Origin of the sequence: Mycobacterium sp. MOTT36Y (assembly GCF_000262165.1) — a bacterium.
Classification (GTDB): Bacteria; Actinomycetota; Actinomycetes; order Mycobacteriales; family Mycobacteriaceae; genus Mycobacterium; species Mycobacterium intracellulare.
Map to the genome: position 1 here is coordinate 5146549 of NC_017904.1, position 56686 is coordinate 5203234.

A 56686-nucleotide genomic window follows, 5' to 3' on the forward strand; every position below is an offset into this window, starting at 1 on the left:
GCCGACGGTCATCACGGTTCCGCCGGGCCTGCGTTAGCGAGTCGGCGGCAGGCCGATCACGCTCGGCGACGCTGCGCCGGCGGCGCCCTAGACTCGCTGCAATCCACGGGACTACTGACACAGGGGTGCGGACATGAGCCAGTCGCTCGGGCTATCGATCGGGGTGGCCAACCTGGTGGCGGCCCGCGCCGGGAGCGCTCCGGTCACCCGCAGCTCGGTGGTCACCCTGTTCGAGCACCGTCCCACCGAAGTCGGCCTGCCGGAAGAGAATCCGAACCTGACCGCACCCGGCCTGGTGCTGCGCGGGTTCGTCGAGCGGGTCGGCGACCGGGCACCGCTGGTGGCCGCCGACGGCACCAAGTACCTGGGCGCGGCGCTGACGGTCGAGGCGATCGAGGCGATGGCCCGCACGGTCGGCTACGGGACACCGATCAGCATCGCGGTCCCCGCCTACTGGTCCGACGAACAGTTCGCGGCGCTGCGCGACGAGTTCTTCGCCCAGTCGGATCTCGCGCGCGGTGGGGTCGCGCCGATGCTGGTTTCCGACGCCACGGCCGCGGTGGCGGCCCTGCGCGGCACGCCGGGGTTTCCCGCCGACGGCGTCGTCGCGCTGTGCGACTTCGGTGCCGGCGGCACCACCGTCACGGTGCTGGACGCCAATGCCGGCTTTGCGCCCGTCGCCCCGGCCATGCGGCACACCGATTTCTCCGGCGACGCGATCGATGCGCTCATCGTCGATCACCTGCTGGCCTCCGATGTCAGCACCGCCGTCCTGGGCGGCGGCGCGCGGATGGGATCGCAGACCCGCCTGCTGGCGGCCTGCCGGCGCGCCAAGGAACAACTGTCGACCGCCGCGGTGAGCACCGTCGCGGGGGCGTCCGGGGAGTCCACCCAACTGACCCGCACCGAGTTCGAGCAACTGATCTCCCCACCGCTGGACCGGTTTGTCACCTCGCTGCAAGATACGTTGCGGCGCAACGGAATTCCGAACACCAACCTGCGCGCCGTGGCGATCGTCGGCGGGGGCGCAAGCATCCCGCTGATCACCGCGCGGTTGTCGCAGCGCTTCGGGGTTCCGGTCCGCAGCGCGGCGCAGCCGGCGTCACTCGCCGCACTCGGCGCCGCGGCGCTCGGTGCGCAGTACGCAGCGGGGGGCGCCGAAACCACCGCGGCCGCCGCCGTGGAGACGCCGACCGAAATGGTCGGCACCGCGGGAATCGGGGCCACCCAGGCCGCGTGGGCCGCCCAGGCCACCGATGTGGATGACGCCCTGGCGTGGTCGCAAGACGCCGACTCCGACGAGCCGGTGCCCTATACCGGCCGCGACGCAACCGGCGAATATGCCAGCGAGGCACGGGAATTCGAGTACGCCGAGCAGGGCGGGCTGCCCTGGTACAAGCGCACGGCGCTGGTGTTGACCGTCGTTGGGGCGGGGGTGGCGGTGCTGGTGGCCGCGGCGCTGGCGATCGGCCTGTTGATGACGAAGTCCACCCCGGCCCCCCCGACGTCCTCGCCCAACCCACCGCCACCGCCACAAACGGTGACCATCACCGGGCCGAACGACAGCACCACCGTCACCGTCGTTCCGGCTCCGCCGCCACCGTCCAGCGAGGCGCCGGCCACCACGACGACCACGACACCGCCGCCGGAGCCGTCGACCACGACGACGACACCCCCGCCGAGCACCACGACGACCACCACCGCGCCGCCCACCACGACATCGCAGGCGACCACCACGTCCGCGGCGCCGACGACGACCACCCGGGTGCGACCCCTGCCGCCGATCTTCCAACCCCCATTCGGGCGCTGACGCGAACGATTGCGTCTGGCCGGAAAAGGGCTCCGAAAAGGGTCATTTAACGAAATTTGGTGGCGCTGGTCACTCCGACAAACGTCACACCAGGCGAGCGGGTATCAACTAGCAGGCCAGAGGCACCGACGAACCCGAAGTTAGGGCAGCCTTTCTCGCGCCGAAAGCCGCGAAGATGTAACTATGAGCGGGGCTTAAGCAGGCAAATAAAGCACAGGCCGAATTATCTATGCATTGGGGAGACCTTCTGTGACAACGCAGATGCTCATCAGGCTGGTCGTGGGCATGGGCATGACGCTGGTCGTGGCCGCGCTCGCCGCACGACGGGTCCTGTGGCTGTTCAAGCTGATCACGTCCGGCAAGCCGGCCCCGGGGCACACCGACGAACCCGGCAAACGAATCTGGGCCGAGCTCTCCGAGGTCTTCGGGCAGCGCAAGCTGTTGAAGTGGTCGATCCCCGGCCTGGCCCACTTCTTCACCATGTGGGGCTTCTTCATCCTCCTCACGGTCTACATCGAGGCCTACGGGCTGTTGTTCCAGGACAACTTCCACATCCCGTTCATCGGGCGGTGGGACGCGCTGGGCTTCCTGCAGGACTTCTTCGCCACGGCCGTCTTCCTCGGCATCGCCACCTTCGCCGTCATCCGGTTGATGCGCAGCCCGAAGGAGATCGGCCGCTCATCCCGGTTCTACGGCTCGCACACCGGCGGCGCCTGGCTGGTGCTGTTCATGATCTTCAACGTCGTGTGGACCTACGTGCTGGTGCGCGGATCCGCGGTCAACAACGGCACGCTGCCCTACGGCAACGGGGCCTTCCTGTCGCAACTGTTCGGCGCGATCCTGCGCCCGCTGGGGCAGCCCGCCAACGAGATCATCGAAACGGTGGCCCTGCTGCTGCACATCGCGGTCATGCTGGCGTTCCTGATCATCGTGCTGCACTCCAAGCACATGCACATCTTCACGGCGCCGATCAATGTCATCTTCAAGCGGCTGCCCGACGGTCTCGGCCCGCTGCTGCCGCTCGAGCACGACGGCAAGCCGATCGACTTCGAAAACCCGCCGGACGACGCGACATTCGGGCGCGGCAAGGTCGAGGACTTCAGCTGGAAGGCCATGCTGGACTTCGCCACCTGTACCGAGTGCGGGCGCTGCCAGTCGCAGTGCCCGGCGTGGAACACCGGCAAGCCGCTGTCCCCCAAGCTCGTCATCATGGACCTGCGCGACCACTGGATGGCCAAGGCGCCCTACATCCTGGGTGACAAGGAGAGCCCGCTGGAGAGCACGCCGGCGGGCGGGCTCGGCGAGGAGTTGTCCGGCGAAGAGCACGCCGAGGCGCACCACGTTCCCGAGTCGGGCTTCGGCCGCGTCATGGGTTCCGGCCCGGAGCAGGCCACCCGCCCGCTGGTCGGCACCGAGGAGGAGGGCGGCGTCATCGACCCCGACGTGCTGTGGTCCTGCGTGTCCTGCGGCGCCTGCGTCGAGCAGTGCCCGGTGGACATCGAGCACGTCGATCACATCATCGACATGCGCCGCTACCAGGTGATGATGGAGTCCGAGTTCCCCTCGGAACTGTCGGTGCTGTTCAAGAACCTGGAAACCAAGGGCAACCCGTGGGGCCAGAACGCGTCGGACCGCACCAACTGGATCGACGAGGTCGACTTCGACGTGCCGGTCTACGGCGAGGACGTCGACAGCTTCGACGGCTACGAGTACCTGTTCTGGGTCGGCTGCGCCGGCGCCTACGACGACAAAGCCAAGAAGACCACCAAGGCCGTCGCCGAGCTGCTGGCCATCGCCGGGGTGAAGTACCTGGTGCTGGGCACCGGCGAGTCCTGCAACGGCGACTCCGCGCGCCGCTCGGGCAACGAGTTCCTGTTCCAGCAGCTGGCCGCGCAAGCCGTCGAAACCCTGGACGGGCTGTTCGAGGGCACCGAGACCGTCGACCGCAAGATCGTGGTCACCTGCCCGCACTGCTTCAACACCCTGGGCCGCGAGTACCGCCAGCTCGGCGCGAACTACTCGGTGCTGCACCACACCCAGCTGCTCAACCGGCTGGTCCGGGACAACAGGCTGGTGCCGGTGACGCCGGTATCCCAGGACATCACCTACCACGACCCCTGCTACCTGGGCCGGCACAACAAGGTCTACGAGGCGCCGCGTGAGCTGATCGGGACCTCCGGGGCGAACCTGACCGAGATGCCGCGGCACGCCGAGCGCAGCTTCTGCTGCGGCGCCGGCGGCGCGCGGATGTGGATGGAAGAGCACATCGGCAAGCGGATCAACCACGAGCGCGTCGACGAGGCGCTGGCCACCGGGGCCGCCACCATCGCCACCGCGTGCCCGTTCTGCCGGGTGATGGTCACCGACGGCGTCAACGACCGGCAGGAGGAGGCCGGGCGCAGCGGTGTCGAGGTGCTCGACGTCGCCCAGATCCTGCTCGCGTCCCTCGAATACGACAAGGCGACGCTGCCCGAAAAGGGCACGGCCGCCAAGGAAGCCGAAAAGCGGGCGGCCGCGGCGCCCAAGGCGGCGACGGCCACGGCGACCGCTCCCGCCAAAGAGGCCGAGGAGGCGCCCGCCGAGGCGGCAACGCAGGCCGCGGCCGCACCCGCCGCCCCCGTCAAGGGGCTGGGCATCGCCGGCGGCGCCAAGAAACCCGGGGCCAAGAAGGCGGCGCCCGCCGCGGAAGGCAGCGAAGGCAAGGCCGAAGCGGCCGCCCCGGTCAAGGGGCTGGGCATCGCCGGCGGCGCCAAGAAGCCCGGGGCCAAGAAGGCGGCACCGGCCAAGGCCGAGGCACCTGCCGAAGCGGCCGCGCCAGAGGCCGAGACCGAGGCCAAGGCACCCGCCGCGCCCGTGAAGGGCTTGGGCCTGGCCGCGGGCGCCAAGCGACCCGGCGCGAAGAAGGCGGCCCCGAAGGCTGAGGCCCCCAAGGCCGAAGCACCCGAGGCCGAAGTGGCGCCCGAGGCCGAGACCGAGGCCAAGGCGCCCGCCGCGCCGGTGAAGGGCCTGGGCATCGCCGCGGGCGCCAAACGACCCGGCGCGAAGAAGGCGGCCCCGAAAGCCGAGGCACCGAAAGCAGAAGCCGAGCCCGCCGAACGGGCGCAGGCCGAACCGGCACCGAAAGCGGAGCCGGCAAAGCAGGCCGACGGCGACGACGCACCGTCGCAGCCGCCGGTCAAGGGCCTGGGCATCGCCCGCGGGGCGCGTCCCCCGGGCAAGCGCTGACCTGCGATTTTTGCGCTTGACAGCAAATTTCAGTGGACAGTGATGGCACCATTGGTGATGTGACCACCCACCAGCTGCCCCATCAGCTGCCACCGCACCCGTCGGCCCATCACCGGCAGCAGCGCACTTTCGCGCAGTCGTCGAAGCTTCAGGACGTCCTGTACGAGATCCGCGGCCCGGTACATCAGCAGGCCGCGCGGCTGGAGGCCGAGGGTCATCGCATCCTCAAGCTCAACATCGGCAACCCGGCGCCGTTCGGCTTCGAGGCGCCCGACGTGATCATGCGCGACATGATCCAGGCCCTCCCCTACGCGCAGGGCTACTCCGACTCGCAGGGCATCCTGCCGGCCCGCCGCGCGGTGGTCACCCGCTACGAGTTGGTCGACGGATTCCCCCGCTTCGACGTCGACGACGTCTACCTGGGCAACGGGGTCTCCGAGCTGATCACGATGACGCTGCAGGCCCTGCTCGACAACGGTGACGAGGTGCTGATCCCGTCACCCGACTACCCGCTGTGGACGGCGTCGACGTCGCTGGCGGGCGGCACCCCGGTGCACTACCTGTGCGACGAGACGCAGGGCTGGCAGCCCGACATCGCCGACATGGAGTCCAAGATCACCGACCGCACCAAGGCGCTGGTGGTGATCAACCCGAACAACCCGACCGGCGCGGTGTACACCAGCGAAGTGCTCACGCAGATCGTCGAATTGGCGCGCAAGCACGAGCTGCTGCTGCTCGCCGACGAGATCTACGACAAGATCCTCTACGGCGACGCCAAGCACATCAACCTGGCCTCGCTGGCGCCGGACATGTTGTGCCTGACGTTCAACGGGCTGTCCAAGGCCTACCGGGTGGCCGGGTATCGGGCCGGCTGGCTGGCGATCACCGGGCCCAAGGACCACGCCGGCAGCTTCATCGAGGGGATCAACCTGCTGGCCAACATGCGGCTGTGCCCCAATGTCCCGGCGCAGCACGCGATCCAGGTCGCCCTCGGCGGCTACCAGAGCATCGACGACCTCGTCCTGCCCGGCGGCCGGCTGCTCGAGCAGCGCGACGTCGCCTGGACCAAGCTCAACGAGATTCCGGGGGTCTCATGCGTCAAGCCGGACGGCGCGCTCTACGCCTTCCCCCGGCTGGACCCCGAGGTCTACGACATCGACGACGACGAGCAGCTCGTCCTCGATTTGCTGCTGCAGGAGAAGATTCTGGTCACCCAGGGCACCGGCTTCAATTGGCCCGCACCGGATCACCTGCGCATCGTGACCCTGCCGTGGGCCCGCGATCTGGCGGCGGCCATCGAGCGGCTGGGCAACTTCCTCGTCGCCTATCGCCAGTAAGCACCCAGGAAACCGCCTCTACGCTCGACCGGGTGACGCACTCGCACTCGCACAGCCTGCCGCCGGGCCCGTCCGGCATCGATCCGTTGCCCGCCAGGATCGTCGTCGGGCTGCTGGTCGCGATCGGTGTGGCGGTGGCCGTCGGCGCGATCCTGTTGTGGCCCAGTCGGCAGCGCGTCGACATTCCGATGCCGCTGCAGAACGCGTCCGGCGGCGCGGTGAGCACGCAGGCCGGGCACGTGCTGTCCAGCGGGTTGGGCGACTGCGGCAGCCCGTCGGTCAGTCAGGTCCTCACCGGCCCGCCCCAGCCCGCCGCGCCCGGCGCCGGGCGCTGCGTGTTGACCCAGGTCGCCGTCGATTCCGGGCCCAACGCGGGCGCCAGCACGCTGCTCGAGTCCTCCCCCGGGCCGGGCCAGCCGAAATTCGCGGTGGGCGACCGCATTCGGGTGGTGCGCCAGGTCGACGACCAGGGCGCCACCAGCTACGCGTTCTACGACTTCGAACGGGGTTGGGCGCTGGTCGGTTTGGCGATCGCGTTCGCGGTGGTGATCGTGGCCGTGGCGCGCTGGCGCGGGCTGCTCGCGCTGGTGGGCATCCTGGTCGCGTTCGTGGTGCTGGTCATGTTTCTGCTGCCGGCCCTGCGGGACGGCGCCCCCGCGGTGCCGGTGGCGCTGGTGGCGTCGGCGGCGATCCTCTACGCGGTCATCTATCTGGCCCACGGGGTCAGCCTGCGGACCAGTGCCGCGCTGCTGGGCACCCTGTCGGCCCTGCTGCTCGCAGCCGGATTATCTTGGGCGGCAATACAATTGGCGCATCTCACCGGTCTGTCGGACGAGCAGAACACCACCGTCAGCGCGTACCTGGGCAACGTGTCGATCGGTGGCCTGCTGCTGGCCGGTTTCATCATCGGGTCGCTGGGTGTGCTCAACGATGTGACGGTGACCCAGTCCTCGACGGTGTTCGAGCTCGCCCGCCTCGGGGGCTCGCGGCGAGCGATCTTCGTGGGCGCCATCCGGGTGGGGCGCGATCACATCGCCAGCACGGTCTACACGCTGGTGCTGGCCTACGCGGGCAGTTCGCTGCCGCTGCTGTTGCTGTTCAGCGTCGCCAACCGCTCGCTGACGGACGTGCTGACCGGGGAGAGCGTGGCCATCGAGATCGCCCGCTCGGCGGTGGGCGGGATGGCGTTGGCGCTGTCGGTGCCGCTGACCACGGGGATCGCGGCGGTGCTGGCGAAGCCTAGCGGCGGTCGCGAGCGGGGCCGTGGCGATCGCAAGCGCGGCGAAGCCGGGCGCAGCGGGTCGCCACCATAGGTTGAAGCCGCGCGCCGGGGGCACCTCCCGCTTGCGGGGGACGGGCCGCCGCTACCGGCCTAGTGAAACCGGCTCCGCTCCAACAGGTTCAGCAGATAGGAGCCATACCCGGACTTGAGCAGGCTGTGCGCGCGCTGCGCCAATTGTTCATCGGTGATCCAGCCCTGCTGCCACGCCACCTCCTCGGGCACGCTGACCTTGAGGCCCTGGCGTCGTTCCAGCGTGCGGACGAAGTCGCTGGCGTCCAGCAGCGAGTCGAACGTGCCCGTGTCCAGCCAGGCCGTGCCGCGGGCCATCACCTCGACCGAGAGCCGGCCCCGGTTGAGATAGATCTGGTTGACCTCGGTGATCTCGTACTCGCCGCGCGCCGATTTCTTGAGCCCCTTGGCGATTTCGATCACGTCGTTGTCGTAGAAGTACAAACCCGGCACCGCGTAGTTGGATTTCGGTGTCTTGGGTTTCTCTTCCAAGGACAGCGCCAGGCCGTCGTCGCTGAATTCGACCACACCGTAGGCCGACGGGTTGGCCACCCAGTACGCGAAAACCGCTCCCCCGCTTATGGTTTGGAATCGGCGCAAGCTGGTGCCCAGTCCCGGTCCGTAGAAGATGTTGTCTCCCAACACCAAAGCCACCGACTCGTTGCCGATGTGGTCGGCGCCCAGCACGAACGCCTGAGCCAGACCGTCGGGCCGGTCCTGTGTCACGTAGGTGATGTTGACGCCGAATTGCGAGCCGTCGCCCAGGAGCCGCTGAAATCCCGGCGCGTCATGCGGGGTGGTGATCACCAGGATGTCACGGATTCCGGCCATCATCAGGGTGGACAGCGGGTAGTAGACCATCGGTTTGTCGTAGACCGGCAGCAACTGCTTGCTGATGCCCGTGGTGATCGGATGCAGGCGGGTGCCCGACCCGCCGGCCAAGATGATTCCGCGCATGGATAGCTCCTGTGCCTGTGGTCCTAGTCGACGGCGTCGGATTCGGTGAGCTCGGTGGCCGCCAGCGCCGACGCGAGGCTGTCGTGCCGGAACACGGAGGTGACGTGGTCGCGCACCACCCGGAACGTCAGCGCGGCGTCGCTGGCGGCCCCCGGATCGCCGGTGCTGCCGGGTTTGAGTTCGACGGCGACGACACCGTCGTGCACATACATGCGGCCGAGCTCGGTCGCCGGCCGGTGCGAGGCGGCCCAGCTGCGCAGCGCCTCGTGACCCTGTGCGGCCCCGTGCGCGTCGCCCATCTCGATGTCGTCGCTGGACAGGGAGGCCAAGGTCTCGATGTCCGCGGCGTTGAGGGCATCGTGCCATGCCAGAACGGTGGCGATCTCCGATGTGGTCATGGTGTGCAAATTACCGTGCGGCGCCGCGGCTAGAGCGGCGTACGGTCCAACCAGCGCTCCCACACGGCTTCGTCCCCGAACAGTTGGACGCCCGTGTCGGCCAGCGGGCGCCGGCGCAAAATCGCCAGCAGCAGCTCGGTGGCGCCGCCGCGCAGCGCCACGCTGCCCTTGCCGTGCTCGTGCGACCACGTGACCCGGCCCTGATCGACGGCGGCCGTCCACTCCCCGGCCTCGCCGAGGCCGGGGTCGGTGGCATGCAGGTGCAGGGTGGTCCCGTCCTCGAGGGGAAGCGGCGCCCCCTGGCCGCCCGCCTGGATCGCGACCCGCTCCAGCCATTCGGTGATTCCGTCGGCCGCGATGTCGGGCTCGAGGGCGAAATCGGTGCCCAGCGCGATCGCGGCGTCGGCCCGGTGCACGGCCACCTCGTGCAGCCGGCGCCGGATCCACCAGTTCGCCGGGCGCGGCCCGAGGAACGTCCAGACCGGCGTCTCCACCCCGGTCAGCTCGACGGCGTCCACCAGCCGCTGGGCGCCGCCGTGGAGCCAGGAGATCGCGTCGGCGGGGTCGGGCGGCGGCTTGCCGCCCTCCACGGTGCGGGGGTCGAGGTAGCTCTCGAGCCGGTCGCGCACGATCTGGGCCGCCCAGCGGTCGCCGCGCCCGACGTGGCGGAACAGCTGCCGCAGGGTCCACTCCGGGCAGGTGGGCACCGGCGTGGACTCGTCGGCACCGTCGAACAGCTCCGCGAAAGCCCGGTTCTCGTCGAGGAATGCGCCGGCATAGTCCACGCCGGTCAGGCTACTCGCGTGGGCCGCGCCCGCTCGCCTTGCCGTGGGGATCCCGCGCCCTGCAGACTGTCGTCGATGACGAGGCGATGGACCAGGTGCCGTGCTTGCTGACAGCGCGGGCCTCCCGGACGCGCACGCGGCGATCCGCGCGTTTTGGGAGCGCGAGGGTTCGGAATATGACCAGCGGGCCGCGCACGGTATCTCCTCGGAGCCGGAACGTCGACTGTGGACGGCGGCGCTGAGCGCAATCCCGGAGCGTTCGCGGGTGCTCGATATCGCCACGGGCACGGGCTTTGTCGCGTTGTTGCTGAGCGAGCTCGGCCACCGGGTGACCGGCGTGGATGCCTCCGAGGCGATGTTGGCCCGGGCCCGCGCCAAGGCCGCCGCCACCGCCGCGACTGTCGAGTTCGTGGAGGGTGTCACCGAAAAGCTGCCGTTCCCCGACGCCAGCTTCGACGCGCTGACGGCGCGGCACTTCATCTGGACCTTGCTCGAACCGGAGAAGGCCTTCGCGGAGTGGCGGCGGGTGTTGGCCCCGGACGCGACGCTGATCGCCGACGTCTCGCTGAACCCGCATGTGGCGAGCCACCATTACGCCGACGACGTCGCCGCCGCGTTGCCGTTTCGCGCACTCTCCGACGCTGCGCCGGTGGCCGACGCGCTCCGGTCGGCCGGGTTCGAGCACGTTCGGATCGACCTTTCTCGAGATGGCGGGGAATACCCCCGAGCCATGCTGCACGCCCGGCCCGGCCAATAGCGCAGAGCCGCAACATATTTCATGGCTGTGGCGCTGGATGGCGGGCGCCGGGTTCCTCCGAAATCGGGTTGTGCCGCGTAATCAGTTGCTTTCAAGCTGATTTCAACCGTCGTCAATCGCGCCCGATGGCGCTGAACTTGGCAGGGGCTCCGGACGGTCGTACTCGCCGCGATGCCCCACTCGCGCCGGTCATTTCGATCGCCGGCGCGGGTGCGCGGAGCTTGACCGGCCGACCATTCGGAGACCTCGATGACGATCGCAGAACAGGAAAGCAGCCGGGCGGCGACCCCGCTCGAAGAGGCGGCGCCAGTCCCGGGCATGCGCCGGGTGGCGCTGGCCAGTCTCGCGGGCAGCGTGCTGGAGTGGTACGACTTCTTCCTCTACGGCTTCGCGGCCACCTTGGTCTTCGGTCCGCTGTTCTTCCCGCGCGCTTCGGCCACGGCCGGAGTGCTTGCCGCACTTGGCACTTTCGCGGTGGGGTTCGTCGCCCGCCCGCTGGGCGGGGTCGTCTTCGGGCACTTGGGTGATCGCCTCGGACGCAAGAAGATGCTGGTGGCAACGCTTTTGATCATGGGCATACCGTCGTTTCTGATCGGGTTGCTGCCCAGCTATAGCGCGATAGGATGGTCGGCGCCCGCGCTGCTGGTGTTGTTGCGGTTTCTTCAGGGGGTGGGGCTCGGCGGCGAATGGGCCGGCGCGGTCCTGGTGGTCACCGAGACCAGCACGCCACACCGCAGCGGTTTCTGGGGATCGCTGGTGCAGACCGGGGCGACCCTGGGCCAGGGGTTGGCCACCGGCTCGCTGTTCATCCTGGCCTCGTTGCTGAGCGAGCACAGTTTCGTGACTTGGGGTTGGCGGGTGCCGTTCCTGTTCGGGATCGCGCTGAGCGTGGTCGGCCTGTTCATCCGGCTGCGGGTGATGGAATCGCCGGAGTTCACCGCGCTGCACCGCAGCGGCGAACTGTCGCGTTTCCCGTTGCGCGAGGCGGTGCGTCAGCACGGCCGCACCATGCTGGTCTGCTTCGGGGTCTATTTGGGCGGCGTGACCGTCCCGTTCTTCGTCGAGACCGTCTTCCTCACCGGCTACGGCACCAAAAGCCTTGCCCTGCCGGCCTCTTCGGTGCTGCTGGGCATCTCCGCCGTGCACGTCACCGTGTTCTGGGTGCTGACGCTGCTGGGCGGCTGGCTCGCCGATCGGGTCGGCGCGCCGCGGGTGGTCCGCGCGGGCCTACTCGGATTGCTCGTGTTGCCGACGGCGGGGCTGCTGGCGGTTCTCTCCGCCTCGTCGACGGTGGCGGCGCTGCTGATCACCGAGACCTTGATCGGCGCGCCGATGTGGGTCGTGTGGGGCGCATTGCCCAAATACCTCGCCGAGTCCTTCCCGGCCCGGGTCCGCTACACCGGAATGTCGTTGTCCGGCCAGAGTTCCACCATCATCGGCGGGCTCATCCCGTTGCTGCTCACCTCGGTGGTCGCCCAGGTGGGCGGGGCGTTGTGGCCGGTAGCGCTGACCACCACCGCGGTGGCGGCGTTCGGGCTGCTCGGCCTGCTGTGGTCGCACCGGAGCCCGTGAGGTCGGGTCCACGCCCTGTCAGGCGGCCCCGAAGAACTGGCCCTCCAACGGCTCCGATGGGCGCCCGTCCGGGCCGACCGGGATGTCGCCGACCAGCGTGATCCGATGCAGCACGCGCTCGTGATCGAGATGCTCGAAGTCGCGCGGCGCGAGATGCAACGTGGCCCGATTGTCCCAGAACGCAACGCTTCCCGGCTCCCACTTGAATCGAACCGAATACTCCGGGCGAGAGATCTGCTCGAACAACAGGTCCAGGACGTGACGACTCTCCCGCGGGGACAGGTCGACGATCTCCTTGGTGAAGAACTGGTTGACATACACCACGCGCTCGTTGGTCTCGGGGTGCACCCGAACCACCGGATGGATTGCCGCCAACGGCTTACCGCGAACCAGCTCGCCGATCTTTCGGCGCTGCGTTCGAAGGCCAGCGTGGCGCCGAACCGGTGCTCGGCGCGAAGCCCGTCGATGAACCCACGCACCAGTGGTGAAAGACCTTGGTAGACAGCGGCGACATTGGTGAACAGCGTGTCGCCGCCATAGGGCGGGACCACTTCGGCGCGCAGTATCGAATGCGACGGCGGATTGATCAGCGGCGTCACGTCGGCATGCCAGTTCGGCCCGTTCCGATTCTCCTTGTGCCGGTACTCGGATCCGTACCGGCGGTCGTAGGCGGCCGGCGACACCGTGTGGATCTGCGGGAAACCCGCAGGGGCGGAATCGCCTTCGTACGGGTGGGCGGCGGTGACCTTGCCGAATTGCGCGCCGAAGGCGATCTGCGCCGCATGGTCGAGCTGTTGATCGCGGAAGAACACGACCTTCCACTTGTGCAGCGCCGTGCGGATGACATCCTTGTCCGAGTCGCTCAACGGGGCGGAGATGTCCACGCCGTCGATCAGGGCGCCGGTCCACCCGGACAGGGGGATGACCTCGATGCCGGTTTCGGTGGAAGCGGTCACGGTCAGATCGGTCGTCGTCAAGGCGCGTGATTCCCATCAGTAGTGAAAACACCTACGGTGTCGGACTTTTGAGGGTAACGACGATCCGATCCCGCGAGAGCGGTTGAAATCGGACTGAAGGAAAGCCCGCTCTTATGTCCCTACGGTCGCGGCGCGCCGAGCCGATACACCCGCCAGCCCGCCCGCTGCCACCGGGCGGTGTCCAGGCAGTTGCGGCCGTCGACGATGACGCGGGCGCGCACCCCGTCGGCCAGGTCGTCGGGATCGAGCTCGACGAATTGCCGCCACTCGGTGAGCACCAGCACGGCATCCGCGCGCTCGCAGGCCTCTTCGACCGAGACCGCATAGTTCAGGGTCGGGAACAGGCGCTGCGCGTTGTCCAGCGCCTTGGGGTCATAGACGTTGACCGCGGCGCCGTTGAGCTGCAGTTGCCCCGCCACGTTGAGGGCGGGCGAGTCGCGCACGTCGTCGGATTCGGGCTTGAACGCCGCGCCGAGCACCGCGACGTTGGCGCCCAGCAGCGACCCGCCGCACGCCGCGCTGGCCAGTTCCACCATCCGGGTGCGGCGACGCATGTTGATGCTGTCCACCTCACGCAGAAACGTCAGCGCCTGGTCGGCCCCGAGTTCCCCGGCGCGCGCCATGAATGCCCGGATGTCCTTTGGCAGGCAGCCACCGCCGAAACCCAAACCGGCGTTGAGGAATTGGCGTCCGATGCGGGGATCGTATCCGAGCGCATCCGCCAGCAGGCTGACGTCTGCGCCGGCCGCCTCGCACACCTCGGAAATGGCGTTGATGAACGAGATCTTCGTCGCCAGAAAGGCATTGGCGGAGACCTTGACCAACTCCGCGGTTTGCAGATCCGTCACCAGGAACGGCACCCCCGCGTCCAGCAGCGGACCGTACAGCTCACGAACCGCGGCCTCAGCGCGCACCGAATCCTGGTGGACCCCAAGCACAATGCGGTCCGGGCGCAGGGTGTCCTGCACCGCGTAGCCCTCGCGCAGAAACTCCGGATTCCAGGCGATTTCGACGTCCACCCCGCGCGGCGCCAGCGCGGCGGCGCGTTGGTTCAACTCGGCCGCGGTGCCCACCGGGACCGTCGATTTGCCCACCAACACCGCCGAACTGGTCAACCGGGGCACCAACTCGTCGATCACGGCATAGACGTGGCGCAGATCGGCGCCGTATTCGCCCTTCTTCTGCGGTGTGCCCACGCCCAGGAAGTGCAGGTCGGCGAAGTCGGCGGCCGCGTCGTAGTCGGTGGTGAACCGCAGCCGACCCGCAGCCAGGTTCTCGTTCAACAACTTTCGCAAGCCTGGCTCGTAAAAGGGGATGTCACCCCCGGCGAGCTTGGCCACCTTGCCCGGGTCGATGTCGATCCCGAGGACGTCGTGTCCGAGCGCCGCCATCCCGACCGCGTGGGTGGCACCGAGGTATCCCGTGCCGAACACGGTGCATCGCATACCACTGGTGTAAGCGACCCCGATGAGCTAACCGCGTCGCCGGGCTAAGCGGGAGGCAAACGGAAGATGACGGGTGGCCGCCGCTCCGCCGGCCTATTAAATCCCCGGGATGCCCGGGATGTTGATGCGTGGGCCACCCCCGCCGAATCCGCCGTGACCGTGGCCACCGCCGAAACCGCCGCGCGGCCCGCCGCCGAAGCCGCCGCGCGGGCCACCGGGGAAGCCGTCGTCGTGGTCCCCGTGGCCTCCGCCGTGACCGGGGCCCCACCCGCCACCGGGCGGACCGCCGATGCCTGGGATCGGCAGCGGGATCGGCACCGGAACGGGCGCGACCGGCGGCGGAGCGGGCGGCGGGGCCGCCGGAACCGGAATCGGCGCGGGCGCCACCGGGGCCGGAGCCGGAGCGGCCGGAGCCGGCGCGGGAGCCTCTGGAACGGGCGCCGGCGCCTCCGGGGCGGGCGCGGGAGCCGCCGGCGCCTGGGCAGGCGCCGGAGCCGGGGCCGCGGGCGCCGGGGCGGGCCGAGTGGGCGCGACCACGACGTTCTCATTCGGGCTGGGCCGCACATTCGCCGTCGGGCGGATGGCGATGGCCAGTGAGACGACCAGCGCCACCACGCCGATGACGAAGACCGCCGCCACGGCGCTGCCCACCAACCTGAAGTTGCGCCCGCGATAGTCCGCGCCGACGAGCTCGGTCGCGGCGGTCTGCGAGCCGGTGAAGAAGTCGTCGGGGTCGTCGGGCACGGCGCTGTACGCCAGGGCATCCACCCCGGCGTCGCCGGGTGCGTCGAAGTAGCCGGGCGCCACGGCCAGCGGATTGATCGCGCCGGTGCCGGGATCCTGCGCGTACGCCAGGGCCGCGGTGGACGACGCGAACAGCGGGGCATGCGCCGACGCCAGCGCGGCGCCGCGGGCCAGCGCCGTTTCCGGTTCCTCGGCCGCCGTCAACGGCAGGGTGGTCGCCGCCTCCAGCGCGGGCTTGATCAGCGGGATGTCGATGCCGGAGCCGACGACGAACACGGCGTCCGGGCGGCTTTCCATGTTCTCCGCGCCGGAGACCAGCCGCGTCAGCTCGGCGACGGCCGCCTCGTCGTCTTCGGGAAGGACTTGGCGCCGGACGTCGGCGATGGATCCGTCGGCGCTGTCGACGATCGCCAGCGTTGCGGTGTCGGGCTCGATGTAGAGCAGCGCGGTCTGCGCGTAGTTGGTTCGGTGGCCGACCGCTTGGGCCAGCGCGGCCGCGGCCAGGAAGGCCGAGACCAGCATCACATTTTCGACCTTGTGGGCGGCGAGCTTGTCGCGCAGCGCGGCCGCCTCGACGGGGTCGGTGAAGGTGACCCCGGTCGACGCCAGTTGGTAGCCACCCTCCGCCGCGCCCTGACGCGTCCCCAAGATGGCGGAGACTACCTGGTCCGAGGCGGTGACAGTTGCTGCGTCAGTGGACGTCGTCACGTCGAAATTGTCTTCATCGACGGTCGCACCGTCGCCGTTTTCCCCCTCGACCAGCACCATCCGGACTGCGGTCGGCGCCATCGACACACCAAGTACGGTGTCCAAAGCTCCTCCAATAGTCGGTTGCTAGTCATTCGCGGTGAGGGCGTCGCCGTCGCACGAAATGATGGCGCGTGACATCGCTGAGTCCCCACCGTTATTCCCCTAGTGCCCCGATTTTACGCGTGTTCGGCGGCCGGGGGGTGGGCCGGGACCCGTCCGCGGCGGGGCTAGGGGACCGGAAAATCGGGCCCCAAATGGCGATGCAGCCAGTCGTCCCAGTGTGGGTGGTCGCCGGATTGCGGCGGGGACGGCGCAGGTGCCTGGGGCGCTTCGGGCGTCGGGGCTTCGGGCGGCGCCGGCGCAGGGGGCGGCGGCGGGGGCGGGCCGGTGTTCGGGGGCGACGGGGCCTGCGGAGCGACGACGTTCGTGCTGACCTCCGGTGGTTGGCCCGTGTCCGGATCGCGGCCGAAGACGAGCGCGAGCGCCAACGCGACGAAGCCGGTGACGAAAATGGTCATCACGAGCGCGACGGTGGCCGCCGGCTTTCGGCTGTGCCGCTCGCGTGACCGGGCGGCCCGCGCGTCGGGGTTGTGGGCGGACCCGGTCGCCTCGGTCGAGGAAATCCGCGCGGACGGCATCGTGATCGTCCGCGGCGCGCCCAACCGTGCGTTCGCCGCGGCCAGCGAGGCACCCCGGGCCAGGGCCATCTCGGGTTCCTCAGGCGTGGTCACCGAGAGCGACGTGGCGGCCTCGAGCGTTGGCTTGATCAACGGGATGTCCACGTCCGAGCCGACGAGGAACAGCCCGTCAGGCCGCGCCCGCATTGATTCGGCGCCCGAGACCATCGCCGTCAGCTTCGCCAGCGCGACGTCGTCGCGGCCGGGCAGCGGGTGCCGGTGCACGTCGGTGACGGTCCCGTTGGAGGTGTCGACGACCGCGAGGGTCGCGCTGGTGGGTTCGACGAGCAGCAACGCCGTGCGGGCCCAGTTGGTCGCGCTGCCCATCGCCTGCGCCAGCGCCGCGGCGGCCATCACCGCCGAGACCAGCATCACGTTCTCGATCCTGCGCGCCGCCAACACATCTCGCAGGGCCGCCGCCTCGGCCGGGTCGGTCCAGCTCACTCCGCTCGATTTGAGCTGGTAACCGCCCAGGGCCGCGCTGTCGCGGGTGCCGAGAATGGCCGCGACGACGTGATCCGCGGCGGCAGCTGGGGTCGGGTCGCCGACGACGTCGAAGCCGTCCTGATCGACGGTCACCCCGCCCGCGGCAGCGCCTTCGACGAGCACCATGCGGACTGTCTCCGGTGCCATCGACACACCGAGTACGACCTCCACCGCTCCTCCAAATCGCCAGACGCTTGGTTGCTGTGCTGCGCCAGCACAGCCGCGCCGGCGCCGCATGGGGGTTCGCGACGCCACCCTAGCCTGCTGAGTTATCGGTGGCCGTGACCGCCGAAGCTGTGCCCCATGCGCCGCTTGGTGGGAGGAGGCTCGGCAAACCGAGGCTATTTGTGGCCGCCGCCACCGCCACCGTGACCGCCGCCGAAGCCACCGCCGCCACCGTGACCGCCGCCGAAACCGCCCAGGCCGCCGCCGCTGTGGCCGCCGCCGAAGCCGCCCAGGCCACCGCCGCTATGCCCGCCGCCGAAGCCACCGCCGCCTTTAGGCGCCGGCGCAGCGTGGCCACCGCCAAATCCGCCGCCGGGCGCAGGAGCGTGCCCGCCGCCAAGTCCGCCGCCGGGCGCAGGAGCGTGACCGCCGCCAAGTCCGCCGCCGGGCGCAGGAGCGTGGCCGCCGCCGAGTCCGCCCGGGCCGCCCCCACCAGGCTTCGGTACGCCGCCACCCGAACCGGGCGTCGGGACATGGCCGCCACCCGAACCCGGGGTCGGGACATGGCCACCACCGGAACCACCCGAACCCGGCGTCGGGACATGGCCACCACCGGAACCACCCGAACCCGGCGTCGGGACATGGCCACCACCGGAACCACCTGATCCGGGCGTCGGCACGTGACCACCGCCGGAACCACCCGACCCGGGCGTCGGGACATGGCCGCCACCGGAACCGCCCGACCCGGGCGTCGGCACGTGGCCTCCGCCGGAGCCGCCCGACCCGGGCGTCGGGACGTGGCCGCCACCGGAACCACCCGAACCGGGTGTCGGCACGTGGCCGCCACCGGAACCACCCGAACCCGGCGTCGGGACATGCCCACCACCGGAACCCCCCGAACCCGGCGTCGGCACGTGACCGCCACCGGAGTTACCCGGAGCGCCCGGCTTGGGCGGGGTGCCTTCACCGGGAGGCGTTTGATGCGGCGGCGACTGCGGAACGGTGCCGCCCACCTTCGGGGGCGTCGGCGGCTGAGGAATTTGCACCGGCGGTTGCGGCCGCGCCGGTTGAGGGATTGACACGCGCGGCGGTGCCTCGAACAGCGGCGGCCTTACCACCGGGTTGGGAACAGGGATGCGCACCGGCACCGGGACTGGCAGGGGCGGAACCACGACGGGAACGGGGACCACCGGCGGCGCCGCCGGTACGGGAGGGGCTTCCGGCGGCGGAGGCGCGGGCAGCGGGGCCGCGACCGGGGGATTCAACGGCTTGGGGGCCGCCACCGGGGCCGGCAGGCTGATCTTCGCCTCCGGCGCGGACGCCTGCACCGGCGCCGGCGCCTGCTCGGTGGGAACGATCAGGTGCTGGTTCGGGGTGGGCTGCAACGCGACGGTGCCCGTCGTGCGGATCCCGATCGCGAGCGCGATCTCGAGCGCCAACACCGCGCTGATGCCAGCCACCGCCAGCCCGCTGCCGATCAGCAGCGCCGGCCGCCGCTGCGGCTGACTCTCTTCGGGAAGGAAGAGCCGTTCGATGACCACGGTCGGCGAGTCGGCGTCCTCATCGGCCACCGCGCTGTAGGCGAGCTCGTCGTCGCCGGCGTCGGGACCGAACGGGACATAGAGGTACTCGGGCAGGGAGTGCTGGTCGACGGCGCCGGTGCCGGGGTCCTGCGCATAGGCCAGCGCGGCGGTCGAGGAGGCAAACAGCGGGGCATTCGCCGACGCCAGCGCCGCGCCGCGGGCCAGCGCCGTCTCCGGCTCCTCGGCCACGCTCACGTCGAGCGCCGTCGTCGTCTGCAGCGCCGGCTTCAACGGGGCGACATCGACGCCCGAGCCCACCACGAACAGCCCGTCCGGGCGGTATTCCAGCTTCTCCAGCCCGGCGACCATTCCGCTGAGCTGCTCGGCGGCGGCGCCGTAGGACTCGGCATGGATCTGCTGCTTGTACACATCGGGGATGGAGCCGTCGGAGGTCTCCACGACGGCCAGCGTGGCGGTATCGGGCTCCACCAGGAGTACGGCGGTGCGTTCGTAACCCATTGCGCCGCCGACGTTTTGCGCGAGCGCCGCCGCGGCAAGAAACGCCGAGACCAGCATCACGTTGTCGAGCCGGTGAGCGGTCAGCGCGTCGCGCAGGGCGGCAGCTTCGAACTGATCGGTCCACGTCACCCCGATGGACGACAGCTCGAGGCCGGCATCGGCGGCACCCTCACGGGTGCCCAAGATCGCCGAGATCACCCGGTCGGACGCGCTCACGGTCGCCGCGTCGTCGGCGCCGGTGACGTCGATCGCGTCCTCTTCTACCGTGGCGCCGTCGGCGTATTCGCCTTGCAGGACAACCATTTGGATCGACGACGGTGCCATCGACACCCCGAGCACGATATCCAAAACAAACCCCTCCAAAGGCATTGCGGTGAACCACGGCCAGGCGGAGGTAAAAACCATGGCTAACTAAGTATCGCGCAGAACGGGGGCGAGCGGGCCCCGCAGAACCTATGTAGACGATATGAAGTTCTGATAGGAGCGCGACGGCGTGGGTCCTCGCTGGCCCTGGTACTTCGAGCCCACTCTCGAACTGCCGTAAGGGTGTTCGGCCGGGCTGGTCAACCGCAAGATGCACAGCTGACCGATCTTCATGCCCGGCCACAGCGTGATCGGCAGGTTCGCGACGTTGGACAGTTCGAGGGTGATGTGACCGCTGAAGCCGGGATCGATGAAGCCGGCGGTCGAATGCGTCAGCAGGCCGAGGCGGCCCAGCGACGACTTGCCCTCCAGCCGTCCCGCGAGGTCCTCGGGCAACGTGATGAGCTCCAGCGTCGAGCCGAGCACGAACTCGCCGGGATGCAGCACGAACGGCTCCCCCTCGACGGGCTCGACAAGGGTGGTCAGCTCGTCCTGCTGCTTGGCCGGGTCGATGTGGGTGTAGCGGGTGTTGTTGAACACCCGGAACATGCAGTCGAGGCGAACGTCGATGCTGGACGGCTGCACCAGGGCGTCGTCGAAGGGGTCGATGCCCAACCGGCTGGCGCTGATTTCGGCCCTGAGGTCGCGATCGGAGAGCAGCACGCGACGAGCCTATCTGCTGCGCAGCGGGTTCAGCGGAGATAGACCTCGTCGCCGGTCGGATATCCGCCGCCGGTGGTCGTGACGTGCACGTGGTCGTAGTGGCCGAGCCGGCTGGCCTGCGCTCCGCCGGGTGTGTAGTAGACGCCCCGCCAGATCGCGTCCTGGATCCCGAACCGGGTGGCGTTCTGCATCACGTAGGCGACGATCGAGTCGCCCAGCGCGATGCCCTCGGCGCTGCCAGGGTTGGGGATCATGACGTCGAGCGCCAACCCCCGGGGATGCCAGGGCAGCGAATCCGGCCGCACCCCACCGATCTCGTGGATCTGGGGGAACTCCGCGCTGATGCTGCGCTCGACCAAGATCGTGCGGACCTGAAGGCCCTGCTCCGGCGCGACGCCGGCGGGCAGGAAGCGCGATCGCGTGTGGTAGCGCGATGCCGCGGCGGGCTCGCCGTCAACCAGCCCTTTAGCGGGCCGCTTCGACGCGGCTGTCACGATTTGCACGCAACAGGGGGCGGGCTCGCTGATCACGGGTTTGGCCTGGTTGTGCGGTGCAAATGGATGGACATCGGCGGACACCGCGAAGAACACCGCCGCGGGGGCGAGCACCGCAGCCAGGGCCACTGACGGTCTACGTCGCTTCCTGGCTAATTCGTGTCGACCCACCCGGAGCACATTACGTTGCGATAACGAAATAATAAATCTGAGCGTTATGAGAATAGTTAGATAGGCGTCTTAGATTTCGTGGTCGCGCTCCTGGGCCGGGTTGTCGGGGGAGGTCAGGCCGCCCGGGCGCGCCTGCCGGCCCGGTGATGGATGCTAGCCTTCTGAGGCGACTGTGCCGATGTAGTTCAATGGCAGAACATCAGCTTCCCAAGCTGAATACGCGGGTTCGATTCCCGTCATCGGCTCCACGATGACAGCTCAGGCTGCGGCAGCCAGCGTCCGCGCGTAATTCACTTGCTGGGTGACACTGATCGTCGCCTGAGGTCCCGCAGCGGGAAGCAGTGTCGAGTGGAAGAACCCGTCGCCCTGAACGGTGACCTGGATATAGCCCGTGTATCTGCGGTCCTTCATCAGCAGGAAGAGCAGTCCCAGCAGGCAAAACCAGACGAAGATGATGCAGAGGACAATGCCGGCGGTGGAGATGCTTTCCGAATAGTGCGACATGTCGGTCACGGTCCACACCGTGCCCTTTATCGGGTGCACGCCGGCCGGCGTTGCTACCCAATGCTGCGAGAAAGAGATGTCGCCGAGTGTCCCCAGCCATTGCTCGGGCTCGCCACCCTGGTACTTGATCGGGTCTGCCACTCGGCGATTAAAACACGGACACTCCGCTGGTAAGAGCCGAATTTGAATTGACTCTGCCAGCGGGGCGGGGCGCGCGTCTCGCGGCTTCACAATTGCCCCGGTCGCCCGTCTCGTCGCCAGGCCGCCGAACTAAACGTCCGTATCCAAAACGTGACCGTTGCGTGCCCAAATATCCACGTGCCCTTGCGCTTTCGCAGGTCAGACGCCATTTATCATCCCTATTGCAACGATGTCAGTTAAAAGGGAATTGAGGCCATGCGGACCGGTGTTCGGTGTGTTCTTGGGGTCGTCGGGGTCGCTGCCGGAATGGTCGTAGCGCCGGCCGGTGTGAGCCTCGCGTCGGCCAACCTGTCGCATGGTCCGGCCATCGCGTCGGTTTCACCGGCGCGCGGCGAGGTCGTGGGCGTGGCGCATCCCGTGGTGGTGACGTTCCGTGGTCCGGTCACCGACCGGAGCGCCGCCGAGCGGGCGGTTGAGGTCAAGTCGACGCCCGCGATGACGGGCAAGTTCGAATGGCTCGACAACAAGGTCGTCCAGTGGGTGCCCGATCGATACTGGCCGGCGCACAGCACAATTGCGCTGACGGTGGGCCAGGCGACCTCGGAGATCAAAACCGGTCCCGCCGTCATCGGGGTGGCCAGCATCTCGCAGCACACGTTCACCGTGAGCATCGATGGGGCCGAGGCGGGACCGCCGACCCAACTCCCGGCGCCGCACCATCGCCCGCACTTCGGGGAGCAGGGCGTGATGCCGGCCTCGCTCGGCAGGCCGGAATACGCGACGCCGGTCGGCTCGTACACCGTGCTCTCGAAAGAGCCTGCGGTGACCATGGATTCGAGCAGCGTCGGCATCCCCGTCGACGACCCCAACGGCTACCTGCTCACGGTCAACTACGCCGTCCGCATCACCAACCGCGGACTATTCGTGCACTCGGCCCCCTGGGCCGTCCAATCACTGGGGCTTGAGAACGTCAGCCACGGCTGCATCAGCCTGAGCCCCGATGACGCCGAGTGGTACTACAACCACGTCAACGTCGGCGACCCGGTGATCGTCCAGGACTAGCGCCTCAGTCAGACCGAGCTGCGTCAAGCGGCGCCCTCGCAAACGAAGCTCCGCACCCACATGCAAGCCGGGTGCGGAGCTTCGATTGTTGGGGCACGCAACGGAACGGGCCCGCTGGTAGGAACCAGCGGGCCCGCACACATTCGGGCTCAGCTCGCGGGGCCCGGGCGAATCGGCTGACCGGACGTCGGCCCGCCGGTGGGCGCCGGGCCGGTCGGCGCGTCCTTCACCCCGGCCATGTCGATGATCGGAGCGGCCGCCTCCAAGGGAGCACCCGCCACCGGGCCGCCCAGGGCGATCAGCGGCGCACCGGCGGGCACCACCGGCACCGGCGGCACGACCGGCACGGGCGGCGCGAGCGGCAGTGGCGGCACGATCGGCACCGGAGCACCGAGCGGCACCGGTCCGGGCACGGCCATGGGCACGCCGGACATGTCAGTGAGCGGCGCCGCGCACATGTCCGCCGGCGCGCCCGCGGCCACGGGACCTCCGGCGGCCGGCGCCGCGTCGCCCGCTTGCCCCTGGATGCACGCGTGGCCGCCCGTTATCAGCGGGGCGGCCGCCGCGTCGGGGCTCAACGCTATAGCTGCTCCGCACAACCCAGCGCCGGCAACTACTTTCATGTTGAACCGATCGACGATCGCCATCAGCGCCAACTCTCCTTCATTCACGCTCAGCTATTTCCGCAATCAATCAGTGCAGCAGGCCCGCCTAGCCGTACCGAGGCCGTCCTTCACGACCGGGCCAATTGTCAGCAGCCGACACGCGACACGAGCCACGCCGCACCGCGCCGTTTCCAAATGGTGACGTCACAACGCTGTCACGAATCGGAACACCGCCGACGGACATCGCTGACCTGCGCCGACACGCATGCGTTCTGGGGCTTCTCCCGGGGTCGGCCGCCGACTTCGAATCCCGCGGACTTTATTTACCCGCAGGTCATTCACAGGGAATTTTTGATGCACAAAGTCTGTCCAGGAGGTTACATAGAAGTGAACACCGTGAGAGCAACCGTTGACAGACAGAGGGGAAGGGCATATGTCACCACGTCGTCTAGCTGGCGGTTTCATCGCCTCGGCGCTGTTCGGTGCCCCGCTTCTCGCCGGCCTCGTCTGGGCCAGCCCCGCGCAGGCCGACGCGGCCAGCTTTCTCAATGACATGCACAAGGACGGGATCCACGCCGTGACCGGCGGCGACGCCGCACTCCTGGAGGCGGGCCTGAACATCTGCCAGCAAATTTCCTGGGGCGCCCCGCCCGCGCAGCTCGAGGGCCTGGCGCTGCAGCGCTCCGACGAACGACAGGGAGCCGGCGGCCTCAGCCCCCAGCAGGCCGGCGACATCGTCGTCTTCGCCATGCGCGATCTGTGCCCAAGCTAGCCACGCCGAGCTGAGTCCTCGCACACCGCGCGCGCAGCCGCGCGGCCAGTCTTCGCCGACTATTCATCCTCCGGATCTCCCGCGCGGCGGTCCATGCACTTTTGTGTAAAGGTGCATCATCCGCATCGCGCAAAGACACAAGGAGAACGTGGGATGGCGGCACGCAGGCTGCACGGCCGGTTCATCGGAGCGGCGCTGACGTTGGGTCCACTTCTGATCTCGGGAATTGCCTGGGCCGGCCCGGCGCGGGCCGACCAGGCCGCCTTCCTCAACGACCTGCACAACGCCGGGATCCACGCCGTCGACGGCGGCGACGACGCGCTGTTGCAGATGGGCGCGGATCTGTGTCAGCAGCTTTCGTGGGGCGCTTCGCCGCAGCAGCTGGAGCTGCTGGCGCTGCAGCGCTCCGATGCCGACCAGGGCTCCGGCGGGATCAACGGCCGCCAGGCCGCCGACGTGGTGATCTTCGCCCTGCGCGACCTCTGCCCCAACGCCTAGCAATCAGCTAGCCGCAGCGGACTCCGCGCTAAGGTGACACTCGAGTGAAGCTGAACGCACGGAACCTGACCGGTCTCGACATCCCCGTCCCGACCTATGACCGCAGCCAAATCGGCATCGGCATAGCGCATTTCGGTGTCGGCGGCTTTCACCGCGCCCACCAGGCTATGTACATCGACCGGCTGCTCAACGCCGGGCTCGCGCGGGACTGGGGCATCTGCGGTGTCGGCGTGCTGCCGGGCGACCAACAGATGCGCGACGCGCTGCGCGACCAGGACCACCTGTACACGCTGACCCTCGAACACCCCGACGGCACGCGGGAACCGCGGGTCATCGGCTCCATCGTCGACTTCCGTTATGCGCCTGAGGATCCCGACGCGGTCATCGAACTGCTCGCCGCCCCGGCAACCCGGATCATCTCACTCACCATCACCGAGGGCGGCTACCAGCCGCCCCTGAGCGCGGTGTTCGGGTTGGTGACCGAGGCGTGCGACCGGCGCCGGGCGCGCGGCCTGCCCTCCCCCACCGTCGTGTCCTGCGACAACATCGTCGGCAACGGGGACACGGCGCGGCGCGCATTCACGTCCTACGCACAGCGCACCAATCCCGAACTCGCACAGTGGATGAACCAGAAGACACGCTTTCCCAACTCGATGGTCGACCGGATCACGCCCGTGACCACGCCGGACGTGGCCGAGCGGCTGGAGGCCGAATACGGCGTGCGCGACGCCCGGCCCGTGGTGGCCGAGCCGTTCGCCATGTGGGCGATCGAGGACGACTTCGCCGACGGGCGCCCGCCCCTGGACCAGGCCGGTGTGCAGCTGGTCGACGACGTCGCGCCGTACGAGGCAATGAAATTGCGGTTGCTCAATGCCGGCCATCAGGGCCTGTGCTACTTCGGATACCTGGCCGGATACCGCCTGGTGCACGAGGCCGCCCAGGATCCGGTGATCGCCGAATTCCTGGCCCGCTACCTGGATTCGGAGGCCATGCCGACGCTGACACGAATCCCGGGGCTGACCGAGTTCCGCAACCAACTACTCCCCCGGTTCGCCAACGCCTACGCGCGCGACACCGTCGCCCGGCTGTGCACCGACTCCTCGGACCGCATCCCGAAATGGCTGCTGCCGGTCGTGCACGACAATCTGCGCACCGGCGGTCCGGTGCGGCTGTCCGCGGCGATCGTCGCGAGCTGGGCCCGCTACGCCGAGGGCGTCGACGAACAGGGCCAACCGATCGAGGTGATCGACCGGCTGTCCGACACGTTGGTGCCGCTCGCCCGCTCGCAACGCGACGACCAGGACGCGTTTCTGGCCAACCGCCCGGTGTTCGGCGACCTCATCGACGCCCCGCGCTTCCGCGACGCCTACCGGTGGACCCTGGACTGCCTGCACCGCCGCGGCGCGCGCGCCACGCTGCGGGCCCTGGTCGGGGACGACGCGTCATGACGCTGGTCGCCGGGATCGACTCCTCGACGCAATCCTGCAAGGTGCTGGTGTGCGACGCCGAGACCGGAGCGGTGGTCCGCGAGGGCCAGGCCGGCCACCCGAGCGGGACCGAAATCGACCCGCGCGCTTGGGAATCCGCCGCGCGAGAGGCCATTGCGAACGCGGGCGGGCTGGATGGCGTCGATGCTGTGGCCGTCGGCGCGCAGCAGCACGGCATGGTGTGCCTGGACGAAACCGGCGCGGTGGTGCGGCCCGCGCTGCTGTGGAACGACGTGCGCTCGGCCGACGCCGCGCACGCCCTCGTGCGCGAGCTGGGCGGGGCGCGCGCGTGGGCCCAAGCCGTCGGCGTCGTGCCGCTGGCCGCGATTACCGTGGCGAAGTTGCGCTGGCTCGCCGACCACGAGCCGCGCCACGCGGACCGCACCGCGGCGGTCTGCCTGCCCCACGACTGGCTGACGTGGCGGTTGCGCGGTGACGCCGACATCGCGGGGCTGACGACCGATCGCAGCGACGCCAGCGGCACCGGCTACTACGACGCCGCCACTGGCGACTACCGCCTCGATCTGCTGGAACTGGCGCTGCGCGGCCGACGTCCGCGGCTGCCCACCGTGCTGGGCCCATCCGACGGGACAAGCAGTGGCACAACACTATTCGGTGCGGGTCTGGGCGACAACGCCGCCGCGACGCTGGGCCTCGGCGCCCAAGAGGGCGACGTGATCGTCTCGATCGGCACGTCGGGGGTGGTGGCCGCGGTCACCGCGGATCCGGTCCGCGACGACGCGGGGTATGTCGCCGGATTCGCCGACGGCACCGGGCGCTACCTTCCGCTGGTGTGCACGCTCAACGGCGCGCGGGTGCTCGACGCCGCGGCCGCGATGCTGCGGGTCGATCACGACGAGCTGTCGACGCTCGCGCTGTCGGCGCCCCCGGGCAGCGAAGGTGTGGTCATGGTTCCCTACCTCGAAGGTGAGCGAACACCCAACCGGCCCAACGCAACCGGGGCATTGCACGGCCTGCGGGTCTCCAACGCGAACGCGGCCAACCTGGCCAGGGCCGCGGTGGAGGGACTGCTGTGCTCGCTCGCCGACGGCGTCGCGCATCTGGCCGCGCGCGGTGTCGTCGCGCGCCGCATCCTGCTGGTCGGCGGCGGCGCGCAATCCAGGGCGCTGCGCGAGATAGCGCCGGCAGTGTTCGGCATGCCGGTGCTGGCGCCCGCCCCGGCGCAGTACGTCGCGGCGGGCGCGGCGCGGCAGGCGGCCTGGGCGCTGAGCGGCTCGCCCCGGCCGCCTGCGTGGGAGCCGCCGCCGACGCACGAATACACCGCCGAACCCTCGCCCGAGGTGCCCGCCCGCTACGCGCGGGTGCGCGATCTCACCGAGGGGGCCGCGCGTCGGGAAGCGGACGAAACACCGGAAGGATCCGGTATTTCGCGGTGAAGCGGGCCTGGTCGTATTTGTCCCCGACCTCGCCGTCGCGGGCAACGGTCGTGGGGCCGTCGACGGCGCTGAAGCTGAATTCGGGCACCTGTAACTCGTGGTAGAGCGGGCTGCGTTCCAGCCGGCCCAGCGCCAGCGCGGTCAGGATCCGGGTCCTGGCCCATGGCCGGCCCGCCTCGAGGATGCGAACATCGATCAGGCCGTCGTCCATGCGGGTCCGCCGCGCCGGCGCGAAACCGGTGGGCAGGTACAGCGAATTGCCCAGGAAGAACAGCGAAGTCAGCAGGGTCTTGTTGTCGTAACAGATGCGCACCGGCTCTTCCTTGCGCAGCGTGCGCAGCATCGCGTAAAGACCCGCCAGCGGCTTGCCGATGCGCTTCTCGAGCTTTTCGCGCCGCCGCACGAACGCCGGGTAGGCGCCGATGCTGGCGGTGTTGAGCACCATCTGAGAGTCGTTGAGGCACACCAGGTCCACGCACGCCACGCTGCCGCGCCGAATCGCGTCGACGGTCTTGGCCACGGTGTCGCAGCCGATGTCCTTGGCGAAGTGGTTGAACGTGCCGGCGGGGAAGACCGCCAGCGGGAGCCCGGCGTCGATGGCCACCCCGGCCGCGGCCGCCACCGTGCCGTCGCCACCGCCCACCGCGAGCACCTCGGCGCCGGCGGCCGCGCCACGCAAGACCTCGACGGGGTCGTCGTCGGGACCCAGCTCGCGGATGTCCACCTTCGGCAGCTCGGCGCGCACCTCGTCGAGCACGCGGGCCCCGGTGCCGCTGCCCGACTCCGGGTTGATGACCAGGACCACGCCGGCGCCGTCCGGCCGCGGCGGCGTCTCGACGCGCAGCGGTTCCGTTCGCGGAAGGGCGGTTTCGACGATCGGCGGCACGAGGCGGCCACCCAGCACGGCCAGGCCGGACCCGATCCCGAACCCGGCGACGACGTCGCCCGGGTAATGCGCGCCGGTCGCCACCCTCGACAGGCCCACCAGCCCGGCCAGCAGCGCCAGCCCGAAGCCCAGCGGCGGGTTCTCCAGGCCGACCCCGACGGCGAACGCGGCCGCGCTGGCCGAATGCCCCGACGGCAGGGAATTCGACGTCGGGCGGCGGCGGACCTGCCGGACGAGGGGCACCAAGTCGTAGCCGGGACGCGGGCGCCGCCGGATGCGCTTGGCGAACTGGTTGGTGACCAGGCTGGTGGCGGCCAGCGTCACCAGCCCGCGGGTCGCGCCGCGCTGCGCGCTGTGCCTGCCGGTGGCCAGCAGGGCCGCGCCGATGGCCAGCCACAGCTTCGAATGGTCGGCCGCGCGCGTCAACCGCGGCATGACCGTGTCCAGCAGCGGGGTGTCCGTCTCGGCGATCGCGTCGAACAGCTCGCGATCCAGCGTGCCGAGTCCTCGGGTGATCTGTTTGACGCCGCGCGCGCGTCGCCAGGGCCGCCTGTTCATTCGCTCCACCCTAACCATGGGTGACAATCGATCGGAAAGACATGGACGCACAGGGCTATTGCACGAGATGGCGGGAGAACGCCGAGCGCCGCGGCGTGCCCCCGCACGCGCTCGCCGAGATCAGCCGGCGCCACGACATCACGCGCGCCAGCTTCGTGGTCCTCGCGAGGATGCAAGAGATCAAGGACCCGGCCGGCCAATCCTTCTTCCTGCTGCCGCCCAGCGCCGGCGGGGGCGACGCTCGCGCGGCGGCGCTGATGACCTACATCCTGAACGCCGGCAGCGATTACGGCGCGGCGGGCAAGCGACCCACCGACTTCCCGGCCACCCCTCACTGCGCCGCCGAGGTGACCCGAATCCGCTTGCGGCAGCAGGCAAACGGCTGGAGCTACACCCGCGACGTCCCGTTCGTGCACCGCAACGGGGGGCGCCTGGTCACCACCCCCAACGGCATGCTGATGGGGTTGGGCGGCAACTGGATCCAGCGGCTGTTCAGCCAGCGGGGCGGCACCACGTGGGGCGATATCTTCATGGTGAACCTGGGCCGGCTCGACGACCCGGCAGAGCAGCTGTGCCGGGTCGTCGCCTCCGGGCACACCTGGTGCCTTGACGGGCACGGCGCGCCGCGCTGCACCCGGCTGGACCTGGACCGGGTGCTGCACCACGAAGAGCGGCACGCGCAGCAATGGGCGGCCCGCGGCTATCTGGGCATGCTCACCGGCTACGGTCGGGAGTTGTTCCGCGAGTTGGCCTTTGGGGCGACCAACAGGCTCGAAGCCGACGCCGGCCTGGCCGACGGCGGCTACAGGGCGTGAATCCCGTGGTAGAGCACCATCGCGCCGATCACCACCAAGACGGCCGCGAGCAGGGCGGCGTTGTTGCGGTCCATCCAGTCCTTGAGGCGCGCCAACGTGTCGTCGAGGCGGCTGCCGGCGGCCACGTAGGCCAGGATCGGGATCGCGACGCTTGAGGCCGCGATGGCGACGAAGAACGCGGCGGCCGCCCAGTCGCCGGCGACGCCGAGCCCGCTGGTGCCGATCCCCAATCCGGCCGGGACGCAGATGAGCGCCACGTCCGGGCGCACGAGGGCTAGCACCGCGCCGGTGATCCCGGCGCGGGCCGGGGTGATGTTGGCGAACGAGCGCATCCACGCCGGCGACTCGGATTGGTCGTTTCGGCGGAGCCACCGGTAAACGCCGAACGCGATCAGCGCCGCGCCCAGCACCACGCGCAGCCACGACGACCACCGCGGCGGCGCCTTGTCCAAGCCGCCGAGCAGCCCGGAGGCCGCGACGGCCAGCGCCGTCAGCGCGGCCAGGCTGAGCAGCCAACCGCCCAGGAACGCCAGGCTGCTCGGCCGCGGCCGCGGCGCCTGCAGCACCAGCACCGCCGGGATGACCGTGAGCGGCGACAGCGAGATGACCAGTCCGAGCGGAACGAGCCCGGTCAGCACCGTGCCCCAGCTTCCTGCCATGGGCGGCATCCTCCCATTGCCGTGCCGAAGTGACGCCGAAACGCGCCGGAGTCGGCCGAACGCGGGTCAGGCCAGCGCGCGAATCCCGTTGTAGAGCACGATCAACCCGATCAGGAACAGGATCACGGCCAGCATCGCGTCGTGGTTGGCCTCCATCCAGGCCTTGAGACGTTCCAGCGTTCCCTCGAAGCGGTCACCCGAGCCGGCATAGGCCAGGATCGGGATCGCCACCGTCGACGCGGCGACGACGACGAAGATCGCGGCCGCGACCAACTCGCCGCCGGCGCTCAGGCTGCTGTTGCCGACGGCCAAACCCGCCGCCGCGCACAGGATGAGCACCTCGGGCCGCAGCGGCACCAGGACCGCCCCCACCACCCCGGCGCGCGCCGGGGAGAGCGTGGAAAACGACCGCATCCACCGCGGCATGCTGCGGTGGCGGTGCCGGGTGAACCAGTGGAACGCCGCGAGCGCGAGGAGCGCCACCCCGAAGACCAGGCGCACCCAGGACGCCCATTTCGGCGGGGTCGCATGGAAGCCGCTGAGCGCCTCCGAGCCGGCGACGAACGCCGCCGTGAAGGCGACCAGCCCCACCAGCCAGCCGCCGAGGAAGGCGAGACTGGCCGGGCGCGCCCGGGGCGCGTGCAGCACGAGCACCGCGGGGATGACCGTGATCGGTGACAGCGCAATGACGGCCGCCAGCGCGACGAGCTTGCTCAGGACCGAGGCCCAACTTGCGTCCACGGGCAGCAATCATCGCATTGCGCGGTGCGGTCAGGCTTTGCGGCGCAGCGTCCAGGCCGGCACCCAGTGCGTCACGGTCTTGCGCCGGGATCCGTAGGCGACGGGATAGGTCACCAGGCCCCACCAGTCGCCCTGCTCGCACAGGGCCCAGCAGCTCAGCCGGCCCTCGACGACCTTGTGCAGCTGCAGCCCGTTGGGCTGATAGCGCCCCGAGCGGTGCGGCTCACGCGGGAACAGCACCGTCAGGTCGACCAGGACGGCGATGGGCGGGCGGACCGCGCGAAACGGGTCACGGACCGGTTGGCCGTTGTACCCGATCGATGCGAGCCGTCCCATTGATCGATCATACGTTCGAATCAGGGGCCCGGTCGGCCGATCCTCCCGGGCCGTTCTGGCACCATAGCGATGTGTTCAGCCCCGGCGTGCTCGGCAGCCGCCGGCCTGCCGTGGCGGCCGCGCTGGACCCGTTGCTCGTCGCGGCGCTGGCCGTCGCGGTGAGCATGGCCGGGGCCGCCCGGCCCTCCTTCTGGTACGACGAGGCCGCGACCATCTCGGCCTCCTACAGCCGTTCGCTGGCCCAGATGTGGCACATGCTGGGCAATGTCGATGCCGTCCACGGCCTGTACTACCTGCTCATGCACGGGTGGTTTCAGGTCTTTCCGGCCACCGAGTTCTGGTCGCGCGCGCCGAGTGGCCTGGCGGCGGGGGGCGCGGCCGCCGGCGTGGTGGTGCTGGGCAAGCAGTTCTCGTCGCGGACAGTCGCGATCGCCTCCGGCACGTTCTGCGCGATCCTGCCCCGCACCACGTGGGCGGGCATCGAGGCGCGGCCCTATGCCCTGTCGATGATGGCCGCGGTGTGGCTGACGGTCCTGCTCGTCCACGCCGCGCGCCGCGACACCCGGCGGTTGTGGCTGGGTTACGGTGTCGCGCTGGCCCTCTCGATCGTGCTCGACGCGTATATCGCGCTGCTGCTGGGGGCGTACGTCGTCTTCGTCGTCGTCTTCCACCGCGGCCGAACCGTGTTGGCGCGCTTCGCCACTGCCTCGGCCGTGGCGGTGGGTGCGGTGTTGCCGTTCCTGTTGACGGTGGCCGGCCAGGCGCACCAGATCAGCTGGGTCGCCCCGATCGGTCACCGCACCATCGAAGACGTGGTGATGCAACAGTATTTCGAGCGAAGCCCCCCGTTCGCCATCCTGGCGGCGCTGCTGATGTGTGCGGCGATTGTGTTGTGGCTCAGCGGGTCCGCGCGGCTGGCGCCATCGGAGCGGCAGCTGTTGGTGCTCGCGGCGGGGTGGCTGGCCATTCCCACCGCCGCGATCCTGACCTATTCGGTGCTGGTGCACTCGATCTACACGCCGCGCTACCTGTCGTTCACCGCGCCCGCGATGGCGCTGATCCTGGGGGTCTGCGGCGGCGCGGTGGCCGCCAGGCCCTGGGTCACCGCGGCGCTGGTCGGCCTGTTCGCCGTGGCGGCGGCGCCGAATTATGTTCGGGCGCAGCGCAACCCGTACGCCAAATACGGGATGGACTACAGCCAGGTGGCCGACCTGATCACCGCGCGGGCCGCGCCGGGCGATTGTCTGCTGGTGAACGACACGGTGACGTTCATGCCGGCCCCCATGCGCCCGTTGCTGGCGGCTCGCCCGGATGCCTATCGCAAGCTGGTCGACCTGACGCTGTGGCAGCGCGCGACCGACCGCAACGACGTCTTCGACACCAACCTCATCCCCGAGGTCGTCGCCAAGCCGTTGAGCCACTGCGGCGTGGTCTGGATCATCACCCAGGCCGACCCGTCACAGCCGGCGCACGAGCGGGGCGCCGCGCTGCCGCCGGGCCCCCGCTACGGGCCGACCCCGGCGTTCGCGGTGCCGCACGACCTGGGCTTCCGGCTGGTCGAGCGGTGGCAGTTCAACCTGGTTCAGGTGCTCAAAGCCACGAAATGACCGCTACCAGATGCGCAGGTAGTCCACCAGCATGGACGCCGGGAAGACACCCGCGGCGGGGTCACCGGCGCCCACCCCGCCTACGGCGAGCGTGAACATCGGGGTCATCCAGTAGCCGGGGTTGTTGAACGGCCACCGGAAGTCGTCGGGCGCGCCGCCGGCGACGTGGATGGGCTTGTTGGGCACCTTGTAGTACTGCGCCCCGTCCCGGAAGAACTCGAATCCCTCTTCGCCCCAGTGCATTCGCCACGTGTGCCAGTTGCCGTCGACCAGACCGGGAATCGACCTGCCCTCCCAGGTCTTCCCGTTGGACGCCGCGTGGACCGTGGTGCCGGGGGCCCAGTCGCCGTTGCCGTACCACTCGAAGATGTCGACCTCGCCGTCGGGCAGCGGGTCCTCGTTGACACCCCAGAAGGACGGCCACAGGCCGGGGAACAAGCAGTCCAGCTTGATCCGCGCCTCCCAGGTCTGGTTGATCATGCTGCGGAAGTTGCCGCGCAGCTTGCCGCTGTAGTAGGTGTTGCTCATCAGATCGTGGGTTGCGCACAGGACGAGGTTGGAATTGCCGTCCTGGAACACGTTTTGGCGATCGTCGCGGTAGATCCCCTCCACGGGCGGGAACACGTCGTCCTGCCAGGTCTGAATCGTCCACTTGCCGGGATCGGGAGGCGAGCCGGCCGGCCCGTCGAACTCGTCGGCGAAGATGTAGGGCCCGCCGCCGGCGGCCGGCGGCGCCTGCGGCGCCGGCGGGGTGGCCCAGGCACCCGGCAAGCGCATCGCAGCCCCCAGCATGCCGAGCCCCGAGATCAACATCATGCTGCGACGATCCATCTACAAACCACCCATCGTTGAAAGCCGGCACGTCAAGCCCGGCGCGCTCTCCCCAGGCAACTCTCGCAAACGGTGTTATAACACCACGCGGTGGGGGTGCGGCGCATCCCGCGGCCTCAGCGCGCGCCGGGTTCGCTGATTTTGACCAGCGTCTTGCCGACGTTGACGCCGGTGAACAGGCCGTTGAGGGCGTCGACACACGACTCGATGCCCTCAAAGATGGTCTGCCGGTGGTGAAGTCGGCCCTCGGCCTCCCAGCCGCGCAGCGCGGCGAACGCCTCGTCGAAGCGGCCCCACTGGTCCAGCGCGTTGAAGCCCTGCATCAGCGCGGTCTTGGACAACAGGTTCACGTAGTTCGCCGGCCCCGGGTGGTCGCCGGTCAGGTAGCTGGAGATGACGCCGCACAGCACCACCCGCGCGCGGGGGGCCAGCCGGCCCAGCACGGCGTTGAGGATGGGCCCGCCCACGTTGTCGAAGTAGACGTCCACCCGTTGCGGGCAATGCTTTTTGAGCGCCGCGACGATGTCGTCGTTCTTGTAGTCGATGCACGCGTCGAACCCGAAGTCCTCCACCACCGCCCGGCATTTCTGCGGGCCGCCCGCGATGCCCACCACCCGGGCGCCGGCGATCTTGGCGATTTGCCCGGCCACCGATCCGGTGGCCCCCGCGGCCGCCGACACCACCACCGTCTCCCCGGGCTGCGGTCGGCCGATGTCGGTCATCCCGAAATAGGCGGTGGCGCCGGTCGGCCCGTACACCGACATGATCGCCAGCTGGTCGTCCTCGCCCGGGATCGGCGTGCTGAACAGGTCGTCGCGGATGATCACGTATTCCTGAAACCCGGTCAGCGTCGTGACGACGTCGCCGACGGCGAACGCGTCACACCGCGACGCGACCACCTCGCCGATGCCGGCCGCGCGGATGACCTCACCCAGCTGCACCGGCGGAAGGTAGCTGGGCTGGTCGTCGAGCCAGGTGCGGGCGGCCGCGTCGATGCCGACGTAGGTGGTGCGCAGCAGCGCCTCCCCCTCGGCGGGTTCGGGCGCGGGCGCGGTGACCATTTCCGTGTCGTCGGGCCGGACGAGCCCCGACGGGCGACGACGCAACAACACCTGGCGGTTCGGCAAATCGGGCACGATCCCCAAAACTACCGAACGGGCCGAAAACGCAGAAGCGAATGGCATATTCAATGCATGGCAGCAAACGATGACCCGGAAGAGCGGATCCGGGAACTCGAGCGCCCGCTCGCCGAGTCGGCGTGGGCCTCAGAGCAGGGCAGCTCCGCGTCCGCCGGCCAGGCCCATCCGCCGCCGACCCCGGGCGCCCCGCCACCGCCGCCGGCGTGGACCTACGGCGGCCCGGTCACCGGACCGCCGCCGCCGAGCCCCTCGGGCAACCGCGTGTGGTGGATCCTTGGCACCGTCATCGTGATCGGTGTGATCGCACTCGCGGGAGGCATCGCCGCCTTTGCCGCACACCAGATTTCCGGCGTGAAGTCATTCATCACCTCGCCGCCGAGCGTCTCGACGAGTCCCGCCCCGTCGGCCTCGCGGCGAGCAGCGCCGTCGACCTCACCCGCCCCGCCGCGCGGCGCCCGGCTCAGCGTCGCGGGCATCAACGAGAGCCGGACCATCGCGTGCAACGACAACATCGTCAGCGTCAGCGGCGTGTCCAACACGGTGACGATCACCGGGCATTGCGCCAGCCTCTCGGTCTCCGGGGTGCAAAACGCGGTCACCATCGAGGCCGCCGACGCCATCACCGCGTCGGGCTTCAACAACAAGGTGACCTACCACTCGGGCACGCCGAAGATCAGCAACTCCGGCGACTCGAACGTCGTCACCCAGGGCTGAGCCGAAAACGACTGCTACGCAGTCTCTTCGGAGTCGTCGTCGAGGACGCTGACCGCGATGCCATAGGGCAGGAACCGCACCTTGCGTTTCGGGTCGAGGTTGTCCTTGTTCGCGCGCAGGGCGTCGAGCTCGGTCGCGTAGACCTGTTCGACGCGCGCGCCGCCGCCGTCGTCCACGGTGTAGATGGCCCACACGCCCTCGCCGGCCTCGCCGGCGGTCTCGGGCGCGGGGCGGGGTCGCCGCGACATGTCCTCGAAGATCGTCGACCAGCCCGACCTGCCACCGGGAGCGGCGACGAACCTGCTGACGCGCTCGAACACGTCGCGCAGCCCTTCGCTGCCTTCGCGGATCATGCGATCGAATTCGTCCGGGTCGAATCCGAACCCACCGTGCTCGCCCATCCGACCTCCTCGCCAGCGCGTGCCGTCATTGCCAGTGTGCGCTCAACTCCGCGCGTGTGCCACGTGCTAGGGGGCCGGGGGCGGCGCCGGCGGGGTGATCGGGATCGGCACGGTGACGAACGGGAAGTGCAGGTACATGGTCACCGGCGCGGGCCTGGGCGGCGGCGGCGCGGCCGGTGGCGGCGGCGGCGGTGCGACCGGCGGGGGCGCGGGGGCAGGCGCGGCCGGCGGGGGGGCCGCCTGCTCTACCGGTTGGGGCACGTACTGCGGCGTTTGGCGGGTCGGGGCGCGACGGACGGGCGCCGGGGGCGCCGACGTGGCCGTGGTCTGCGGCGCGGGTTGCTGCGCGATCGGGGCGGGCGCGGGCGCGGGGGCGGCCACCTCGGCGGTGGGCGCGGGCGCCGGCGGGGACGTGCTCGGAGCGGGCGGCTGCGCTTGGGGCGGGGTGCTGGGCGGCGCGGCCGGCAGCTGGATGCCGGGGGTGGCAACGCTGACGCCGGCGTTGTGCCCCTCACCCGTCGGCTGATCCGCCGTCAGCGTCACCAGCACGACCCCGGCGATCACGGCGGCGATGCCGGCCAGGGCGCTGCCGGCGAGCAGCATGGCGCGGCTCCGGCGCGGAGGCCGCTGGTCTTCGTCTTCCTCGGCGTCGTCGGCCAGGGCGCTGTACGCGCGGAAACCGGTGCCCGTGCCGGCGTCGCCCCACAGGTCGAGGTGGCTCGGACCGACGGCCAAAGGGCCGAATTCCCCGGTGCCCGGGTCCAGGGCGTAGGCCAGGGCCGCGGTCGACGACGCGAACAGCGGCGCGTTCGCCGAGGCCAGCGCGGCCCCGCGGGCCAGCGCCATGTCCGGCTCCTCGGGTCCGGTCACCCGCAGCGAGGTGGCCGCCTCGATCGCGGGTTTCAGCGCAACGATGTCGGCGCCGCAGCCGACGATGAACACGCCGTCCGCCGCGGACCCGCCCGCGTCCAGACCGGCGACCATCGTCGCCAGCTCGGCGGGCGCCGCGGTGCCGGTGATCCGGCGCCGGTGCAGGTCGACGATGGAACCGTCGCCGACCTCGACCACGGCCAGCGTCGCGCTGGCGGTCTCCACGAACAGCATCGCGATGCGCTCGTAGGCCAGCGCGTCGCCGACCGTCTGCGCCAGCGCGGCCGCAGCCAGCAAGGGCGCGACCATCATCACGTCGCCGAGATCGCTGGCGTTGATGGCCGCCCGCAGGGCGGCGACGTCGGCGGGGTTCGTCCAGGTGACCCCGGTGGAGCTCAACCGGTGGCCGCCCTCGACCACTCCTTCGCGGGTGCCGCCGATCGCGTCGATCACCCGATCGACCGCATTGCCGGCGGCACCCACCTCGAACTCTTCTTGTTCGACGGTCACACCGTCGGCGTCTTGGCCTTCGATCGCTACCAGGCGGACCGTCCCGGGAGCTATCGACACCCCAAGCACGATGTCCACGTAACGCCTCCAAGGTCTTTCGAACGCCCCCCGAGCGAGGGCATGACGGGGAAACCCCATCCGAACTTGGTGACACAAACGTTACCCGCGCGCGCATGGCCGCGCAGATGGACCGCCTAAGCAGGACCGACGCTAATAACCCGGGCCCCAGTAGGGATTCTGCGAACTTCCCGGATACTGCGGATACTCATTCCCCGGATACGGCTGGTACTGCGGATACTCGTTCGACGGGTACTGCGGCGAGTACTGCGGGTACTGGGGGGTCGCCGGGGCCTGCTTCTGCGGAACCTGGATCGGTATCGGCACCGGCAGCAGCGGGACGTGGATCCACTCCGTCGTCATGGGCACCGTGGTCGTGGTGCTGGTGGTGACGGGCTCCTCACTCGTGGGCGGAGGCGGCGACGTCGTCGTGGCCGTCGGTGACGGCGGGGCCGTAGTGGTGACCGTCGGCTGCGGCGGCGCGGTCGTCGTCGGTGGTGCCGTGTGCCGCGGGGTGTAGACCGGCGCCGGCGGCGCCGTGGTCACCAAGACCGGAGGCGGTGGCGGTGCCGGCGACGGCGGGGGTTCGGGCGGCGGCGGCGCAGGACTTGGGACGGGTTGCGCGCTCGGCGGCGGGGGTGGGGGCACGGCGGTGGGCGGCGGCGGGGCGGCCGGAGCCGGCGCCGCAGGCTTGACGGACGGCGCGGGCGGCGGCGCGACCGACGGCGCCGGCGGGGCCTGACGGTTCTCGATCCCGGTCAGCGTGTAGGCCACGCCGCCGACCGCGGTCATGGCGACCACCGCGGACATCCCGATGATCAGCTGGGAGATCCGAAGGCGCCGCCAGGGCCGCCGTTCCCGGGGTGGGTCGATGACGTTGAGCCGCATCGACCAGCCGGCCGGACCGTCTTCGTCGTAGGTTTCGCCGCCGAATCGCATCCGCAGGTCGCCGGGGTCGTCGGTCTGCGACCACGCCAGTTCGCGATCCGTGAGCGCCTCGTCGTCGATCACCAGCACGTCGCCGGCGCCCAGGTCCACGACGTCGCCGGCGGCGTCGGCCGTCGCGAGCAGCCCGATCGACGTGCGGGTCCGCAGATCCAGCTCGCCCCCGCGGGAGGCCAGGATCAGCGCGCCGCAGGCCGCCGCGAAGGCCGGCTGCGACGGCGTCAGGATCGGCGTGCGCCCGTGCATCGAAAGTCGTTCGGTCACAAGCGGAATGCGTGCCCCGCCACCGACCGTGACCACCGCCGCGAGGTCCGACCAGCTCTTGCGGTAGCGCACCAGCATGTCGTCGAAGGCATAGATGAAGCCAGTCAGCCGATCCTGGATCAGCTCTTCGAGGTCGTCCTGCGTCACCGTCAGGCTGCAACTGCGCCCGCCCAGCTCGGCGACGATGTCGGTGGCCATGTCGACCGAAAGGCGTTCCTTGGCCGCGCGGCACTGTTCCCTGAGTTCGCCGAGCTGCCCGACACCGGCGGTGCTGCCGGGGTCCAGGCCGCTGCCGTGGCCCAGCTCCTCGAAGGCGCGCAGCTGCAATTCCTGGTCGATCTCGTCGCCGGACAACGCGGTGTAGCGCATTGTGGCGCTGACGAGTTCGAAGTCACCGGCAATGTTCACCAGGGTGGCTGACGTGCCGCTGCCGCCGAAGTCGAGCAGCCCGACGATGCCGTCGTCGGGCAGGCCGAGCTCGGATTTCACCGCGGTCAGCGACGCGATCGCGTCCGAGACCAGGCGGGGCGCCATTCCGCTTCGGACGAACCCCACATGCGTCCGCAGGGCGTCGCGCAGCGCCTGCACCGTGCTCGGTTTCCAGTGCGCGGGAACGGCGATGGAGATCTCCGAAGCCGCCGCATCGGCGCCGGCGGCGAGCACCATCGCGTCCAGGGCCTCCACCGTCAGCAGCTCCGGATCATGCGCGGAACCGTCGGGCGACACCAGCGCGACCGAGTCCCCGATGCGCTCGACGAAGTTTCTCATCGGCACGCCGGGTTCGGCTAGCGGCGGATTCTCTTCGGGCACACCAATTTTCGGCGCACAGTGCGGATAAAGGGTGAGCACGCAGCGGCGGTTAACCGGTGGGCTTCCATTACGCGCAGCGACCAGGTTCGTGGTCCCGATCGACAACCCAAGTGGGTCGTACATAGAGCGAAAACCTTCGTCTATAGGGGTCGGTGGCCAGCGTTAACCATAGCCTCGGACACGCCCAAAGCCGATGCTTCGCAATGTCATTGGTATCCGCTCGATGCACTTGCGTCACCGAAGCGGTACCGAAAACCCCTTGACAAGTAGCTTTTCGTTACAACACCGTCAGCGGCAGCGAACGCCTGGGCTCGAACTGGAAGGTCGATCCGCCGCTGACCCGGACCACCGAAACCTCTGGCAGTTCCTCGGTGGGCGAGTCGGTTTCAACCAGTTCGGCGGTCCAGTCGGTGGCGGTTCCGCTAAGTCGAACCTCGATGCGCGGATCCACCGCGGTGGCGATCGCCTGCAGCGGCTGCACGGATTCCGGGGAGCACAACGAGATCCAGGCACGGTCGTCGTGCGCCGGCGACGGGCGGACGTGCAGCCGGTTCGACTCCGTCTCGGCGACAACGTAGCCCGCGGGGTTCAGCAGCGGGTGCAGCTCGAGCACCCGCAGGACGCCTTCGGCCCCGCCCGGAAGCTTCAGCGCGCGGTGAATGCGTTCGGCGGCCACGCCCGCGATGCCGATCAGGCCGCGGGTGCACACGCCGAGGGATTCGTCGTCGCCGGCGGCACGCGCGGCCACCGCGATCGCGAACGACAGATACAGCAGGTGCATCTGCAGGCACACCTCGTCGGCCATCCGGACCAGCGCCGAATGCGAGAAGGCGGCGAAGTCGAAGTCGGACAGCAACGGGCCCGAGTAGTCCGCCTGCCCCTCGTCCGAGCGATCGATGGGGTCGAGTTCCCATGTCGCGGCGCGGGTTTGGCTGACGACCTCCAGGGCCGGGATGGCCTGCGCCTCGGGGTAGGACTCGTCGATGATGACGGTCCACGCGCAGTGCGGATGCCGGTCCGCCGGCGTTCGCGGCGGGCGGTGGATGGGGCGCACCTGCGCGCGCGGGTTGGTCGCGATCGCGGTGGCGTCAAAGGTCGGGTCCTCGATGGTGTGGCACATCCCGAAGACGTACTGTTCGCCCATCGGCTCCACGTCGAGCAGGGCGCCGCAGTGGTCCAGCTGGAATTCGCCGTGCCAACGGTCGTGGACGGTGTAGCGGAAATCCATGAATTGCGGTGGCGCACCGATATCGAGCTGCAGGCCCTTGAAAATCGTGGGCACGTCGTCGCCCTCGTAGTTCAGCGCTTTCTGCATGCGCCGGGTGTAGATCGGGCTGGCGCCCGCCCATTCCTCGATGGCGATCTGGACCATCTCGTCGCGGCCGAACGAGGAGATGCACCAGGCCATCCCCGACCGGTCGATCAGCTGTCCGATCAGCAGCAGTTCGGGAACCAGGACGACGAGTTCGTCGCGGGACAGTTGCGCGTATCGCGAGGGGCTGCTCACGCCCCAAAAATAGACTCGGCTATGTTATAAAGTCAACAATGTCCATCGTTGCCGGCCAGCCGCCCGGTCGCCCCGTCGGGCCCACCCGGCGTACCACCGCGCCCCGCAAGCGCGGCGATGACACCCGGGCGAAGATCATCGACGAGACGGTCCGCTGCATCGTGGAGGAGGGGTTTTCCGCCGCCACCGCCAAGCACGTGGCCGAACGCGCCGGCGTGACCTGGGGGGTAATCCAGTATCACTTCGGGGACCGCAACGGCCTGCTGATGGCGGTCGTGGACGACGGCGTGGCCCGCTTGGTGGACAGCCTGTCGTCGGCCGACGTCAGCGAGCTGCCGCTGCGGGAACGCATCGAGGTCGTCGTCGACACCGCGTGGGGCTGCTACAGCAGCCCGACGTCGATGGCCGCCTTCGAAATCCTGCGCGAGACCCGCGGCGGCGGCGACCCGTCGTCGCGGCGTCACCTGCTCGACATGAACGCCGCGATCGGCCAACTGGGGCGGTTGATCACCACCGAACCCGCGCATGCCGGTGTGGCCGAGGTCATTTGGGCCACGTTGCGCGGTGTGGTGCTGGCGCAGATGGTCACGGGCACGGCCATCGATTGGAGCCTGGAACGGCGTGCCCTCATCGACATGGTCACCGCCTACCTTGCCGACCGCGACACTTAAACTACGCACACGACACGCCGCGCAATGTGGCCGTGGTTTACGTCTCGGCGACCGGCTCTTCGATGCGAACTTGGGCTGCTCACCAGCGTGTGCTGCAATGACCTGATGACCCTCGACGATCTCGCCGATATCGAAGCGATCAAGCAAGTCAAATACCGGTATCTGCGCGCGCTGGACACCAAGCATTGGGATGACTTCGCTGACACCCTGGCCGAGGACATCAAGGCCGATTACGGGCCGTCGATCGGCAACGAGCTGCACTTCACCAACCGCGCCGAGTTGGTGCAGTACATGCGAACGTCGCTGCCCGCGAACGTCATCACCGAGCACCGGGTGACCCATCCGGACATCACCGTCACCGGCGACACCGCAACGGGCAGTTGGTATCTGCAGGACCGGGTCATGGTGTCCGACCTGAACTTCATGTTGATCGGGGCGGCCTTCTACCGCGACACCTACCGCCGCACCGAGGCCGGGTGGAAGATCAGCGGCACCGGTTACGACCGAACCTATGACGCCACAATGTCTTTGGAGGGCACGAACTTCACGCTCAAACCCGGTCGGGCCATCGCCACCGACTGAGGCGCTACTTCGTGATGGCGATGACGGCGCCGGGCCGCAGCCACTTCATGATCGACACCAGCTGAGCGTCGTCGACGGCCACGCACCCCTCGGTGGGCTTGCCGTCGGTGGTGTGGAAGAAGAACGCGGCGCCCCCGCCCGGGGTCTTGTTCTTGTTGACGCCCATCACGACCGCGTGCTTGTACTGCGAGATCTGCAGGTTCTCGCTCTCGGCCGTGTTGAACGGGCACTGGGCCTTCTGGCACACCTGCATCGAGTTGAAGGTGGCGCTGTGGTCGTCGCCGCTCCACCAGTAGTTTCCCCCGGTGATCTGGGTGTAGGGCAGCCCGGTGCCGGGATTCGGCGCGGTGCCGAAGGCGGAGTCCAGGGTGTAGACGCCCATCGGGGTGGCCGGGACGCCGCTCTTGGCCTGCGGCGCCATCCCCGCCGAACCGACGTGGGTGGGAATGCCGGAACGCAGCGACTGCCAGCCGGTGCCGGTGCGCTGGAAGACCTCCATGGTCGCGTTCGAGCCGCCGGTGCTCACCACCGAAACCACCTGTGTCGCATTGCCGACCGCGTTCGCGAACCAGGGAGCGCCGGCAGCCGCGCCGATCGGCGCGAGCACCACCGAGGCGAAAATCACGCACGCCGCAGCGCACAGTGACGTGAGCAGTCGGTGCATGCACTCCATCGTCAGACCCGCGCATCCTCGCGGTCAAGTAAAGCTTTAGCCCCGGTTAGGTCACCGCGTCGTGACCAAATGCCCACCGCCGCAGGGCTTTAGCTCGGGGGGTCGGGGGCGGAGGGACGAAAACCCCAGAGGCACACCAGGAAATACAGGTATCCCAGCGACCAGCCGGCCAGCACATCCGACGGGTAATGCACGTTCAGCGCCACCCGGGAGAGGCCGACCGCCGGCAGCGCCACCGCCACCGCGGCGACCGCGGCGCGCCGCGCCCCCACGTTCATCATCGGCAGCGCAAACGACAGCATCGCGAGCAGCCCGGCGGTCGCCTCGAGCGCATGACCGGACGGAAACGAGGTAGCGGACGCCGGGACCAGCATGGTCGGCGGCCGCGGGCGGTCGGCCAGCGCCTTGGCCGCCGCCGTCGCGAACTCGTTGCACGGCGCGCACGCCAGCACCAGCACCAGCGCGGCCCGCAGTTGGCGCATCACCAGGGCGAGCACCGTCACGGAGATCCCCAGCACGGCCAGCACGCCCGGTCCCAGCACGAACGACACCGATTCGGCGAACCGCAGCCACGACGGGTGCTTGATCGCCAGCGCCCGCGCCCCGTCCAGCAGGGACCAGTCCACGCGGTACAGCCACGCCCAGTGCTGGCGGTAGCCCACCCACATGAGCGCGTACACGGCCGCGGCCAGCGCGGCGATCCCGGCGGCCAACGGCGTCCTCGGGCGGGTCATCACCCACCGATACCAGCACGGCCGCGGCGGCGGCCGTGCGCCCGCCCCACGGAGTCGCGCCGCGCGGTCATACTGGCGGTATGGCCGTCTTTGTCCGCAGGTTGTTCGGCATCGGCAAGCTGCCCGACGAGCTGCACGCCCAGGTCGAATCGGAAGGCCTTATCTACCTTGCCGATTACGTCGCGGTGACCCGGCGTTTCAGCGGCACCATCCCCGGGGTGCGGTTGCCGCACGGCGTCGCCAGCTACACGGGGTCGCTGGCCTTCACCTCGGAGCGGGTGCTGGCAACGCTGTCGATGCTGCCCCGGCTGGCCGGCCCGACGGTCAGCGTGCGCTGGGACGCGCCGCAGACCGGCGCCGCGAACGTGGAGATCTCGTCGACGGGCCTGCAGGTCGACCTCGATGTCTCCGCCGTCGACGCAAAATTCAGCGGCGAGTTGTCGCTGCACTACAAGGTCGCCATCCCGGCCGAGGTGCTCGACACCCTGCCGCGGCGGTCGCTGGCGTTCGACATGCCGCCGGAATACGTGTTCCGCGCGGTCGGCGTTACCTATAGTCCCTGATCGTGATCCGCGGCCACGGCGGCTGCCGCAGCACCGCCAGGCTGCCGATCACCCCGGCCAGCAGGCCGGTGATCACCCCGATCAGGGCGATGCGATTCGCGTCCACGGCCGGCGTCCAGGTGGCCCGGCCGTTGCGGATGGCGAAGACCCCCAGCGGTTTGGCGACCACGATGACCGTGGTGCCGTCGGGGGTCTGGTAGGGCTCGCCATAGCCGCGGCCGGCGGCGGGATCGGCGGCCAGTTGCTCGAGGACATCGGAAGGCTTCACGGGACACTCCCTTCGGGACACGTCCACGCTAATGCGGATTTCCTACGATGGCTGACGTGACCGATCAGGCATTCAGCCCGCAGGAGCGGCGCGCCGTCTATCGCGTCATCTCCGAACGCCGTGACATGCGCCGGTTCGTTCCCGGCGCCGTGGTGGACGAGGAGCTGCTGGCGCGCCTGCTGCAGGCCGCGCACGCCGCGCCCAGCGTCGGGCTGATGCAGCCGTGGCGCTTCATCCGGATCACCGACGCTGCGCTGCGGCGCCGCATCCACGCACTCGTCGACGAGGAACGCCCGCGCACGGCCGCCGCGCTGGGCGAGCGGGGCGACGAATTCCTGGCGCTCAAGGTGGAGGGCATCCTCGATTGCGCCGAACTGTTGGTGGTGGCACTGGGCGACGACCGCGACAGGCACGTGTTCGGGCGGCGCACCCTGCCGCAGATGGACCTCGCGTCGGTGTCGTGCGCCATCCAGAACCTGTGGCTGGCAGCGCGATCCGAAGGGCTCGGCATGGGCTGGGTGTCGCTCTTCGATCCGCAACGGCTGGCCTCGCTGCTCGACATGCCGGACGGGGCGGAGCCGGTGGCCATCCTGTGCCTGGGGCCGGTGCCCGAATTCCCCGATCGCCCGGCCCTCGAACTGGACGGCTGGGCCGTGGCGCGGCCGCTGTCGGAGTTCGTCTGCGAGAACCGGTGGGGGCGCCTCCCGTCCGCCTGACGAGCCGACGCGGCGGGGATCGCCGCAGCACGTTGCGGTATCGTCGCCGGTCGCGGGGCGAGGTGAGAGGTGACGCAATTGACGCCGGGCAAGGACAACGTGCTGATCGTGCACTGGCACGACCTGGGCCGCTACCTCGGCGTCTACGGGCACCCGGACGTGTCGAGCCCCCGAATGGACCGCCTTGCGGCCGAGGGCATCCTGTTCACCCGGGCACACGCCACCGCGCCGCTGTGCTCGCCGTCGCGCGGGTCGCTGTTCACCGGGCGCTATCCGCAATCCAACGGCCTCATCGGCCTGGCGCACCACGGCTGGGAATACCGCAGCGGAATCCGCACACTCCCCCAAATCCTGTCCGAATCGGGTTGGTATTCGGCGCTTTTCGGCATGCAGCACGAGACGTCCTACCCTAGGCGGCTCGGTTTCGACGAGTTCGACGTATCGAACTCCTACTGCGACTACGTTGCAGACAAGGCCGACGAATGGTTGCGGCAAAGCGCCGATGGCCTGGTGGGACAACCCTTTTTGTTGACCGCCGGGTTTTTCGAGACGCACCGCCCCTACCCCGAGGACCGATACACCCCGGCGGAGGGCGCCGACGTCGAGCTGCCCGACTACCTGCCCGACACCCCCGAGGTGCGTGGCGACCTGGCCGCCTTCTACGGGGCGATCAGCGCGGCCGACGCCGCCGTCGGACGGTTGCTGGACACGCTGGCGGACACGGGATTAGACGCCACCACCTGGGTGGTGTTCTTCACCGACCACGGCCCGGCGTTCCCCCGCGCGAAATCCACGCTGTACGACGCGGGAACCGGCATCGGCATGATCATCCGGCCACCCACCGACCGGGGTGTGACGCCACGCGTCTACGACGAGCTGTTCAGCGCCGTCGACCTGGTGCCAACGCTGTTGGGGCTGTTGGGAATCGACGCCCCCGCCGATGTCGACGGTGTCTCGCACGCGGGCATCCTGCTGGAGCCGGACCCGCCCACCACGCCGGTGCGCGACGAGGTGTACACGATGAAGACCTATCACGACTCATTCGATCCGATTCGCGCGGTCCGCACCAAGGACTACAGCTACATCGAGAATTACGCGTCGCGGCCGCTGCTGGATCTGCCCTGGGACATCGAGGAAAGCCCGTCGGGGGTGGCCGTGGCCCCGCTCGTCACGGCGCCGCGGCCCGAGCGGGAGCTCTACGATCTGCGCGCCGATCCCACCGAAACCACCAACCTGCTGGCCGACGACGGCACCGACGCCTCCGACGTCGAGGACGTCGCGGCCGATCTCGCTGTCCTGCTGCATGATTGGCGGCAGCGCACCGGCGACGTCATCCCCTCGGAGTTCGCCGGCACCCGCATCGCCGCGCGGTACACCGAGACGTACCTGCAGATCCATCACGGCGCCAAGCCGACCCCGCGGTCGGCCATCGCCGCCGACCGGGGCATCGAAGAAGGCAAGCCCGCGCAGCGATAGTCGCGGCTGGCCCGATGGTGGCGGCCCGCTACGCGCGGCCCGCGCCGCCCACCACGGCGACGACGAACACCCGCCGGAACGGGAAGATCGTCGAACCGTCGGAGCGCGCCGGATAGGCGTCGGACAGCAGCGGAATCAACTCCTCGCGGAACTGCTGCCAGGCGTCGTCGTCGAGCCGCTCGCGCACCGGGACCAGCGCCGTGCCGGTGATCCACTCCAGCACCGGATGCTCGCCGGTCAGCTGATGCAGATACGTGGTCTCCCAGACGTCGACCCGGCATCCCGCGTCCAGCAGCAGGTTGGCATAGTGCGCGGGCGGCTGGACCACCGCGCCGACGCGAAACGGTATGTCGCGCAACAACTTCGCGTACGGCTCACGGCGGGCCAGCGCCCGCACCGCCGCGTAGGACGGGGATTCGAAGTTGCCCGGCATCTGCACCCCGATCCACGATCCGGGCGCCAGCTCGCCCGCCCACCGCAGCAACAGGTCGGCATGCTCGGGCACCCAGTGCAGGGCCGCGTTGCTGACCACCACGTCGGTGTCGGGCTGGGGCTTCCAGTCGCGCAGGTCGCCGGTGACGGCGTCGATGCCGCGCTCCTTGGCGGCGGCCACCATCTCCGGGGAGCTGTCCATCGCCTCGATCACCGCGTCCGGCCAGCGCCGGCCCAGGTATGTCGTCAGGTGTCCGGGCCCGCAACCGAGATCGACGACGCGGCGCGCCCGCTCGGCGCCCACCCGCGACAGCAGATCGTAGAAGGGCCGGCCGCGGTGATCGGCAAAGGCCAGGTAGACGTCCGGGTCCCACATGTCGGTCCTCCTGATCAACGCGCCGTCGCTAGCCGGCTGATAGCAAACCGTATTACCCCTATGGTGCACCGGCATCACCGCCGTGGTCCCGGGATAAGACCGTAGCGACCGAAACCGGTCGAACATCCTGGAAGCGCGAGCCCGTCCGGCTACCATCGGCGTTCGTGGCGCCCGACATGGATCCGATCGACCCGCCGGTCCCCGTTCCAGACGTTCCCGGCGCCGATGTGCCGGCCGGCGCCGGCGGATTACCCCCCCACTCGGCGTTGTCGCCCCGTCAGCGAATGGTAGTCGAGGCATCGGCCCTCGGAGATCTGGCCCTGCGCACCTGGGTGGCCTCGCTGCTCACCACCACGGTGACACCGTTCGTGGTCGCGGGCGCCCTGCGGCAATCCGATGCCTCGACCGAGCGGAGCAACCTCGACTTCTACGCCGAGCTGGGGGCGGCGGGAGATCCCGCGCGGTCCTTTCCGGCGCCCACCGAGTTGCCGCGGGTGACCTCGCGTCGCGCCAGCCCGCTGGCGGAGTGGGTCGCGCGCGGCACGGTCGACAACATCGCGTTCCCCAGCAGCTTCACCGCGATCAACCCCGCGATGCGCGCGCGCTGGAGCGCGTGGGGATCCAACAACATGGTGCGCGCGCAGCACTGGCGCCACGACGACGGGCCGCGGCCCACGCTGTGCGTCATCCACGGCTTCATGGGGTCGTGGTATCTGGCCAACGGGCGGTTCTTCTCGCTGCCCTGGTACTACCGGGCGGGCTACGACGTGTTGATGTACACGCTGCCCTTTCACGGCAAGCGGGCCGAAAAGTTCTCGCCCTTCAGCGGTTTCGGCTATTTCGCCGGCGGCCTGTCCGGTTTCGCCGAGGCGATGGCCCAGGCCGTGCACGACTTTCGTTCCGTCATCGACTACCTGCGCCACACCGGTGTCGACCGGATCGCGCTCACCGGCATCTCGCTGGGTGGCTACACCTCGGCGCTGGTGGCCTCCGCCGACGATCGGCTCGAGGCCGTCATCCCCAACTGCCCGGTCGTCACTCCCGCGACGCTGTTCGACGAATGGTTCCCGGCCAACAAGCTGGTGCGGATGGGCCTGCGCCTCTCCGATATCAGCCACGAGGCGTTGAGCGCCGGCATGGCGTACCACTGCCCGCTCAGTTACCCGCCGCTGGTCGGCCGGGACCGCCGGATGATCATCACCGGCCTCGGCGACCGGATGGCGCCGCCGGACCACGCCGTCAAGCTATGGCAGCACTGGGATCACTGTGCGCTGCACTGGTTTCCGGGCAGCCACGTGATGCACGTGAGCCAGTTGGACTACCTGCGCCGGATGACCGCGTTCCTGCAGGCGGTCATGTTCTAGCGGCCTCGAGGGTCTCGGTGGTCGCCGAGCTGGTTTCCGGGCCGCCGGCCGACGACGCCCGATGGGCCCCGCCGACCAGGGTGGGCCAGTGCAGCTGGGCGAGCAGGCCCGCGGGCGCGGTCGTGTGTCCGTCCAGCCGCGCCGTCGACAACAGGTCCAGCGCCGTCAGCGCGGGCAGGTGGTTCCCGCGCTGCGGGGTCAGCCCGTCCAGCGGCGCCGTGCGCTCCGGCGGGGTGTCGGTCTGGAACGCGCACGCCACCGCGACGGTCGGGTGGGCCTTGTCGCCGGCGATCTCCAGCGCGGTGCAGGTCTCGCGGGCGGAATGCGACCGGATGGCGTCCAGCGTCTCCGGCAAGGCCTCGTCCACCCGGATCTGGTATGCCGCAATGTAATCCGATGCGCCGCGCTGCACGCCGCGCCATCGCTCGCGGGGGTTGGACGTCAACAGCCGGGGAACGTCGTCGGGTGCGACGGCGGTCGCTTCCCATCCGATCTCGCGGAGGTGGTCGGCCAGGCGCCGCGCCGCGACCTGAGCGGTCTCCTGCAGCGGGATCCGCGGCGAGCGGGCCCGCAGCGCGGCCAGGTTTTCCGGCGCCGACACGGTGAGCCCGATCCAGGTCTCGCGCCGCGACGCGTCGGAGGCGTTGTCCCGGCTGGTGATCCGGATCTTGTCCGCCCGGATGCCGTAGCGGTCCAGGTAGCCGGCGATCAGCGGCAGCGGCAGCACGTCGGAGTCGTCCTCCGGTGCGCCCACCCGGACCAGGGCGGTGGTCGCCGTGGCGGGGGGCTGCGGGGTGAACGCGTTGGCGCGCCCGATGATCGCCAGGCGGCGGCGCACCAAGGTGGTGAAATACAGGCCACCCCACCAGCCGAACAGCACGATCACGACGGCCGCCGCGATGCCGAGCAGCCAGTAGTCTCGTGGCGATCGCCACGGGTAGGCCATAACCGCGGGCACAATGGCCAAGAGCGCCAACGTGATTCGCCCGCTCCCGGGGGTAGGTATCGACATTTTCACGGGGTGGGGTCCTTTCGACGGCGTGCGGCGATCGTGGTGACCGCGCCGGCCACGGCGACCAGCACGGCCAGCACGGCGGTGCCGACCACCGCGACGGTCCGCGGTGTGGTGTTCTCCGGCGCCGGCGCCGGAGGCAGAGCGACCTGCTTGGCCGCCGCCCCGCTCGGCTGGGCGCCGGCGGGTAATTGCCACGTCAGCGCGGCCACCGGGTCCACGCTGCCGGCGCCGACCACGTTGGACGGGTCGCGGGCGCCGTTGTGCGCGGTCGCGGTGATGCGATGCGTCACCGCGGTGGCGGACAGGTCGGGATACTTGCTGCGCACCAGCGCGGCGACGCCGGCGACGTAACCGGCCGCGTAGCTGGTGCCCTTGAGGGCGACCAGTTGCTGATGGTCGTCGGGCAGGCCGTTCGCCAGGCCCGCGCCGTCATCGTTGCCCACCGACACGATGCGCTCGCCCGGCGCCGCGACACCCACCCACGGGCCCGCCACGGTGAATTTCGACGGCTGGCCCTCCGGGGTCAGCGACGCCACCGAAAGCACGTAGGGCTGCCACAACGACGGGATGGACACGGAGGTGACGCCGGCCCAGTTGCGCGGATCGTTCGGACGGCTCAGGTCGGTGAGCGGATTGGATTCGCACGACGTCCCACCGGCGAACGATCCGGTCGGTCCGCTGTTGCCCGCGGCGGCCACGATCACCGCGTCCTTGTCCACCGCCGCGTAGCGCACGGCGGCACCGAGGGCGGCCTGGTCGACGGGGCGGTCGACGGGCAGGCAGGTGGCCGAGCCGACGTCGATCACCCGGGCGCCGAGGTCGGCCGCGTGCACGATGGCCCGGGCGAGGGTCGTGACCTCGGTCGACACCCGCGCCATCAGCGGGTCGCCGCCCGGCGTGCGGGGGGAGAACCTGGCCGACGACGTCCTGATCGACACCACCCGCGCCGCGGGGGCCACGCCCGAGAACCCGTCGTCCGGCGACGGCTGGCCGGCGATGATCCCGGCGACCAGCGTGCCGTGTCCGTCGCAGTCGGTCAGGCCGTCGGTGGCCTCGACGAAGTCGCCGCCCGGCTCGACATTGGGCAGCCGCGGGCCCGGCCGCACCCCGGTGTCGAGGACGGCGACCAGCTGACCGTCGCCACGCGAGAACTGCCATGCCGCAGGCAGATTCAGCGCCGACTGGCTGGGCGTGGGGGCGCCCGGATCGCTGCCCGGGATGACCCCGGACGTCACGCACGGTCCGCGCTGCTCCATCGGCTGCACCGGCCCCGGCGCCCCGCTCGGTGGGGGGACGCCGGGATCGACCGTCGGCGGGCTGATCGCGAAAGCCGGCGGACTCGTCCACGTCGCGGTGGCCGGCAACAGGGCCAACACCGCCGCGAAGCAGGCTGATGCCGATCGAATCATCGATTGAGCACCAGGCTGAACAACCCGACCACGAACGCCATGACGGGGATCAGCGAGGCGTCGAGTCCCGCCGCGGCGAAGCCCACCAGCCGGCGCACCGGAAGCGAATAGCTCTCCGGCTCAGCGATTCCCGGGTTCAACGCCAGCACGATCCACACCGCCACGAGCGCCAGGAGCACCACGGCCGCACCGAGGGCGGCGCCGTAGCGTCCCGTCGCCGTGTAGATCACCAGCAGCACGCCGGCGGTCAGGAAGGGCTGGGCGAGCAGCCATGCCTTGCAGGCGGCCGAATCCCACACCCGGGCGCGCAGCACCGATGCCGCGGCGGTCGCCCCGACGACGTACCAACCCGCGCCGCTCAGCGTCTCCGGGCGCAGCGCGATCGCGACCGAGCCCAGGACGCTGAGCAACACCGCGGCGGCGATGAATCCGCTCTGGTGGGCGTCGCTGATCCGGACCCGGCGGGGCAGGTCCTCGAGCACCTGCAGCGAGGGCGCCGACGGCGTGGGATCCCCGGGCGCCGGGATGACCGGCAGCGGGAAACGGGCCCACAGCGCGGACATTTGCGCCGCCTCGATGGTGACCAGCAGCGCGGCCACGATCAGCCCGCAGCCGATGGCGACCAGCTTGACGTGCCACAGCAATTCGGCTCCGGCGGCCAGCAGCACCGCGGCGCCCAGCACCGCGGTCGCGGTGAAGAATCCGGCGATGCGTTCCCGTTCGGCGCTGGGCACCATCAAGGCGATCAGCGACCACGCGGCGACACCGGCCGCGGCCAGCATCACCTGCGCCGGGCCGAACCTGCCCGGCACCGCCAGCACCAGCGCGGCGGCGATGGGCACCAGCGCGGCGATCGACAGCGCCGTGCCGGTGCGCGCCGAGCGCGCCGTGACGAGCAGGCCGACGATGGCGGTCAGCGCCGCCACCGCGCTGACCGCAACCAGCCCGGACAGCGCGCCGGTGGCGACGCGGTAGGTGACCGACAGGCCGGTCGCCAGGAAGGCCACGGCGATCGCCGCGGCCAGCGCGCCACGCTGGATATGCGTTGTGCCCCAAGGCTTGAGCCGAGAGGTGGAGAAAATCATCGCGGCGTCGGCGATGTCCTCGACGATTCCGGGTGCGGCCGGGCCGGCCGGCACCGGCTGCAGCGCGAGCAGGTCACCGTCGACGACGCCGACCGTGTCCAGGCTCGCATCCAGACTGAACGGCGCGCCACCGATGGGCGCCAGGCTCAGTTGGGTCGCGCCACCGACCTCGGCGGCGCCGCGCGAGCCGGAGGCATCCTCCGCGTCGCCGTTCGCGGTGGCCGGGACCACCAAACGCTGGACCGCGGGCAGGATTTCGCGCAGCGGCAGCTCGGCGGGCAGGGCCATTTCCGTCAACCTGCTGTCCGCGAGAATTGCCACGCGGACGATCGGCATGACGGTTCCGGACGTCACCGGACCCTCGAAGAATGTTGCGGCCGTTCCTGGAACATCGTGCTCTCTTCTCTATTTCTTTCAGTGTTGGACGGACAGTGTTGAATTCGAAAAGTCTCGTGCTAGCCGGTGTTCGGCGAACCATCCGGCGTCGGGCAATTGGGCGGTCAATTGTTCGATCGCGACGGCGATCGCGAACGGGGTGCCGGGCGCGAAGGTCGAAACCCACTCGCCGTCGAACGCGCGGGACGGGCTGACCAGGACCCGGCCCTCGCTTGCGTCGACAATGCTCATCCCCACCTCGGTGGTGGAGTGTCGGCCGTCGCGGTGGCAGCCGGCGACGATCTCGACGTAGCTTCGCGACCCGTTGAACACCGACTCCACCACAGGACGCGCAGATTGCGGGATACCCAGATAGTCAAGGACTTCGGCGAGTGGCGCACCGGAACGCAGCCGCTCGTCGGCGCGGGCGCCCACCCGGGTCGGCATGCTGAACTCGTCGAACCGAGCCGGTTGCCGCTGGGCGAGCCCGACGCACAGGACCGGAACCAGGGCGCGTGGATCGTCGATGTCCATGGCGGTGAACGTGATCAGCTGCGCGCTGCGCAACGCGACCACCGTCCTCGACGGCCGGCCGCCGGCCCCGGCGCGCTGCGCGACGATGCCGCGCAGTAGCTCGCCGGCGCCGCCGGCCGCACCGGCGTCCTTGGCGGGGCCGACGTAGCGCAGGTCGAGCCACCGCTCGGGAAAACACACCACTTTGATCCACTCGGCAACCGCGGGGTTGATGAGCCCGCCTTCCGATACCAGGCCCATCTGGGTGAGCTCCGCCTTCTGACGGTCGAGGAACGCGTTGCGTTCCGCGGCATCACGATAGGGGCAGGTGATTGCCAATACCCACGGGAAGCTTCCCGCCCCAATCGTTTCCGCGATGAACCACGCGTGGTCGACCGTCAGCTCGACGGCGTTGGGAGCTGGTTCCATCAGGCTCGTTCAGCCACGAACTAGCCGCCCCACTTGGCGGCTTCGGCCTGGTCGCGGGCCAGCATCGACATGGTGTTGGCCTCGTGGGTGCTGGCCATCGACTGGTACGCGCGCACCAGGCTTTCCATGGCCTGGTTCCACTGGGCCTGCCACACCTGGTAGGTCATACCGGTGTCACCCTGCCAGGCGTTGGACAGCGTGGCCTGTTCGGCGGAGATGTCGGCGCCGAGCCCCTGCATCGTGCCGGCGTAGCCCGACATGTCGGCGGCGTGGCTCAACATCGCCGGGTAGTTGTACATGATCTGCGACATCAGAAGTCCTTTCGCGGTTTGGTGGCGTCTAAGGGTGGCTGGATCAGAACGCGGTGTAACCGGAGGCGGCCGCCGCGTCCGCGGCCACGTAGGTGCCGGCGGCGTCGCCGAGGTTGGCCTGGGCGATATCCAGCAGCGTGTTGACCCGTGCGGCGACCTCCACGAACCGCGCGTGCGCGGCCTGGAACGCCGCCGAGGACTCGCCCTGGTGGAAGGCCTGCGCCGACATCGCTTCCTGCTCGGCCTGGCTGATCGTGCTGCGCAGCAACGCGGCCTTGGCGCTGAACGCCGACTGCGAGGCAACCAACTGCGGGATATGAGCGTCCAACATACTCATGGTGATTCCTTTCTATTGCGTCCGTTGGGGTTTGGAGTAGTTCACCTGGATGTGGCTGACTGCCTTATCCCCCCTTCCCCGGTTCGGCTGGGCCCCTACCGTTGACGGCGTCCTGCTCCCACGTGCCGGGCACCATCGGCATCCGTGGGCCGCCGCCGAAGTCGTCGTCGGCCAGCTTGGTCAATCCCGCCGCCTGAAACGCCTTCTGCCTCTGCTTGGTTCCGGCGAACCCGAGCGGTCCGGCCCCCTGGGCCGAAGCCACCGCGGCAGCCAGCTCTTCCTCGTCGCCGTAGTCCGGGGGCACACCGAAATCGGATTCCATGTCCGCGAATTCGTCGGCGTGGTCGTGCAGCGCGGCTCGCCGCCTGCGCCGAGCCCGCGCCTCGGCGCGGGCCGGTGCCGCCGCGCCGGCCGCCGGGATCGTCGCCGCGGGCGCCTTGGCCCCGCCGCGCCCGGTCAGGGTGGGACCGACGCCGGTGTCCGGGTCAGCGCCGTAGGCGACCACGTAGGCCAAGTTTCCGGCCGCCGCCGCCGGCGCCGGGGCCGCCGGCGCGCCGGTGCCGGCCGCGACTGTGGTGGCTGGGGCGGCGGCGGGAGTCGCCACCGTCGGCGCCATGGCGACCGCCGGCAGCATGGACGGCTTGTTCGACGCCAGCACGGGGGCCACCGCGGCCGGGGCCGCCGCCTCCGGCGCGGCCTCGGCCGGCGTGGTGAGCAGGGAGCTGAGGCCGATCCCCAGCAGCAGCGGAATCAGGAACGGTGCGGTCAGGATCGCGCCCCAGGTCGGCCAGCCGACGGCGTTGAAGAACACCTGGTAGGCGATGAAGAACAGCAGCGGTCCGTTGGCCGCCAGGAACGCCGGCAGGTTCGAGAAGAAGTCCTGCAGCATCTGCTGGATGTTCTGGAAGAAGTCCTGCAGGAACTTCGACAACTGCTGGATGAAGTTCTGCCACCAGTCCCCGGTGTTCTGTGCGGCGTTGGACGTGAGGTTGTTGGTCTCGCTCCCGGGATTGACGATGGTCGGCGCGGCCATGGTGCGGGGCGCCGCGGCCAGCGCCGAACCCGAGACGGCCTGGTAGGTGCCCATGGTGGTGGCCGCCTGAACCCACATCCGCGCGTAGTCGGCTTCGTTGACCGCGATCGGAATGGTGTTGATGCCAAAGAAATTCGTCCCCACCAACACCGCGTGCACGGCGTGGTTGGTGGCGAGCTCCCCCAGTGTCGGCATCGCCGCCAACGCCGCCGTGTACGCCGTCGCCGCGACCTCTTGTTGCGCCGCGGCGCCCGCGCTGTCGGCGCTGGCCTGCTGCAGCCAGGCCAGGTACGGCAGGTGGGCCGCCACATACTGCTCGGCGCTCGGCCCTTCCCACGCGCCCGCCTGCGCCTCCCCCAGCAGCGCACTGAGTTCCCCGGCCGCCGTGGCGTATTGGGCGCTGAGCGAGGTCCACGCACCGGCGGCCGCCAACAGCGGCCCCGGTCCCGGACCGGCGCTCAGCAACGCCGAATGCACCTCTGGTGGCGACGCCATCCAGATGGGGGCGAGGGGGGCAGTCATCGTCAGGCGCCCGCGATCCCGAACGTCGCAGCGGCCGCGGTGTCACCCGCGAGATAGCTTGCGCCGGCTTCCCCGACGCCGAGACCGGCGCGGCCCAGCTCCTCGACGCCCTGGGCCGCCATGGCCGAGTGCTCCTGGCCCTGAGCGCTGAATCCCATGGCCGTCTGCAGCGACACCGGATCGACCGCCGGCGGGACCACCGCCGTGATCGCCGGGGCCGCCGCCGCGTGTGCGGCGGCCAGCCGTGCCGTCAGCGCCTCCACCGCGGCGCTGGTGGCGGCCAGTCCTTCGGGAACCACTCGCAGCGTCATCTCTACTCCTCCCGTTGCGCTTCACTTGCCATTACGGATTCCCCGATCAAGGGGTTGATCAACTGCACGTACGTCGGACCATCGCTGTCGCCCAACAGGATCGCCCGCCCGGCCGGCAAGCGGCCGAATCGTTGGCCGCGGATCTTGCCGCTGTCTTGCGGATTGCCCGCCAGCATCAACGTGGTGGCCTGCAGGTCGTTGAAGCGGCGCAGCAGCGGGTTGGTCATCAACGCGTGTCCCGAACCGGTGGCCCGCGCGGTGACGAT

General features: G+C 69.9%; 56 protein-coding genes, 1 tRNA gene and 1 pseudogene (2 of these 58 running past the window's edge). 22 read left to right on the forward strand and 36 right to left on the reverse strand.

Features of this window, described 5'->3' with window-relative positions; genetic code table 11:
• The 5 genes from W7S_RS23580 to W7S_RS23600 form a co-directional block, all read left to right on the forward strand.
• Positions 1–37: the end of a hypothetical protein gene (locus W7S_RS23580; RefSeq protein ID WP_014712492.1), read on the forward strand. Its footprint begins 503 nt before the window's first position; 37 of the gene's 540 nt are visible here — the last part of the coding sequence; its start codon lies beyond the left edge, outside the window; the stop codon is at positions 35–37.
• A gap of 96 nt (positions 38–133) precedes the next feature.
• Positions 134–1810 (forward strand): Hsp70 family protein, encoded by a 1677-nt coding sequence (locus W7S_RS23585; protein ID WP_014712493.1) that lies wholly within the window; start codon positions 134–136, stop codon positions 1808–1810.
• 249 nt (positions 1811–2059) lie between these two features.
• Positions 2060–5035 (forward strand): (Fe-S)-binding protein, encoded by a 2976-nt coding sequence (locus W7S_RS23590; protein ID WP_014712494.1) that lies wholly within the window; start codon positions 2060–2062, stop codon positions 5033–5035.
• A gap of 32 nt (positions 5036–5067) precedes the next feature.
• Entirely contained in the window at positions 5068–6372 is a 1305-nt protein-coding gene (locus tag W7S_RS23595) for a pyridoxal phosphate-dependent aminotransferase (RefSeq protein WP_008261567.1), read from the forward strand.
• Between the two features lie 32 nt (positions 6373–6404).
• Positions 6405–7685, forward strand: a complete 1281-nt coding sequence (locus W7S_RS23600; protein WP_014712495.1) for a YibE/F family protein — start codon at positions 6405–6407, stop codon at positions 7683–7685.
• Positions 7686–7744: 59 nt separating this feature from the next.
• Here W7S_RS23600 and rfbA read toward each other — a convergent pair whose 3' ends face one another.
• Genes rfbA through W7S_RS23615 form a run of 3 tightly spaced genes read right to left on the reverse strand, consistent with a single transcriptional unit; the run spans position 7745 to position 9803 of the window.
• Positions 7745–8620 (reverse strand): glucose-1-phosphate thymidylyltransferase RfbA, encoded by an 876-nt coding sequence (gene rfbA, locus W7S_RS23605; protein ID WP_008261569.1) that lies wholly within the window; start codon positions 8618–8620, stop codon positions 7745–7747.
• A gap of 23 nt (positions 8621–8643) precedes the next feature.
• Positions 8644–9018: a nuclear transport factor 2 family protein gene (locus W7S_RS23610; RefSeq protein WP_008261571.1), complete on the reverse strand. Its 375-nt coding sequence runs from the start codon at positions 9016–9018 to the stop codon at positions 8644–8646.
• Between the two features lie 29 nt (positions 9019–9047).
• Positions 9048–9803: a maleylpyruvate isomerase family mycothiol-dependent enzyme gene (locus W7S_RS23615; protein WP_008261574.1), complete on the reverse strand. Its 756-nt coding sequence runs from the start codon at positions 9801–9803 to the stop codon at positions 9048–9050.
• 100 nt (positions 9804–9903) lie between these two features.
• On the opposite strand from W7S_RS23615, the gene W7S_RS23620 reads away from it, so the two are divergent.
• Both W7S_RS23620 and W7S_RS23625 read left to right on the forward strand, forming a co-directional pair.
• Complete coding sequence (locus W7S_RS23620; protein ID WP_008261576.1) at positions 9904–10560, forward strand: class I SAM-dependent methyltransferase; 657 nt, start codon at positions 9904–9906, stop codon at positions 10558–10560.
• A gap of 249 nt (positions 10561–10809) precedes the next feature.
• Positions 10810–12132 carry an MFS transporter gene (locus tag W7S_RS23625; protein WP_008261578.1) on the forward strand — a complete coding sequence of 441 codons (1323 nt, stop codon included), beginning with the start codon at positions 10810–10812 and terminating at the stop codon, positions 12130–12132.
• Positions 12133–12150: 18 nt separating this feature from the next.
• Here W7S_RS23625 and W7S_RS27925 read toward each other — a convergent pair whose 3' ends face one another.
• The 8 genes and pseudogenes from W7S_RS27925 to W7S_RS23660 all read right to left on the reverse strand — a co-directional run bounded on the left by W7S_RS27925 (position 12151) and on the right by W7S_RS23660 (position 21109).
• Positions 12151–12507 carry a TauD/TfdA family dioxygenase gene (locus tag W7S_RS27925; protein WP_332478898.1) on the reverse strand — a complete coding sequence of 119 codons (357 nt, stop codon included), beginning with the start codon at positions 12505–12507 and terminating at the stop codon, positions 12151–12153.
• Positions 12508–12614: 107 nt separating this feature from the next.
• A pseudogene (locus W7S_RS27930) lies at positions 12615–13088 on the reverse strand (TauD/TfdA dioxygenase family protein); the annotation flags it as partial.
• A gap of 140 nt (positions 13089–13228) precedes the next feature.
• Positions 13229–14554 carry a UDP-glucose/GDP-mannose dehydrogenase family protein gene (locus W7S_RS23635; protein ID WP_008261583.1) on the reverse strand — a complete coding sequence of 442 codons (1326 nt, stop codon included), beginning with the start codon at positions 14552–14554 and terminating at the stop codon, positions 13229–13231.
• 96 nt (positions 14555–14650) lie between these two features.
• Positions 14651–16087: a hypothetical protein gene (locus tag W7S_RS23640; RefSeq protein ID WP_170320615.1), complete on the reverse strand. Its 1437-nt coding sequence runs from the start codon at positions 16085–16087 to the stop codon at positions 14651–14653.
• A gap of 188 nt (positions 16088–16275) precedes the next feature.
• Entirely contained in the window at positions 16276–17382 is a 1107-nt protein-coding gene (locus tag W7S_RS23645) for a hypothetical protein (protein ID WP_008261587.1), read from the reverse strand.
• 170 nt (positions 17383–17552) lie between these two features.
• Entirely contained in the window at positions 17553–19823 is a 2271-nt protein-coding gene (locus W7S_RS27325; protein ID WP_050989398.1) for a hypothetical protein, read from the reverse strand.
• Positions 19824–19871: 48 nt separating this feature from the next.
• Positions 19872–20444, reverse strand: a complete 573-nt coding sequence (gene dcd / locus W7S_RS23655) for a dCTP deaminase (RefSeq protein WP_008261591.1) — start codon at positions 20442–20444, stop codon at positions 19872–19874.
• 29 nt (positions 20445–20473) lie between these two features.
• Positions 20474–21109, reverse strand: a complete 636-nt coding sequence (locus W7S_RS23660; protein ID WP_179300167.1) for a hypothetical protein — start codon at positions 21107–21109, stop codon at positions 20474–20476.
• A gap of 174 nt (positions 21110–21283) precedes the next feature.
• Between W7S_RS23660 and W7S_RS23665 the strand changes: the two genes are divergently transcribed.
• Positions 21284–21357, forward strand: a tRNA-Gly gene (locus tag W7S_RS23665).
• Positions 21358–21367: 10 nt separating this feature from the next.
• Here the strand turns inward: W7S_RS23665 and W7S_RS27655 are convergent.
• Positions 21368–21754 carry a hypothetical protein gene (locus W7S_RS27655; RefSeq protein WP_008261595.1) on the reverse strand — a complete coding sequence of 129 codons (387 nt, stop codon included), beginning with the start codon at positions 21752–21754 and terminating at the stop codon, positions 21368–21370.
• A 255-nt stretch (positions 21755–22009) separates the two neighbouring features.
• On the opposite strand from W7S_RS27655, the gene W7S_RS23675 reads away from it, so the two are divergent.
• The gene (locus W7S_RS23675) at positions 22010–22816 is read left to right on the forward strand and encodes a L,D-transpeptidase (protein ID WP_008261597.1); all 807 of its coding nucleotides are present in this window, start codon (positions 22010–22012) and stop codon (positions 22814–22816) included.
• 149 nt (positions 22817–22965) lie between these two features.
• On the opposite strand, the gene W7S_RS23680 is transcribed toward W7S_RS23675, so the two are convergent.
• Positions 22966–23463 carry a hypothetical protein gene (locus tag W7S_RS23680; protein WP_036389690.1) on the reverse strand — a complete coding sequence of 166 codons (498 nt, stop codon included), beginning with the start codon at positions 23461–23463 and terminating at the stop codon, positions 22966–22968.
• A 391-nt stretch (positions 23464–23854) separates the two neighbouring features.
• Here W7S_RS23680 and W7S_RS23685 point away from each other — a divergent pair, with 391 nt between their 5' ends.
• The 4 genes from W7S_RS23685 to W7S_RS23700 all read left to right on the forward strand — a co-directional run bounded on the left by W7S_RS23685 (position 23855) and on the right by W7S_RS23700 (position 27575).
• Entirely contained in the window at positions 23855–24193 is a 339-nt protein-coding gene (locus W7S_RS23685) for a DUF732 domain-containing protein (RefSeq protein ID WP_008261601.1), read from the forward strand.
• Positions 24194–24346: 153 nt separating this feature from the next.
• Entirely contained in the window at positions 24347–24691 is a 345-nt protein-coding gene (locus W7S_RS23690; protein ID WP_008261604.1) for a DUF732 domain-containing protein, read from the forward strand.
• Between the two features lie 44 nt (positions 24692–24735).
• Positions 24736–26139 (forward strand): mannitol dehydrogenase family protein, encoded by a 1404-nt coding sequence (locus W7S_RS23695; RefSeq protein ID WP_014385954.1) that lies wholly within the window; start codon positions 24736–24738, stop codon positions 26137–26139.
• Positions 26136–27575, forward strand: coding sequence for an FGGY family carbohydrate kinase (locus W7S_RS23700; RefSeq protein ID WP_008261608.1), 1440 nt, complete (start codon positions 26136–26138; stop codon positions 27573–27575). The genes W7S_RS23695 and W7S_RS23700 overlap by 4 nt, the downstream gene beginning before the upstream one ends.
• Here the strand turns inward: W7S_RS23700 and W7S_RS23705 are convergent.
• The gene (locus W7S_RS23705; RefSeq protein ID WP_008261610.1) at positions 27511–29019 is read right to left on the reverse strand and encodes a bifunctional phosphatase PAP2/diacylglycerol kinase family protein; all 1509 of its coding nucleotides are present in this window, start codon (positions 29017–29019) and stop codon (positions 27511–27513) included. The genes W7S_RS23700 and W7S_RS23705 overlap by 65 nt on opposite strands.
• Positions 29020–29060: 41 nt before the next feature.
• Here W7S_RS23705 and W7S_RS23710 point away from each other — a divergent pair, with 41 nt between their 5' ends.
• A complete protein-coding gene (locus W7S_RS23710; protein WP_008261612.1) occupies positions 29061–29834 on the forward strand; it encodes a hypothetical protein in 774 nt (257 codons plus the stop codon).
• On the opposite strand, the gene W7S_RS23715 is transcribed toward W7S_RS23710, so the two are convergent.
• The 3 genes from W7S_RS23715 to W7S_RS23725 all read right to left on the reverse strand — a co-directional run bounded on the left by W7S_RS23715 (position 29822) and on the right by W7S_RS23725 (position 31570).
• Positions 29822–30493 (reverse strand): GAP family protein, encoded by a 672-nt coding sequence (locus tag W7S_RS23715; protein ID WP_008261614.1) that lies wholly within the window; start codon positions 30491–30493, stop codon positions 29822–29824. The genes W7S_RS23710 and W7S_RS23715 overlap by 13 nt on opposite strands.
• A gap of 66 nt (positions 30494–30559) precedes the next feature.
• Positions 30560–31234, reverse strand: a complete 675-nt coding sequence (locus W7S_RS23720) for a GAP family protein (protein ID WP_008261616.1) — start codon at positions 31232–31234, stop codon at positions 30560–30562.
• Between the two features lie 30 nt (positions 31235–31264).
• Positions 31265–31570 carry a hypothetical protein gene (locus W7S_RS23725; RefSeq protein WP_008261617.1) on the reverse strand — a complete coding sequence of 102 codons (306 nt, stop codon included), beginning with the start codon at positions 31568–31570 and terminating at the stop codon, positions 31265–31267.
• A gap of 71 nt (positions 31571–31641) precedes the next feature.
• Here W7S_RS23725 and W7S_RS23730 point away from each other — a divergent pair, with 71 nt between their 5' ends.
• Complete coding sequence (locus W7S_RS23730; RefSeq protein ID WP_036429635.1) at positions 31642–33177, forward strand: glycosyltransferase family 39 protein; 1536 nt, start codon at positions 31642–31644, stop codon at positions 33175–33177.
• Between the two features lie 3 nt (positions 33178–33180).
• Here the strand turns inward: W7S_RS23730 and W7S_RS23735 are convergent, their stop codons facing one another.
• Positions 33181–34008 carry a family 16 glycosylhydrolase gene (locus W7S_RS23735; protein ID WP_009956078.1) on the reverse strand — a complete coding sequence of 276 codons (828 nt, stop codon included), beginning with the start codon at positions 34006–34008 and terminating at the stop codon, positions 33181–33183.
• Positions 34009–34124: 116 nt separating this feature from the next.
• Positions 34125–35144, reverse strand: a complete 1020-nt coding sequence (locus W7S_RS23740; RefSeq protein ID WP_008261621.1) for an NADP-dependent oxidoreductase — start codon at positions 35142–35144, stop codon at positions 34125–34127.
• A 57-nt stretch (positions 35145–35201) separates the two neighbouring features.
• On the opposite strand from W7S_RS23740, the gene W7S_RS23745 reads away from it, so the two are divergent.
• The gene (locus W7S_RS23745; protein WP_008261624.1) at positions 35202–35861 is read left to right on the forward strand and encodes a DUF3060 domain-containing protein; all 660 of its coding nucleotides are present in this window, start codon (positions 35202–35204) and stop codon (positions 35859–35861) included.
• Between the two features lie 14 nt (positions 35862–35875).
• Here W7S_RS23745 and W7S_RS23750 read toward each other — a convergent pair whose 3' ends face one another.
• The 4 genes from W7S_RS23750 to W7S_RS23765 all read right to left on the reverse strand — a co-directional run bounded on the left by W7S_RS23750 (position 35876) and on the right by W7S_RS23765 (position 41225).
• Complete coding sequence (locus W7S_RS23750) at positions 35876–36262, reverse strand: hypothetical protein (RefSeq protein WP_008261626.1); 387 nt, start codon at positions 36260–36262, stop codon at positions 35876–35878.
• A gap of 66 nt (positions 36263–36328) precedes the next feature.
• Positions 36329–37720: a hypothetical protein gene (locus W7S_RS23755; RefSeq protein ID WP_008261628.1), complete on the reverse strand. Its 1392-nt coding sequence runs from the start codon at positions 37718–37720 to the stop codon at positions 36329–36331.
• A 132-nt stretch (positions 37721–37852) separates the two neighbouring features.
• On the reverse strand, positions 37853–39841 hold the full coding sequence (locus W7S_RS23760; protein WP_014385958.1) for an Hsp70 family protein: 1989 nt from the start codon (positions 39839–39841) through the stop codon (positions 37853–37855).
• A gap of 154 nt (positions 39842–39995) precedes the next feature.
• Positions 39996–41225 (reverse strand): hypothetical protein, encoded by a 1230-nt coding sequence (locus tag W7S_RS23765; RefSeq protein ID WP_008261630.1) that lies wholly within the window; start codon positions 41223–41225, stop codon positions 39996–39998.
• Positions 41226–41263: 38 nt separating this feature from the next.
• On the opposite strand from W7S_RS23765, the gene W7S_RS23770 reads away from it, so the two are divergent.
• Both W7S_RS23770 and W7S_RS23775 read left to right on the forward strand, forming a co-directional pair.
• Positions 41264–41896 carry a TetR/AcrR family transcriptional regulator gene (locus W7S_RS23770; protein ID WP_008261631.1) on the forward strand — a complete coding sequence of 211 codons (633 nt, stop codon included), beginning with the start codon at positions 41264–41266 and terminating at the stop codon, positions 41894–41896.
• 105 nt (positions 41897–42001) lie between these two features.
• Positions 42002–42478, forward strand: a complete 477-nt coding sequence (locus W7S_RS23775) for a nuclear transport factor 2 family protein (RefSeq protein ID WP_170320616.1) — start codon at positions 42002–42004, stop codon at positions 42476–42478.
• A 4-nt stretch (positions 42479–42482) separates the two neighbouring features.
• Here the strand turns inward: W7S_RS23775 and W7S_RS23780 are convergent, their stop codons facing one another.
• Both W7S_RS23780 and W7S_RS23785 read right to left on the reverse strand, forming a co-directional pair.
• A complete protein-coding gene (locus W7S_RS23780; protein ID WP_008261633.1) occupies positions 42483–43142 on the reverse strand; it encodes a L,D-transpeptidase in 660 nt (219 codons plus the stop codon).
• Between the two features lie 98 nt (positions 43143–43240).
• Positions 43241–43885, reverse strand: a complete 645-nt coding sequence (locus W7S_RS23785; protein WP_036429544.1) for a phosphatase PAP2 family protein — start codon at positions 43883–43885, stop codon at positions 43241–43243.
• An 80-nt stretch (positions 43886–43965) separates the two neighbouring features.
• On the opposite strand from W7S_RS23785, the gene W7S_RS23790 reads away from it, so the two are divergent.
• Positions 43966–44448 (forward strand): hypothetical protein, encoded by a 483-nt coding sequence (locus tag W7S_RS23790; protein ID WP_008261638.1) that lies wholly within the window; start codon positions 43966–43968, stop codon positions 44446–44448.
• Here the strand turns inward: W7S_RS23790 and W7S_RS23795 are convergent.
• The gene (locus W7S_RS23795) at positions 44432–44716 is read right to left on the reverse strand and encodes a hypothetical protein (RefSeq protein WP_008261641.1); all 285 of its coding nucleotides are present in this window, start codon (positions 44714–44716) and stop codon (positions 44432–44434) included. The two genes, W7S_RS23790 and W7S_RS23795, sit on opposite strands and share 17 nt — an antisense overlap.
• Positions 44717–44763: 47 nt before the next feature.
• On the opposite strand from W7S_RS23795, the gene bluB reads away from it, so the two are divergent.
• Together bluB and W7S_RS23805 are read left to right on the forward strand one after the other, a co-directional pair.
• A complete protein-coding gene (gene bluB, locus W7S_RS23800; RefSeq protein ID WP_008261643.1) occupies positions 44764–45432 on the forward strand; it encodes a 5,6-dimethylbenzimidazole synthase in 669 nt (222 codons plus the stop codon).
• Between the two features lie 69 nt (positions 45433–45501).
• Positions 45502–46908: a sulfatase gene (locus tag W7S_RS23805; protein ID WP_008261645.1), complete on the forward strand. Its 1407-nt coding sequence runs from the start codon at positions 45502–45504 to the stop codon at positions 46906–46908.
• Between the two features lie 28 nt (positions 46909–46936).
• Here W7S_RS23805 and W7S_RS23810 read toward each other — a convergent pair whose 3' ends face one another.
• On the reverse strand, positions 46937–47716 hold the full coding sequence (locus W7S_RS23810; RefSeq protein ID WP_008261646.1) for a trans-aconitate 2-methyltransferase: 780 nt from the start codon (positions 47714–47716) through the stop codon (positions 46937–46939).
• A 176-nt stretch (positions 47717–47892) separates the two neighbouring features.
• Here W7S_RS23810 and W7S_RS23815 point away from each other — a divergent pair, with 176 nt between their 5' ends.
• Positions 47893–49080 (forward strand): S9 family peptidase, encoded by a 1188-nt coding sequence (locus W7S_RS23815; RefSeq protein WP_008261648.1) that lies wholly within the window; start codon positions 47893–47895, stop codon positions 49078–49080.
• On the opposite strand, the gene eccE is transcribed toward W7S_RS23815, so the two are convergent.
• The 9 genes from eccE to W7S_RS23860 form a co-directional block, all read right to left on the reverse strand.
• Positions 49070–50092 carry a type VII secretion protein EccE gene (eccE, locus tag W7S_RS23820; RefSeq protein ID WP_036429549.1) on the reverse strand — a complete coding sequence of 341 codons (1023 nt, stop codon included), beginning with the start codon at positions 50090–50092 and terminating at the stop codon, positions 49070–49072. The two genes, W7S_RS23815 and eccE, sit on opposite strands and share 11 nt — an antisense overlap.
• 2 nt (positions 50093–50094) lie before the next feature.
• Positions 50095–51504: a type VII secretion-associated serine protease mycosin gene (gene mycP / locus W7S_RS23825; protein ID WP_008261653.1), complete on the reverse strand. Its 1410-nt coding sequence runs from the start codon at positions 51502–51504 to the stop codon at positions 50095–50097.
• Positions 51501–52925, reverse strand: a complete 1425-nt coding sequence (gene eccD / locus W7S_RS23830; RefSeq protein ID WP_085976522.1) for a type VII secretion integral membrane protein EccD — start codon at positions 52923–52925, stop codon at positions 51501–51503. The genes mycP and eccD overlap by 4 nt, the downstream gene beginning before the upstream one ends.
• Before the next feature lie 78 nt (positions 52926–53003).
• Positions 53004–53906 carry an ESX secretion-associated protein EspG gene (locus W7S_RS23835; RefSeq protein ID WP_008261661.1) on the reverse strand — a complete coding sequence of 301 codons (903 nt, stop codon included), beginning with the start codon at positions 53904–53906 and terminating at the stop codon, positions 53004–53006.
• Between the two features lie 20 nt (positions 53907–53926).
• Positions 53927–54217, reverse strand: a complete 291-nt coding sequence (locus tag W7S_RS23840; RefSeq protein ID WP_008261663.1) for a WXG100 family type VII secretion target — start codon at positions 54215–54217, stop codon at positions 53927–53929.
• Positions 54218–54260: 43 nt separating this feature from the next.
• Positions 54261–54554: a type VII secretion system protein EsxG gene (esxG, locus tag W7S_RS23845; RefSeq protein WP_008261664.1), complete on the reverse strand. Its 294-nt coding sequence runs from the start codon at positions 54552–54554 to the stop codon at positions 54261–54263.
• Positions 54555–54618: 64 nt separating this feature from the next.
• Positions 54619–56109, reverse strand: coding sequence for a PPE family protein (locus W7S_RS23850; RefSeq protein WP_036429551.1), 1491 nt, complete (start codon positions 56107–56109; stop codon positions 54619–54621).
• 2 nt (positions 56110–56111) lie between these two features.
• Entirely contained in the window at positions 56112–56420 is a 309-nt protein-coding gene (locus tag W7S_RS23855) for a PE family protein (RefSeq protein ID WP_008261668.1), read from the reverse strand.
• Between the two features lie 2 nt (positions 56421–56422).
• Positions 56423–56686, reverse strand: partial view of a type VII secretion protein EccC gene (locus tag W7S_RS23860; RefSeq protein ID WP_008261679.1) — the 3' portion only. It continues 3726 nt past the right edge of the window; only the last 264 of its 3990 coding nucleotides appear in the window; the start codon falls outside the window, past its right edge — the gene reads right to left on this strand; it ends in the stop codon at positions 56423–56425.

Bases quoted from the DNA above. Each gene is read 5' to 3' on its own strand.
- W7S_RS23690 (WP_008261604.1), top strand. From the start codon at position 24,347: ATGGCGGCACGCAGGCTGCACGGCCGGTTCATCGGAGCGGCGCTGACG.
- W7S_RS23725 (WP_008261617.1), bottom strand. From the start codon at position 31,570: ATGGGACGGCTCGCATCGATCGGGTACAACGGCCAACCGGTCCGTGAC.
- mycP (WP_008261653.1), bottom strand. From the start codon at position 51,504: ATGATTCGATCGGCATCAGCCTGCTTCGCGGCGGTGTTGGCCCTGTTG.
- W7S_RS23855 (WP_008261668.1), bottom strand. From the start codon at position 56,420: ATGACGCTGCGAGTGGTTCCCGAAGGACTGGCCGCCACCAGCGCCGCG.
- W7S_RS27325 (WP_050989398.1), bottom strand. From the start codon at position 19,823: ATGGTTTTTACCTCCGCCTGGCCGTGGTTCACCGCAATGCCTTTGGAG.
- W7S_RS23745 (WP_008261624.1), top strand. From the start codon at position 35,202: ATGGCAGCAAACGATGACCCGGAAGAGCGGATCCGGGAACTCGAGCGC.
- W7S_RS23850 (WP_036429551.1), bottom strand. From the start codon at position 56,109: ATGACTGCCCCCCTCGCCCCCATCTGGATGGCGTCGCCACCAGAGGTG.
- W7S_RS23770 (WP_008261631.1), top strand. From the start codon at position 41,264: ATGTCCATCGTTGCCGGCCAGCCGCCCGGTCGCCCCGTCGGGCCCACC.
- W7S_RS23640 (WP_170320615.1), bottom strand. From the start codon at position 16,087: ATGGCGCCGACCGCAGTCCGGATGGTGCTGGTCGAGGGGGAAAACGGC.
- W7S_RS23705 (WP_008261610.1), bottom strand. From the start codon at position 29,019: ATGAACAGGCGGCCCTGGCGACGCGCGCGCGGCGTCAAACAGATCACC.
- W7S_RS23790 (WP_008261638.1), top strand. From the start codon at position 43,966: ATGGCCGTCTTTGTCCGCAGGTTGTTCGGCATCGGCAAGCTGCCCGAC.
- W7S_RS23610 (WP_008261571.1), bottom strand. From the start codon at position 9,018: ATGACCACATCGGAGATCGCCACCGTTCTGGCATGGCACGATGCCCTC.
- W7S_RS23700 (WP_008261608.1), top strand. From the start codon at position 26,136: ATGACGCTGGTCGCCGGGATCGACTCCTCGACGCAATCCTGCAAGGTG.
- W7S_RS23750 (WP_008261626.1), bottom strand. From the start codon at position 36,262: ATGGGCGAGCACGGTGGGTTCGGATTCGACCCGGACGAATTCGATCGC.
- W7S_RS23780 (WP_008261633.1), bottom strand. From the start codon at position 43,142: ATGCACCGACTGCTCACGTCACTGTGCGCTGCGGCGTGCGTGATTTTC.
- W7S_RS23760 (WP_014385958.1), bottom strand. From the start codon at position 39,841: ATGTACGACCCACTTGGGTTGTCGATCGGGACCACGAACCTGGTCGCT.
- W7S_RS23680 (WP_036389690.1), bottom strand. From the start codon at position 23,463: ATGGCGATCGTCGATCGGTTCAACATGAAAGTAGTTGCCGGCGCTGGG.
- W7S_RS23625 (WP_008261578.1), top strand. From the start codon at position 10,810: ATGACGATCGCAGAACAGGAAAGCAGCCGGGCGGCGACCCCGCTCGAA.
- bluB (WP_008261643.1), top strand. From the start codon at position 44,764: ATGGCTGACGTGACCGATCAGGCATTCAGCCCGCAGGAGCGGCGCGCC.
- W7S_RS23710 (WP_008261612.1), top strand. From the start codon at position 29,061: ATGGACGCACAGGGCTATTGCACGAGATGGCGGGAGAACGCCGAGCGC.
- W7S_RS23785 (WP_036429544.1), bottom strand. From the start codon at position 43,885: ATGACCCGCCCGAGGACGCCGTTGGCCGCCGGGATCGCCGCGCTGGCC.
- W7S_RS23835 (WP_008261661.1), bottom strand. From the start codon at position 53,906: ATGGAACCAGCTCCCAACGCCGTCGAGCTGACGGTCGACCACGCGTGG.
- W7S_RS23715 (WP_008261614.1), bottom strand. From the start codon at position 30,493: ATGGCAGGAAGCTGGGGCACGGTGCTGACCGGGCTCGTTCCGCTCGGA.
- W7S_RS23810 (WP_008261646.1), bottom strand. From the start codon at position 47,716: ATGTGGGACCCGGACGTCTACCTGGCCTTTGCCGATCACCGCGGCCGG.
- W7S_RS23735 (WP_009956078.1), bottom strand. From the start codon at position 34,008: ATGGATCGTCGCAGCATGATGTTGATCTCGGGGCTCGGCATGCTGGGG.
- esxG (WP_008261664.1), bottom strand. From the start codon at position 54,554: ATGAGTATGTTGGACGCTCATATCCCGCAGTTGGTTGCCTCGCAGTCG.
- W7S_RS23635 (WP_008261583.1), bottom strand. From the start codon at position 14,554: ATGCGATGCACCGTGTTCGGCACGGGATACCTCGGTGCCACCCACGCG.
- W7S_RS23840 (WP_008261663.1), bottom strand. From the start codon at position 54,217: ATGTCGCAGATCATGTACAACTACCCGGCGATGTTGAGCCACGCCGCC.
- W7S_RS23815 (WP_008261648.1), top strand. From the start codon at position 47,893: ATGGATCCGATCGACCCGCCGGTCCCCGTTCCAGACGTTCCCGGCGCC.
- W7S_RS23675 (WP_008261597.1), top strand. From the start codon at position 22,010: ATGCGGACCGGTGTTCGGTGTGTTCTTGGGGTCGTCGGGGTCGCTGCC.
- W7S_RS23775 (WP_170320616.1), top strand. From the start codon at position 42,002: ATGACCCTCGACGATCTCGCCGATATCGAAGCGATCAAGCAAGTCAAA.
- rfbA (WP_008261569.1), bottom strand. From the start codon at position 8,620: ATGCGCGGAATCATCTTGGCCGGCGGGTCGGGCACCCGCCTGCATCCG.
- W7S_RS23685 (WP_008261601.1), top strand. From the start codon at position 23,855: ATGTCACCACGTCGTCTAGCTGGCGGTTTCATCGCCTCGGCGCTGTTC.
- eccE (WP_036429549.1), bottom strand. From the start codon at position 50,092: ATGTCGATACCTACCCCCGGGAGCGGGCGAATCACGTTGGCGCTCTTG.
- W7S_RS23585 (WP_014712493.1), top strand. From the start codon at position 134: ATGAGCCAGTCGCTCGGGCTATCGATCGGGGTGGCCAACCTGGTGGCG.
- eccD (WP_085976522.1), bottom strand. From the start codon at position 52,925: ATGCCGATCGTCCGCGTGGCAATTCTCGCGGACAGCAGGTTGACGGAA.